This window comes from Embleya sp. NPDC055664, assembly GCF_053618075.1.
In genome coordinates this window covers 261136-318666 of the sequence record NZ_JBSHGZ010000001.1, presented here as the reverse complement: position 1 = coordinate 318666, position 57531 = coordinate 261136, and the positions used below count along the sequence as shown (strand labels likewise).

Here is a 57531-nt window from a genome sequence, read left to right as displayed (position 1 = left end):
AGGGTGGGCCTCCGCGGGGCTAGCCTGCCCGCGGAGGCCCGCTGTGCCGCCCTATCGGGCACGCCGGCACGTTTAAGGACCGGGGTCGTCTTGAAAGTCGTCGCGTTCTACCTTTGAACTACCAGGCCACGAGCGGCCCGGGCTGGAGTCGAACCAGCAACCGACGACCGGAGCCCCGTCCGGTCGATCCGGCGATGGGCGGCGATGCTGAGTCTGGAGCAAGAGTCTGAGATTGATCGCGGGCTGCCTCTGCCGACTTGGGCCACCCCGGCTCGTGGTGCCGGGGGAAGGATTCGAACCTCCACCGTTACCCGCGTTCGTCACGACAAGCTTCAGTTTCAGCTTGCGCTCCTCGCGCACCCCCGACCCTCCGGTCGGGGGATTCTCGAAGCCTACTCGCCCTGGCCGTTGCCGAGCAGGTAGGCGAAGACGGCGTCGCCGATCCGACGGTCCGTCACTTCCGCGCCGTTGGCTTCCTCGCGCGCGAACTTGACCGCCCGCTGCAGTTTTTCGACCCGCTCGACGAGTTCGTTCACGCGCCGGGCGGGCAGCGCGCCCGAGAACTTGACGGTGGTCCAGTAGCCGGCGGCGATGTCCTCGAAGTACATCTCGACCTGGGCCGGGTGGTGTTCCGTCGCCTCGGCCTTGACGTGGTTGCGCGGGACCTTCTTGGTCCGCACGGTACGCACCGGCTCGGTGCGCCAGGAGTCCGTGGAGGGGTCGAGCGTCCACGTCTCGGCGGCGTCCAGGATCGGCAGCTTGCGCACGAAGGTGTGCACGTCGACCAGTTGCTTCTCCAGGAAGAGCAGGTACGACACCGGGACGTCGCGCAGCAACGGCGTGCCATCCACGACCACGTCGGCGCGCGCCTCGCAGTTGGCCCAGTCCTTGGTCGCGGTCACGTCGAAGAGCCGGGTCAGCGTGCCGGTGACGGAACGCAGCACTTCCTCGCCCTTGACCTGCACCCGGGTCGACTCGGGCGGCAGTTGCTCGCCCTCCTCGTCCTTGGGTTGGTAGGTGCGCGAGATACCCGACAACAACGCGCCCTTCTGGACCCGCTGGTGGGCATCCGTCAATTCCTGGAAGGACTTGGTCTTGACGCCCTTCTCCACCGCGATGATCTGGTTCAATTTCGCCACGCCGCGACGCTAGCAGGGGAACACGGCTGCGGCACAAAGGTTTTCGGATGGATGCGCCGGGGCGGGCGAGCCGGATCGGGCCCGGACCGTCAACGTGCGATCACGGCGGCGAGGTTGTCGTCGCCGACGATCCGGTAGGTGGCGTTGAGTTGCCACGGACCGACGAGCCCCTTGATCCGCTCCGCCCGGCGCTGCTCGCTCGCCCCGATGCGGGCCACCCATCCGGGGATCTCCTCGGGCGTCGCGTCGATCATCGCAACGGTCAACAACTGCTGCGGGTCGGCCAGGTCGATCGCGCTGAGCACCCGTCGGGGGTCGCCCTCGAACCGCTCGTCCGGGAGCCACGCGTCGCGGAAGGTCGCGTAGTCCACACCGTCGTTGAGCCGCCGCACCATTGCACCGATGAGCATCGCCGCGTTCCCCCTCGTTTCCGTGCTTCCGTGCTTCCGTGCTTTCGTCGTCGCGCCCGAGCACCTCTTACAGTGTAAGAAACGGCGCGATCACAGCTTGTCTTACAGCGTAAAAATGGTCAAGGTCCGGCCCCCGGCCCATCCGCCGAACCGGTGGCATCACGTGTGGGACGGCCGCCGCGCGGCCACCTGTCACAAAGAGCGAACCCGTCCCGATTCCCCGACCCCCCGATTCCCCCACTCCCCGATCCCCCGACTCCGGAGGCCGACATGAGCGATCTCGACGCGTACGGCGGCGCGCCCAACGACCCGGGCGTGCTCGTGGTCACCACCAACGACGTACCGGGCTACCGCGTGCAACGGGTGATCGGCGAGGTCTTCGGCCTCACCGTGCGCTCACGCAACATCGGCAGCCAGCTCGGCGCGGGCCTCAAATCGATGGTGGGCGGCGAACTGCGCGGCCTCACCAAAACCCTGGTACAGAGCCGAACCGAAGCGGCCGAGCGCTTGGTCGAACAGGCCCGCGGTCGCGGCGCCAACGCGATCCTCGCCATGCGATACGACGTCACCGACGCGGGCAACGGCACGGAAATCTGCGCATACGGCACAGCCGTGGTCCTGGTCCAGGACTAGCCCGAACGCCCCACCCACCCCGCGCAAAACGCCCGTTCCCCGGAAACGCCTACTCGATCCCCGCCAACAGAGCCCTGATCGCCGATTCGAAACGCTCGTCGTGGTCGGCCCGCGTACCCAATCCCGCCGCCAACGCCTCGGCCAAACAGGGCAGTTCCGCCGCATCCACCGCCGGGTCGTCCCGGGGCTCCCCGCCCTCGGGATCCAACTCGGCCAACGTATGCCCGATCACGAACGTGGTGACCGCGTTGAGCAGTTGGAACGCCCGCAGCGGCGCCAACCCCTCCCCGACCAGCGCCGCCGCGGCCCGCTCCACGGCGGCCAACGCCTCCGGAGTCGCGACCGGACGCGTCGCGACGAGCGGAACGACCGCCGGGTGGCGCAGCAGTTCGGCGCGGAACGCGTGGGCGAACTCGCCCAGCCACACCGCCCGCGGGCCACGCGGTCGAGGCGCCACACTGGCCACGATCCGCTCGACCAGGCCGTCCAGCACGGCGTCCTTGTTCGGCACGTAGTAGTACAGCGTCATCGCCTCGACCCCCAGCTCCGCACCGAGTCGCCGCATCGACAACTTGGCGATGCCGTCACGATCGGCGAGTGCGAGCGCCGCGTCCAGGACCTGCGCGCGGGAGAGCCGGCCCATCGGTCAGGCCAGCCCGAGCAGGTCGGCATGCCGGTCGACGGCATACGCGAAGAACGGATCGGCGGGATCGGCACTCCCGGCGAGTTGTCCGAACAGCTCGAAGCTCACGATCCCGAACACGCCGGCCCAGGCGAACACCGCCCGCGCCAACGTCGCCGGCGAGACCTCCAGACCACCCGCCGCCACCACGGCCTCGAACTGCTTCGCCAACGGCCCGGGCAGATCCGCCTCCCCGGAGGGCCGGGCAGGATCCTGTCCGGAGTCGCGGAGGATCCCGAGAAGCGCGAACGGCACCCGCGAGAAGGGGGCCAGAGTGTCGTCAGGCGCCTGATAGCCGGGGACCGGCGAACCATAGATGAGCGCATACTCGTGCGGATGCTCCCGAGCCCACGCCCGCACCGCGCCGCATAGCCCACGCCAGGCGGCACGCGGATGCGCGGCCGGCCCCGCCGCCTCGACGGCACGCTCGACCCGCTCGCCCACCGCATCGTAGGCGTCCACGATCAGCGCGGTCAGCAACTCGTCCCGGCTCGGGAAGTATCGATACAGCGCCGACGAAGCCATCCCCAGCTCACGGGCCACCGCACGCAACGACAACCGCTGGGCGCCCTCGGCGGCGAGGTGTCGTCGCGCGACATCCTTGATCTCGTGAGTGAGTTCGGCCCGGGCACGATCACGCGCGGTGCGGGGAGCTGCGGTCATACGGCCAGTCTGCCAGACACCAGAGCACTGCACCCAAACAAGAGCACCGCTCTCGCCATACGGCCCACGCCCCGCAGCCACCCGCACTCGCACGAACCCCCGCCGCCGACGGTCGAGGGTGCGCCCCTTGTGCGCCCCGGTTTTGCTTCGTTGCGACTGCGTGCGGGGGCACGGCTGACCGGCCAACCGGTCCGATATGTCGACCATGGTCGGTCGATAGCCCTAATCTTCAGGTGCGTGGTGGACCACCCAAGAAGGCTCGGCCGGGGAGGCACACATGAGCGAACGTGGGGGGCGGGTCATCCGGGTTCCGTCCGAGCGTGGCCAGTTGCTGCTCGTGGAGGGTGGAAGAGCCGGGCGCGGGCGGCGGTCGGACAGCGGTGGGAACCTGGTCGCGATGTCGGCGCTGACACCGCATCAGCTCTTCCCGGACGCCGCCGCGGACGTGATCCAGCTGCCCGACGCCGTGCAACCGCACGCGGTACGCGCCTATCTCCAGGCCGCCGGCGCCGTGGACGGGCCGGTGATCGTGTACCTGACCGGTCGTCTCCTGATCGACCGGCGGCGGCGCGAACTGCACCTGGGGCTGCGTGATTCCACGCCCAACTCGGTTCGCTACGACGGGCTTCCGTGGTCCTGGGTGGTCGAGCTGCTCGGCCCGCGGCCGACCGAGAACACCCTCGTGATCTGTGATCTGACGGCCGGACGGGAAGCCTGGGAGGCGATCCGCGAACGGGCCCACGAACTGTGCACGGGCATTCCGCTGTGGGGCGTGGTGAATCCTCCCGACGTCAAGGGTCCGCCGAATCCGTTCACCCGCACCCTCGTTGCCGCGCTCGGGCAGGGCTTCGCCGAACTGCCCGACCCCGTACCGGCCGAGGAGATCCATCCGCTCCTGGCCGAGCGGGCCCGACTGGCTCCGGACACCGTCGAGTTCGCGCCCTCCGCCGGGTCGCTCGCACTGGCCAACTGCTCACCCGAGGCCCGTCCGCCCACCCTGCGTACAGCCGTTCGCCGACTGAAGGCGGTCTCCCCGCGCGGCGGCGGCGCCGGCGCGGCCGGAACGGGAGTCTCGGCGTTGTCCGCGGTGCCGCCCAACGGGATGACTCCGGCGCAACGTTCCGGCCTGCGCGGCTCGGGCGTGGTCGGCGGCGGCGCAGTCGGCGACGCTGTGGTCGAGCCCACCCATCGCGAGCCGGCGGGAACGGCGTCGGCCGCCCCCGCCCGGCAGCGCGAGGAACCGGGCGTCGGCCGCCGGGCGTTGGGTCTGGTCCGCTCGGCGCTGTCCTCCGGGCCGGACGACGAGCCCGAGGTCCCGGGTACCAGCCTGCGCGACGCACTCCGCGCCGGCGCCGCCCGACCCGGCAGCCCACCCCTGCGCGGTCCCGCCGGCAAGGACGGTACGCCGACGCCGAACGCCCGCACCGGCGGCGCCCCGTCCGGCCGACCCCGACCCGGCCCACCGGCCAACGCCGCCCTCCTGGACCGCGAACCGGAGTTCCCGGGCCCGGCGACCGGCGTCGGCCCGCCCGACATCGGCCCGCAGGGCGCCACCACCCCGCACGCCGCCGGCGGCACCGGCCCGTCGGGCGGCCTGATGCGCCGTGCGACCACGGCCGGCACGACGTCGTCCCGCTCGGCAACCGGTGCCAAGCCGCAGCAGCGCGGGGCCGGCCCCGCGCCGCACCCGCGGTCCGAGGCGCCGCCCCCGCCGCTCCCTCCTCGGATAACCGTGCGGATCCAGACCGACGCGGGCGCCCTGACGCCGACTCCCGCGCGCCGCCCGCCGACCACGAGTCCCACGCAGCTGCCCCCGGCGCTGGCCCCGCACCGCGGAATCGGGCCCCATCGACCGATGTCGATGCCGGTACGCGGGCGAGCCGTCGGCCCCATCCCCGCCCGCCGCGCACTGGCACAAGGGGCCACGGCGGCCGGGGCGTTGATCCGCCCGGCGGACATCCTGCCCACGTACTGGAACGAGTTGGCCGCCATCCGGCACGCGGCGGACACCGGGCGCGGCATGGAGGCGTGGCAGAAGGCCGCCGAACTCGGCATGCACATGGAGAAGTTGGTCGGCCCCACGCACCCGGGCACGCTGGACGCGCAGGCGATGTTGGCGTTCGTCAGCGCCGGTCTGGGCCGGGTCGCGGACGCGATCCTGATCTACTGCCAGGTCGCCGAGCGCGGCGCCGAGGCGGTCGGCCCGCAACACCCGAGTACGATCGCCGCCGCCGACAACGCGCTCAAGGTGTGGCTGCGGGTGACCGATGCCCGGGAGGCGGTCCGCCTGGGGCCCGCCGTGGTGGCGATGCGCGAACTCGTCCCCGGCCCGGCCGAACGCGGCCTGCACAGTGCGCGGGCGCACCTGGACCGGATGCGCTTCATCGTCGACCCGACCTCGGCGGAGCCCCGTCCCCACCCCGAACCGCGCCCCGAGGCCCCGGCCGACCCGCGCGTCGAGGCCCGCCCCGAGCCGAATCCGGATCGCCGGCCGAGCACGGTCCGGGGCGCACCGGTCCGCCGCAGGCACGCAAAGACCTGAACGCGGCCAGGGACGCCCCGCCGCAGACCGGCACCGCCCGCCGCCCACCACCCCTCAGCCCGGCGGCGCGCCCGCCTCCCCGCCCTCACCCGCGCCATCCGCCGGCCACACCGACCCCGGACCCTCGGGGTCACCCCCCATCGCCCATCCCCCCGCCGGCCCGAGCCGGAACGGCCCATCGAGCCCGTCCACCCCCTCCCCCAGCACGATCACGCCGTGCCCACCCCGTCCGCAGCACCCACCGCGCCCACCCGAACCCGAGCCCCCGCCCTCGTCCGACGCGTCCGGGCCGTCCAGGCCGATCCGTCGGGCCTCGGCGTACCAGTGCCCGATCGAGCGGGCGAAGTCCGGATCACGCTCGGCCCGTAACGCCAACGCGCCGGCGAGCGCGTGCGCGCGGGTGTACGCCCGCAGCCCTCCCGGTGTCTCGTGCCCGAGCAGCGTCAGCTCCAGCTCGCCCGTGGGCACCGGCGCCGACCGATGCGGCACGTCCTGAGCCTCCGACGCGCCCGACGCGCCCGACGCGCCCGGCCCGCCAGACCCCAAAGCCGCCCCATCCGACGCCCGCGACTGCGGTATCCCCTCGGATCCGGCCATCGGCGAGCCCCCTGTACCGCCGGGCCGGTCCGTGTCCGGCAGCGGCATGCGGACAAGTTCGACGAGGCGTGTCCAGGCCAGTCGACCGGCGTCGCCGCCGGCCCCTGCGGCAAGCCCGCTGAGCAGGTCCACCGAGATCGATTCCACGCGATACCCCTTGCATTGGGCGATAACGGTGGCTCCACCGTAGAGCGCGACCGCGAGCCGCGGGCCCGAACCGTGTGCGCAAGTATTTCCCAATAGATCACCCAAGTTCGGCAATATCATCCAGCTTTGTCCCTACGCCGCGCCGCATGCGCACCACACTCCGCAAGCGCCGCCACTCGCGTGCCACCGACACCCCCGCAAATCCGACCTTGGGGTCACCTCCATCCCACTCCGCCCCACCACCCCGGCGCGTCCGCCCAGGTACGGCCGCCCTCACCATCCCGAAATCGAAACCCGTTCCATTTCTTGCCGATCGCTCTGGTAGCGCGCTACCGGCCGGTACTAAGGTCACTCCACGCGTTGGCCCAGGGGGGCGTCCCTTCCCCCTGGCCCGACGTCCGCGCACGGCCGTGTTCCCGCACCCCAGTACCTCGATAGACCCACGCTCGTCGAGGAGGCCGCATGTCATCCAGCACGTCCCCGTCGGATGCGCCCGCCGACAGAGATCCCGAACCCCCGCCCCCGGCACCCCCCGCCCGGTTGCCCGCGATCGTGCACGGCCTGTGGTACCGGCAGTTGCACCGCTACCCGGCCAACGGGCCACGGATCCTCTACCTGTCCATCGTGGTCGTCGCGTCGGTGATCCTGTATTACGAGCTCTACATCCAGTACGCGGTCTCCACGCTGCTGATGCACGAGTACGGCATGACCTTCATGTACGCGACGATGATCTCGGTCGTCGGCAACGCGGTCGGCGCATTCGCCTCGCTGCTCGCGGGACTCGCCGACCGGTGGGGGCGGGCCAACCTGGTCGTGTACGGCCTGCTGCTCACCGGCGTGCTCGTCCTGTTCGCACTGCCCAACGCGCAGAGCAAGGGCTGGTTCATGTTCTTCATGGCCCTGGTGAACGTGGTCGAGGGCATGGCCCTGGTCGCCACGCCTGCGCTGATCCGCGACTTCTCGCCGCAGGTCGGCCGGGCCGGCGCGATGGGCTTCTGGACGCTGGGGCCGATCATCGGCAGCCTCGTGGTCACCACGGTCAGCAGCAACACGCTGGACTCCAGCAGTTGGCAGACCGAGTTCCGGTACGCCGGCATCACCGGCCTGGTCGTGTTCGTGGTCGCGCTGTTCGGCCTGCGCGAGTTGTCCCCGGCGCTGCGCGACCAACTCATGGTCTCGCTGCGGGACAAGGCGCTGATCGAGGCCAGGGCACGCGGCCTGGACGTCGAGGCCGCGCAGAAGAACCACTGGCGGCAGATGATGCGCCTGGACATCCTCGCGCCGGCGCTCGGGATCAGCCTGCACCTGATGTTCTACTACACGGTCGTCGGCAACCTGGTGGTCTACTACTCGACCGTCTACGGGTACTCCGAGCAGCGGACCAACGCCCTCGCCAACTGGTACTGGGGGGCGAACGCGATCGCGCTCGTCGTGGTGGGCGTCGCGTCCGACCTGACCCGGGTGCGCAAGCCGTTCATGATCGTGGGCGGCGTGGGCACGGTGGTGTTCACGTACCTGTTCGCCCTGACCACCGACCACCCGGACACCGGCTACTACACGTTCGCCTGGCTCCTGGTCGGCATCGGCGCGAGCAGCGGGATGGCCTGGGCGCCGTGGATGGCCGGGTACACGGAGACGGTCGAGAAGCACAACCCGGCGGCGACCGCGACGGGGCTGGCGGTGTGGGGCTGGATCATCCGCATCGTGGTGTCGGTGTCCGCGGTGTTCACGCCGGTCATCGTCACCTCCGCGACGCCGTTGGTGAACCACGGCGAGGAGGTGGTCGCGGCGCAGGCGGACGCGGGGGCGGCGCTGGAGTTGGTACAGAAGGACCCGGCGCTGTTCATCCAGATGTCCAAATACCCCAACCGCGCGGCGATCCCGATCGAGCTGCAGGTCAAGGCGTTGCAGCTGGCCGGGGGCGACCTCGCCAAGCTGAATCTGGTCGAGCAGAAGCAGCAGTCGCTCGCCGTACTGATCGACCACGGCGAGGAGGTGCGGAAGGCCAAGGACCGGACGAGCGACGAGTGGATGCGCTGGTGGTGGCTGACCCTGGCGTGCCAGGCGCTGTTCGTCCCGAGCGTGTTCGTGATGGCCGGGCGCTGGAGTCCGCGCAAGGCGCGGGAGGACGAGGCAGCGCACGCACGGCGGGTGGAGGAGGAATTGGCCGCGCTGGCCGCCGACGGCGCGCCGGGGGCCCCGGGGGTGGCGCAGCAGCGGGCCTGATCCGCCGAGAGCCGGAAATGCCGAGGGCCGGCACGCCGCACTCGAAGTGCGGCGGCCGGCCCTCGGTCGTGCCGATCAGTGAAGATCAGAGGCGGTTGATGTTCTCCGCCTGGAGGCCCTTCTGGCCCTGCACGACGTCGAATTCGACGGCTTCGCCCTCGATGAGCTCACGGTAGCCGTTGCCCTGGATCGCGGAGAAGTGAGCGAAGACGTCGTCGCCGCCACCGTCCTGCGCGATGAAGCCGAAGCCCTTTTCCGAGTTGAACCACTTCACGGTTCCGGTAGCCATATTTTTCTCCCTACATGTGGGCCGATGAACGAATCCACACTTCGTGAATCCGGGCGTCGCCGCGTTTTTCGCCCTCATTTCGGAAGCTACCGAAATGCAAAATGCGCCCGTAGTGAACAGCTCTACAGGCGCACTCAGAAGATGATGCGAACCACAACTGCAACAGGCTTCAGACTAACACAGAACGAGACCGAGATCGAGTCCCACCACAACCCGCCCACCCACGACCACTCCAAGCCACACCTTGCCCACCCCCACACCAGCTTGTGATCACCCCCAACAACCCAGCCCGCACAAAGCCCGAAACCGGACCGCGACGGGCACGGCACGCGGGACCGGGGCGGGACGGGCGCGAAGCGCGAGACCGGGGCGGGACGGGCACGGCACGCGGCGCGGGAGGCGGGTCGCAGCGGGCCGAAGCGCGGGACGGTGCCAATGCCGATCCGACGGGAGTCGGTGCGTGGCAGGGCCCGCAGGGGACGGGACCGGCGGAACGGGGCCGAAGGAACAGCAGCGCGCCATGGCAGCGGCCGGGCGGGGCGCGTGGCGGGGGTGACAGGGAGTCGAAGCCCGGGGAGCAGGCCGATCACGGCCGGCGCGATGCGGCAGGGACAAGCCGGCGTGGGCAAGCCGTGGGACGGCGGGCACGGCCAAGCCGGCGTGGGCACGGCTGGGCGGGGGCGCGGCGCGGGCGGGAGCGCGGCACGCGCAGGCGCGGCCGGGTGGACGGGGGCGCCACACCGCGCGGGCCGAGCCGGCAGCCCCCGCCATCCCGCTCGATCGTGCCGATCCGCCCCGCGCTCCCACCCTCGTCTCGCCCCGACGTCCCGCACTGGTTGGGGTGCGTGGGGGTGGGCGGGCTCGTACGGGAGGTCGATGGCGCGGGCAAGATGGGCGCATGGCGAAGATAAGTAAAGGTGGGAACACTCCGGTACCGACCGCCGAGTTGCGTGCGGTCCTGACCTGGCGCGCGGCGGGAGCCCCCGACGTGGACGCCTCGGCGCTGCTCCTGAACGCCGCCGGCAAGGTGCGCACGGAAGCCGATTTCGTCTTCTACAACCAGCCCTCCGACGCCATCGGCGCGGTCCGGCACGAGGGGAAGCAGCCGACCGCCGGCGGCGTCGTCACGGACACCATCCGGGTCGACCTCGCGGCGATCCCGGCGGACGTCGAGCGCGTGGTGATCGGCGCGTCGGCCGACGGCGGCAGCTTCGGCCAGGTGCCCGGGCTCGCGTTGCACGTGGTGACCGCGCAGGGCGGGCCGATCGCCGAGTTCGACATCGACGAGGCGTCCACCGAGACGGCGTTCCTGTTCGGCGAGTTCTACCTGCGCAACGGCGCCTGGAAGTTCCGCGCCGTGGGCCAGGGGTACGCGTCCGGGCTGTCCGGCCTTGCCACCGACTTCGGCATCGAGGTCGCCGCCGACGACGCGGCCGGCCCACAGAGCGCCCCACCCGCCCCCAGCGCCCCCGCCCCGACCGCGTTCGCCCCACCCGCCGCCGCGCCCGGCTCCCCCGTACCCCCGCCGCCCACCTCTCCCCCGCCCGCCGCCCCCGCGATCAGCCTCAAGAAGCGGACCCTGATCGACATGGAGAAGCGGCTGGCCGACGAGGGCCACCCGCAACTGCTCAACCTGACCAAGCAGGCCGCGGTGAGCCTGGAAAAGCGCGGACTCGGCGAACACACCGCGCGCGTCGCGCTCTGCCTGGACATCTCCTACTCGATGCAGTCGCTGTTCAAGAAGGGCAAGGTCCAGGCGCTCGCCGAGCGCGTGCTCTCGCTCGGTCTGCGCTTCGACGACAACGCGGCCGTGGACGTGTTCCTCTCCGGCTCCCGGGGACACGTGGCCGGGCAACTCGGGCTCGGCCAGTACAACGGCTGGGCCGAGCGGATCCGGCGCAGCCCCGGCCTGGAGGGCTCGACCGACTACGCCGGCGCGATGCGGCTGGTCCGCGAGCACTACTTCGGCAGCAGCGCGCCCCGGTACCAACCGCTGGCCAACGACCTGCCCGTATACGTCATGTTCATCACCGACGGCCAGACCACCTCGCGCGAGGCGACGCGCGAGCAGATCACCTACTCCAGCTTCGAGCCGATCTTCTGGCAGTTCATGGGACTGGGCCGGCCGGGCGGCTTCTCGTTCCTGGAGGAGCTGGACGACCTGACCGGCCGCTACGTCGACAACGCCGACTTCTTCTCGGTCCAGGACCCGGCCAACGTCCCCGACGGGCAGCTCTACGAGCTGATGACCAACGAGTATCCGACCTGGCTGAGCCGCGCCAGGGCGCAGGGCCTGCTCATCTGACCGGCTCCTCCGAGGCCGCGACCGGGCGAGGCGACCCACCCCCCGCGGCTCCCCGCACCCACCGTGCGGGGAGCGCGGAGAGCAGATGCAGCGCGGCCTCCATCGGCCCCTTGCGCAGCGTGTGCCGCCAGGCCCAGCACAGCAGCATCGTGACCACGAAGAAGCCGATCAGCCGCCGCCAGGTCTCCCCGGACGCGAGTGGGAGCCAGCGGTCGATCACGATCAGGTGGGCGGTGTACACGGTGAGCGCCATCGAGCCGACCGCGATCAGCGGGTCGAGCACGATCCGGCCGAGCCAGGGGCGGCAGGCGAGCAGGGCGAGGCCGAGCAGTGCGAGAGCGACGCCGATCGCACCGACGATCTCGAACGGCGTACCGGTGTGGCCCTCGGCGACGGTGAGCCACGCGGGATCGGACACCGGTACCGAGCCGACCCGGCCGTGGATCACGTCCGACACGCCCTCCGGCTCGGCGATCCGCGCCAGCCGATCGCCGGTGAACAGTCGGACCACGAGCCAGGATCCGCCGTAGCCGAGCACGGCCAGCGCGGCCCCGATCCCGACCAGCGCGCGCTGTACCCGCGCTTCGCCCAGCCGCAGCCGCCCGACCGCCATCCCGGCGAGCACGAACGGCATCCAGGTGATCGCCGGATAGCTGCCGGTCAGGAACAACGTCTCGAACATGTGGCCCGGCCCCTGCCGCCAATCGGCGAACCCGGGCGCGACATAACGAACATCGCCGGTGTCCCCGGCCAGGCGCAGCACGAACGAGGCGATCGGCCCGAGCAGCGCCCACCCCACGGCGACCCACACGAGGGTGCGCGTGCTCAGCCACAGCGCGGGCCAGGCGAGCATGAAGTAGAGGCCGTAGAAGGCCAGGATGACCAGGACACCGGTGTCCAGGTCGGCCAGCCACATCCCGAGCGGGAGCAGCAGCACGGCCCGGATCAGCACCCGGGTGACCACGGCGGCGTTGCCCCGATCCCAGCCGCGCAGCGGCGCCCGGCCGCTCATCAGCACCAGCGAGACGCCGGCCAGGAACGCGAACAGCGCGGAGGCACGGCCGGTGACGCCCTGGATCAGCGTGTCCACGCCCCCGTCGTAGGGGTCGGGCCCGACGTGCGAGGCGAACATGCCCAGGACCGCGAGCGCGCGGGCAACATCCACACCGACTATCCGGTCCGCTCTCCGCGCGGCCCGCCGCTCCCCCGTCTTCGCCCACATGCGCCCACCCTAGGCTTCCGGTCCGACCCACGCGTGGGTACGCGGCGCCGAGCCGACGCCATCGCCCGTCCCCGCGGACCGCCCCGCCTACTCGGCCCCGTCCGAGGCCGGCGGCGCCACCGTCGCCGACGGCTCCCCGCCCCGGCGCCGCACCGCGACCATGCCCAGCGCCAGCAGGACGCAGCCGACGAACACGCTGACCACCACCGGTGTGGACAGGCCGTGTCGGACCGAGGCCCCGGCGGCGCACTGGACCAGCGTCATCGGCAACATGCCGAGCGCCGTCCCGATCGTGAAGTGGCTCGTGCTGATCCGGGTGGCCGCCGCGCCGTAGCTGACCACGGAGGAGGGCAGGACCGGGATCATCCGCAGGACCGTGATCGGCACCAGCCCGTTGCGGGAGAGTCTGCGATCGAGGACGGCCAGCGCCTCGCGCTTGTGCAGCCAGCCGCCGATCCGTTCCCGGCCGAGCCGGCGGCCGAGGTACAGGCTGATCAGCGCGCCGAGCGTGGCCCCGACCAGGGTGACCACCGTGCCGCCGATCGCGCCGAACAGGGCACCCGCCACCGGGGCGAACAACGACTTGGGCACCAGCGCGGTGACGCCCACCGCGCAGACGAGGACGAACACCGCCACCGAGGCCGGCAGCGGCCACTGCGTCCACGCGCCGTGGTCGAGGAAGTCCCGGAGCGAGTCGAGCAAGCCCCGCACGGTGTCCAACCTGCGTCCGCCCCTCGTGCCCATGGTGTGAATTCGCCGACCGCGCCGGCCGCGCCGAATGCGCCGGAACCCGACGGATCGGGCGACCCACCGCGCATCCCCGGCGGCTGCGCCGAGGCGCGCCGATGCCCCCCGGCGCGCATTCGGCCCATTGTACGGAGCCTTCGTGACCCCCGGGTGAACCGCGGCGGGCGCTGGAGTCCGCGGCCTCCCCCGTGCTAAAAACCTACTGACCACTAGGTTTTTGGAGGACTCATGACCGAGACCACCGCGCGCACGCGCTTCCGGGCCGCGACCTGCCCCTACGAGGACGCGTCGTTGTCGATCGAGGAGCGGGTGGAGGACCTGCTCGGCCGGATGACGGTCGCCGAGAAGGCCGGTCTGATGTTCCAGACCATCGCGGTCATGGGCCCCGAGGGCACGCTGCTCGACGATCCGGACACGCTGCCGTTCGAGTTCACCGTCCGGCAGATGATCGCCGACAAGGGGATGAACCACTTCAACCTGATGGGCGGCGGTCGTCCCGAGCACATCGCGCAGTGGCACAACCGGATCCAGGAACTGGCGCTGGAGACCCGGCTGGGCATCCCGATCACGCTGTCCACGGACCCCCGGCACCACTTCACCGACAACCCCGGCACCGCCGCGTACGCCGAGGGTTTCTCCCAGTACCCCGAGACGCTGGGCCTGGCCGCGATCGGCGACGCGGACCTGGTCCGCGAGTTCGCCGACCTGATGCGGCGCGAATACCTCGCGGTCGGCATCCGGCTCGCGCTGCACCCGCAGATCGACCTGGCCACCGAGCCGCGCTGGTCGCGGATCAACGGCACCTTCGGCGAGGACGCCGAACTGACCGGCAAGCTCGTCGCCGCCTACATCCGGGGCGCACAGGGCGAAAGGCCGAACACCGCGTCGGTGGCCTGCATGACCAAACACTTCCCCGGCGGCGGCCCGCAACTCGACGGCGAGGACCCGCACTTCGCGTACGGGCGCGAGCAGGTCTACCCGGGTGACCACTTCGACTACCACTTGGCGCCGTTCAAGGAGGCGCTGGCGGCCGGCACGTCGCAGATGATGCCGTACTACGGGATGCCGATCGGGACCGAGCACGAGGAGGTCGCGTTCGGCTTCAACCGGGGCATCATCACCGGCCTGCTCCGGGAACGACTCGGCTTCGACGGCATCGTGTGCACCGACTGGGGTCTGATCTCCGACGCGAACATCATGGGCCAGGCCATGCCCGCCCGGGCCTGGGGCGTGGAGGAGTTGTCCGTCCCCGACCGGGTGCTGCGCGTCCTGGAGGCGGGCTGCGACCAGTTCGGCGGCGAGCACGTCCCCGAGCAGATCGTCGCGTTGGTCGAGGCGGGCCGGCTCACCGAGGAGCGGCTCGACGTGTCGGCGCGGCGCCTGCTGCGGGAGAAGTTCGTGCTCGGCCTGTTCGACCACCCCTTCGTCGACCCGGCCGGCGCCGCCGCGTCCGTCGGCGCGCCCGCCGGCATCGCCGCCGGGCTGCGCGCGCAGAGCAGGTCGGTCACCGTACTGAAGAACGACGCGCCCGAGGGCGACACCCGACGCGGCGAGTCGCTCCTGCCGTTGGCCGAGGGTTCGCGCGTGTACGTCCGGGGCCTGGACGCCGAAGTGGCGGCCGGCTACGGCACGGTCGTGGCCACGCCCGCAGAGGCCGACGTGGCGATCGTCCGGGTCAAGACCCCGTTCGAGCCGCGCGAGGGCGGTTTCGAACAGTTCTTCCACGCGGGTTCGCTGGAGTTCGACGCGGTCGAGCTGGCCGCGATCCTGGAGCTGTGCGCGACGGTACCGACGATCGTGGACGTGTATCTGGAGCGCCCGGCGGTGCTCCCGGAGATCGCCGAGGCCGCCACCGCGCTGGTGGCGAACTACGGCTGCGCCGACGGCCCGCTGCTCGACGCGCTGTTCGCTCGGGTACGACCCGAGGGCAACCTGCCGTTCGAACTGCCGCGCTCGATGGCCGACGTACGCGCGCAGCGCTCGGACGTACCCCGAGACGGTAAGGACCCGGTCTTCGCGTTCGGGCACGGCCTGCGCTACTGACCCGTCCGCGCCGAGCCGTGCCGGCGCCCGTGGGGGCCGGCCGACGCACCCCGTCGGCCGACCCCACCCGCCCCGATCGACCCGTACCGGAAACGCCCGACACGCACCGGTTCACCATTGCCGCCCGCGCCTGCTTAGGGTGCTGCCATGGGTAGCGAGCGGCGGGAGTGTGTGGCGCTCTCCCTGCACGCGACCGCCCGGGCACTGCGGCGGTACCGGCTTCGCGCCGTGGCGGTGACGGTCGTGGGTCTGGCGTGCACCGGGGCATGGTTCGCGATCCTGTCCGCCGGCGACGACGGTGGCGACGGCGCGGCCCTCGGCGGCTGGGGCATGGTCCCGCTCGTGGTCGGCGCGACGGCCCTGGTGATCGGAATCGGCGCGCTCGTCCTGGCCCGGCGCATGCGGCGCACACTGGCCCGGCATCCCTGGGTCACCTGCTCCTGCCGGTTCCGCGATCCCGCCGACGGGGACGGCGCGTGGGGACCGCCGCTGGTGATCGGCGACCGCACCGGCGACGGCACGCAATACGCGCTGACCGTGGTGTCCATGTCGCACCGCTGGTGGCACCTGCACAAGTGCGACGGCGGTGACGTGTGGTTCGCGGGCGACCCCGCGCACGGGGGTGTGGTCTCCCCGCCGGGTGGCGAACTCCTGCTCTGGACCCGGCCGAGCCGACTCGGCCGCAGCAGCCGACCCGCACGCCGGGCGAACCCGGCGGGAGCCTGAGCCGACCCCCCGCTGTCCGACCCCCTGCCCACCGCCGACCGGCCGCGTCACTTCACCACCCGCAGGCTGATCGGATAACGCATCACATCGCCACCCGCCGCCCGCGCCCCGCCGATGATCGCGCAGACCGCGATCGCCGAGTACATGGCGCCGATCAGCACGCCGCCCGCGTCGCCGAGCAGGGCCAGGAGCGGGGCGAGCACGAACGAGAGCAGACAGGTCAGTTGGAAGTTGAGCGCCGCGCTCGCGTTGTCCCGCACGAACGGCGACTCCTTGCCCACACTCCGGCGGATCAGGAACGGACCCAGTACCGGAGCGCAGAACCCGCTCCAGTGCGCCACCGCGCTCCACCCCCGTTCACGCCCCGGCTGCATGCGCGCGAACGGTCCCGCCGGCCGGTTGAGCCACCACGGCGGCGGCCCGGGCATCGGGTGCGGCACGAGGGGCGGTGGAGCCGGCATCGGCATCAGCAGGTCCTCCAGCAGGCTCTCCAGGTCCGCCCGGGTCTTCCCGGCCAGCGCGGAGGCCACCCGCTCCTCGAACTCGTCGGCGGTCAACCGGCCTTCGCCGAACGCGAACTTCAAGTGCTCGATCGTGCGCTCACGATCCGCGTCGCCCACCCGCATGTGCGGAGGCATGCCGTACCAATGGGGTGGGTGAGGACCGGAATTCGGGTGCATGCGCGGCTCCTCTCGCTGTGCACACGGCTCCGTACAGCATGCGCCGTGAACGGAGCGTGGTCCATCAGGGATAACCCTTGGCCCGACCCCGAGACAACAGCCGCAAGGATGACCCGGATCCGCCCCACGGCGGCCGTCCCGCAGCCGGCGGCGGGCCCGTTCGGGCCGGTTTCCGACCCTCTTCGGCGGCAAGGGAACCGTTCCGCGAGCCGCTCCGTCACAGGGCCATGCGAATCCACGACGGTTCCACGCGCGGGGCCGCGGCCCTGCCGATATTCGTGCTGGCGGCGGGACTCGTCGTCGGCGGCTGCACCTCTTCCGGCGGCTCCGAGCCGGACCCGCAGCGCACGACCACCTCGAACACCGAGTCGGTACGGCTGACCGCGTTCGACTCGTGTGACGCGCTGGTCGACGACTTCCGCGCGGCGGCGCTGCGGAGCATGGACGAGAACACCCGGTCGGTGCCCGTCGACGGGAAGCCGGACGCCGGCGCTCCGCTCGCCGCGCCCAAGGCGGCGGAGGGCATGTCGGCGGATCTGGCCGCGCCCGCCGCGCCCACGACGCCGGAGCACTCGACCACGAACACCCAGGAGGTCGGCGTCGACGAGCCCGACCTGGTCAAGAGCGACGGGCGCCGGGTGCTGACCGTGGCCGACGGGCGGTTGACCGTGGTCGACACCGCCACCCACAAGGTCACCGGGTCGCTGGCCGTGCCGGGGGCGCGCGCGACCGAGCTGTTGTTGTCCGGCGACCGGGCCCTGCTGATCCTGGACGCCGGCGCGAACCTGCCGAAGAGCAAAGGCGGTTCGGGCAAGATGGCGCCGATCCCCGGCGATCCGGGGCTGCCGGGGACGAACATGCGGGCGCGCTTCGTCCTGGTCGACCTCACCGGTGCGCCACGGAGCCTGGGCGACCTGACCGTGGACGGCGCCTACGCCGACGCGCGCCAGGTCGGCAGCACCGCGCGCATCGTGGTTCGCTCCCGTCCGCGCCTGAACATGTCGACGTACCGGACCTCGGACAAGGACAAGGCCGTCGACCGGATCCGCCGCTCGACCGTCGGGGACTGGCTGCCGCAGTTCACCCTCGCCGCGAACGGCCGCACCGAATCCGGCAACCTGGTCGGCTGCGACCGGGTCAGCCGCCCGGCGAGCCGAGCGGGCGAGCCGGGACACACCGGCGCCGCGACGCTGAGCGTGTTGTCCTTCGACCTGACCCGCGACCTGGGCAAGGGCGACCCGGTGACGGTGGCCGCCGACGTGAACAACGTGTACGCCTCGGAGTCCAACCTGTACCTGGCGACCACCGCCTCCCGGCGCGCCGTCTCGAACGACGCGAAGGTGATCGGTGGCGGCCCGCCGACCACGACCACCGCGATCAACCAGCTCGACATCTCCGGCAAGGGCACCCCGAAGCTGGTGGCCACCGGCGTGGTCTCCGGCACGATGGTCAACCAGTACGCGATGTCCGAACTCGGCGGCAACCTGCGGGTGGCGACGACCCTGAGCCCGGGCGACCCGACGATCGCGCAGAGCGGCCCCGGCAACATCCCGCCCGGCGGCACCACCCGAAGCACCACCGCACCGGGCGGTTCGGTGCCGGGCGCGCCGGGCACCGCCAAGCCCGGCACCGTCGCGCCGAGCGCCGCCCAGGGCAGCGCGGCCCCGGCCGGCTCGGTGCCCGGCAGCGCCCCCGACGGCTCGTCCGGGTCCGCCATCGCGCCGAGCGACGGCACCGACACCCGACCGACCCCGCCGAGCATGCCGAGCGCCCGGCCGCCGACCGCGCAGCCCCCGATCGCCCCGCGTTCGAGCAGCGAATCGGCGATCACCGTGCTGGCCCGCAACGGCGACAAGCTGACCCAGATCGGCCGAGTGGGCGGACTCGGCCGCACCGAGCGGATCATGGGCGTGCGTTTCGCCGGACCGATCGCCTACGTGGTGACCTTCCGGCAGACCGACCCGCTGTACACGATCGACCTGAGCGACCCGCGCAATCCCCGCACCGTCGGCGAACTGAAGATCAACGGCTACTCGGCCTACCTGCACCCGATCGCCGACGGCCGGCTGATCGGCGTCGGCCAGGACGCCACCGACGGCGGCATGCGCCTGGGCACCCAGGTGTCCCTGTTCGACGTACGCACCCTGGCCGATCCGACCCGGGTCGCGCAGTACACGATCCCCAGCGGCAGCTCGCAGGCGGAGCAGGACGCGCACGCGTTCCTGTACTGGCCCAAGGACGGCACCGTGGTGGTGCCGGTGACCGGTGCCTACTCGATGCCCGACCGGACGCAGATCGCCCCCGGCGAGAAGTATCCGGGCACGCGCAGCTCCTACGCGCTGGTGTTGCGCGTCGACGGCACCCGGATCGTCGAGGTGGGCCGGGTCACCCACCCCGACTCCAGGATCCTGCGCTCGCTGGTGGTGGGCGACGAGTTGTGGACCGTCTCGGCCGCGGGCATCTCCGTCGACCGGCTCGCCGACGTGCGCCAGGTGGCCTGGATCCCGATCGGCTGAGCGCCGCCGGGCGTCCCCGAAACGCCTCGTCGGAGGCGGTCTGGTATACCCGGAGCAGCTGATCTGACAGACCATCAGAAACGATCGGAGCACCCATGGCGGTCACCGTCTTCACCGACCTCCAACAGATCAAGGACGCGGTGGGCAAACACCTGGGCCACAGCGACTGGCTGGAGATCACCCAGGAGCGGATCAACCTGTTCGCCGACGCGACCGGGGACCACCAGTGGATCCACGTCGACGTGGAGAAGGCGAAGGAGGGTCCGTTCGGCGCGCCGATCGCACACGGCTACCTGACCCTGGCGCTGTCCAACCTGTTCCTGCCGCAGATCCTGGAGGTGCGCAACATCTCGATGGGGGTGAACTACGGCATGGAGAAGGTGCGCTTCCCGGCCCCGGTCCCGGTCGGCTCGCGAGTCCGCGGCGGCGCGGAGATCGTGGCGGTCGCGGACATCGCCGGGGGCGTCCAGGTGGTCAACCGCATCACCGTCGAGATCGAGGGATCGGCCAAGCCCGCCTGCGTGATCGACTCGGTCACCCGCTACCTGCTCTGACCGACCGCCGCGACACCGACCGCGGTCGGTGTCCCCGAACGCCCGGCCGGCGCGCGGGCGGGGCCCCGCCGCGCGGTTAGCGGCCGGTGGGGGGGGCGCCCCCCGCCCGCCTGTTTGGCGGCCGGCGGGGGCGCGGGGGCCCCCCCCGCCGAGCACGGAAGTGGAAGCACGGCCGCCGCGCGGCCACACCGGCGGTTACGCCTCCGGCTCGATCAGCACGCAGCGGGTGCGGCTGTAGATCGTCGGCATACATTTGTTGCAGTGCACGCACAACGACCGGGTCTTCGGCTCGGCCGCGATGCGGTTGACCAGGTCCGGCTCGCGCAGCACCGCGCGGCCCATCGCCACGAACTCGAAGCCCTCGGCCATCGCCAGGTCCATCGTGTCCCGGTTGGTGATGCCGCCGAGCAGGATCAGCGGCAGCTTCAACTCGGCCCGGAACTGCCGGGCGGAGGCCAGCAGATAGGCCTCCTCGTAGGGGTACGACCGCAGGATGCGCTTGCCGATCAGCTTGACCCCCGTGCGTTGCGGCTGCGGGAAGGTCGCGGCGAACTCCGGCACCGGGGCGTCGCCGCGGAAGAGGTACATCGGATTGAGCAGCGAACTGCCCGCCGTCAGCTCCAGCGCGTCCAGCGAGCCGTCCTCCTCCAACCAGCGCGCCGTCTGGATGCTCTCGTCCAGCCAGATCCCGCCCGGGACGCCGTCCTCCATGTTGAGCTTGGCGGTCACCGCGATCCGGTCGCCCACCGCGTCGCGCACCGCGCGACACACCCCGCGCGCGACCTTGGCCCGATTGGCGAGCGAGCCGCCGTACGCGTCCTTGCGATGGTTGAGCTTGGGGCTGAGGAAGGCGCTGGCGAAGTAGTTGTGGCCCAGGTGGATCTCCACCGCGTCGAACCCGGCCTCGATCGCGAACAGCGCGGCCTCGGCGTGCGCGCGGGTGATCCGGGCGATGTCCTGCTCACCGGCGGCCAGCGTGGTGCGCATGCCCAGCGGGTTGAACATCCGACCCGCGGACAGGGCCGGCCGGCCGTTGGAGGCGGCGTTGGCCACCGGGCCGGCGTGGCCGATCTGGGCGGAGACCGCCGCGCCCTCGGCGTGCACCGCGTCGGTGAGCCGGCGCAGCCCCGGCACCGCCTCGGGGCGCATCCAGATCTGGTGCCGGTCGGTGCGGCCCTCGGGGGCGACCGCGCAGTAGGCGACGGTGGTCATCCCGATGCCGCCGGCGGCGGGACGGCGGTGGTACTCGATCAGGTCGTCGGTGACCAGGGCGTCCGGGGTGGCGCCCTCGAATGTGGCGGCCTTGACGATCCGGTTGCGCAGCGTGAGCGGGCCGAACTTGGCGGGGGCGAAGACGTCGGGTATCACGGGGCACCTCGTTCGGGAGGGGACGGATCGGCCGGGCGCGGGGCGTCCAGACCGGCGGTGACGAAGGCGGCGACGGTCGCGGCGGCGGGCGGGGGGACGAACACGTCGGCCACGGGTTGGCCGTAGAGCTGGAGCAGCAGGTCGAAGGCGAGCCGCCAGCGGTCCGCGATCTCCCGCTCGCCCAGGTCCGGCCGGGCACCGGCCAGCAGTTCGCGCCAGGGCCGGTGCCGGAACCACGGGTCGTCCCAGGGCAGTTCCCGCCCGGACAGCACGGTCCGGGCGAGCAGTTGCAGCAACATCGGCCCGCTCGGCTCGCGGGCCAGCCGGTCGAACGGTTCGACGATCACCGTGACCACCTCGGCGACGGTGGGCGTCCACCCGGCCGCCCGGTCCCGGTCCAGCGCGGCCAGCGGTTCGGCCCACAGCGGGCCCAGGCGCTGTTGCAGCAGCGCGACCACCAGGTCCCGCTTGGAGCCGAAGTGGTAGTGCACGGCGGCCGGATTCATCCCCGCGGCGGCGTTGACCGCCCGCACGGAGACCCTGTCGTAGCCCTGGGCGAGGAAGAGCCGTTCGGCCTCGTCGAGCAGCCGGGCCCGGGATTGTGCGGTCACGGCAGGCACCAAACCACGAACCGCCGGCATTTTCAATCACTGATTGAATCAATGATGGAACGGCGGGATGGAACGGCGGCTCTACCGCCGAAGCAGGTTCGGGGGTCAGTGCTGCGGCACCACCAGGACCGGGCACCGCGCGTGTTCGATCGTGGTCGTCGCGACGTGGCCGACCCAGTGCCGCAGCGGGCCGCGCCGGCGCCGGACGCCGACCACCGCCAGCACGCTGCCGGCCGACGCCTCGACGAGCGTGGCCGCGGCGTCCGCCATGACCGATTCCGCGCGCACCTCGACGTCGGGGAACCGCTCGCGCGCCGCCGCCAACGCCTGCTCGAGGGCCGTCGCGTGCACCTCGGCGACCGCGCGCATGTCCGCCTCGCTCGGCCCGGCCAGGCCCGCGTATCCGGGCCAACTCCACGCATGCACCGCGTGCACCGGCAGCCCGCGATCCCGGGCCGCCTCGAACGCGGCCGACACCGCCCGGCCGTCGTCGTCGCCCTGGACGCCGAGCAGTACATCCGCCCCGCCCACCCCGGCCCCGTCGGCCGCCGCCCCGTGCTCGCCGCGCACGATCAGCAGCGGACATTCGGTACGCGCCGCCAGATGCCGCGACACCGAGCCGAGCAGGAGCCCGACGAACCCGCCGCGCCCACGCGATCCGGCGACCAGCAACATCGCCCCCTCGGCCGCCGCGAGCAGCGCGTCGCCCGGCAGGCCGTAGCCCACCCGGGCGTCGACGGCCAGGTTCGGACAACGGCGCAGCGCCGCCGCCGCGGCATCGCGGACCAGCTCCTCGGCGGCGCGCCGGGTGTCCTCGTTCGGCTCCACCGGCTCGAACCCGGACGTGGCCATCGGCACCCGGATCGCGTGCACCACCCGCAACAGCGCGCCCGCGCGGGCGGCCTCCTCCGCGGCCCGGGCCAGCGCCCGATCGCCGTGCTCCGAACCGTCGATGCCCACGACCACCAGGGGTGCCCCGACCGCGCCCGTGTCCGCCATGCCGCCCTCCTCCGTCCATCACCCGAGGTCCTGCCACCACCCGAGGTCGCCTCCACCCAAGCTCCCGCCGCCACCCCGGGGTCCCGCCGCCGAAACGGCGAAGACCGGCCCGGCGGAGCTGCCGCCGGGCCGGTTCGGGTGACCGCCGCGATCAGAAGTTCAGATTGCTCAGCAGGTTCGCGACGCTCTTGCCGCTGCTGTGAATGCTCGGCGCGATCGAGGTGCTCGCCAGATAGAACCCGAGCAGCGCGCACACGATCGCGTGCGGGATTCGCATGCCGCCCTTGCGGATGAAGATGAAGACGATGACGCCCAGCAGGAGGACGGTGGAGATGGACAAGGCCATGGGGGTGACTCCTCGGGAGGCGCGCTCGGGAGCGCAGGGGACGGAACGGCCGCGCCGATTTCGGGACAGCGCGAAGAGTGCCGGTGGGAACGGCGGAACGTGCGTGCATGTGTCACCGGGACAAAAACTAACAGAAAGTGTCGACAAAGGTGCAAAACGTCACACTTCTGCGCATCGAGTCGCGGCGAGACATGGCGAGTCGCGCACTGTGACGACGTGTCCCCGGTGTGTCCCCGGCCTGTCCCGGCGTGTCGCGGCCCCTGCGAACCGCCCCCGAATCGCCCCCGAACACGGCCGGGCCGGCCCGACACGAGGTCGGACCGGCCCGGAGTGTGACCGTGGGAGCTGCGCCGATCAGGTCGGCGGCACCTCGATGTCGGTCTCCAGTCGGCGGTGCTCGCGCAGCCCCTGGGTGATCGGGTGTTCGTCGCCGAGCTTGCGTCGACACGCGCGCTCCGTGCGGGTGAACCAGTCGAGGGACTCCTCCCTGCGACCGATCTCACGCAGGCTGTGCACCCGGTTGCAGGCCGCCACCAGGGTGTGCGGGTGCCCCGAGCCCAGCAGCTCCTCGTACCGCTCGTAGGTGACCCGGTCGAGTTCGGCGCACTCGTCGACCTCGCCCGCCCGATAGAGGTTGTTCGCGTGGTTCACCGCGGCCGCGAGGGTGAACGGGTGCTTCTCGCCCAGCGCTTCGCGCAGACCCTCGATACACCTGCGCCCCAGCGCCAGCGCCTCTTCGAGCCGGTCGACCGCCCGCAGGTAGCTCGACAGGTTGCTGCCGCATCCGAAGGTGAACGGGTGTTGCCCGCCGAACTGCTCCCGATAGCCCTGATAGGTGTCCTGGGCCAGTTCGAGGGCCTGCTCGTTGTTGCCCATCGCGCGGTGGTCGGCCGCGAGGTTGAGCGCGCAGGCCAGCATGTCGGGGTGCGTCGGGCTCAGGAAGGCGCGGTACTTCTCCAACGTGTCGCTGTCCAGCGACCTGGCGTAGCGGGCGTCCCCCGTCTGCCGGATCGTCACCGCGAGGTTCTTGGAGGTGCGCAGCGCGTCCCGGACCCGACCGTTGGCCTCCTCGAGGGCCAGCGTGCGCTGCAGCACCGCCCGCGAGCCCGCGTAGTCGCCCAGCTCACGGAGGTCCTGGCCGACCTGGTTGGCCAGGAAGCACGTCCGCGGGTGCTCCTCGCCCTGGATCCGCCGACGCCAGTCGTAGGCGGTCTGGTGCACCTCGCGCGCCTCCTCCAGGCGACCGGTCAGCCGCAGCGAGACGCCGAGGTTGTTCGCCGCGAGCAGGGCGTCGTTGGTGTCCTCGCCGAATACCTCGCTGAATCGCCGGTAGTTCTCCCGGTCCGATTCGAGCGCGGTCTCGAAACGTCCGAGTGAACGCAGGTCGCCGCCGTAGCCGCGCCCGGTGATCAGGGTGTGCGGGTGGTCCGGTCCCAGTGCCGCGCGCTGCGCCTCCAGGGTGGCCCGGTCCAGGTCGTACGCCTTGCGGTACTTGCCCTGGGACCGGTACACGTTCGCCAGTTGGGTGCACATCCGCAGCGTCAGCGGATCGTGCCGACTGAATCGTGCGCGCCAGCGGTCCAGCGCGACCTCGGCGATGTACTGGGCGAACTCCCAGTCGTCGGAGCGCCAGGCGAAGCGCACCTGCTCGACGATCCAGCGGCGCACGCCCTCGGAGTCGCTCTCCAGGGCGCGCGAGGGTACGAGGTGCTTGTACAGCTCCTCGTACGCCTCCTGGTTCGCCGGGTCGTCCACGTCGCCGGGGGCGTTCGCGGCCAGGATCTCCAGGGTTCGGGCGCGCCGCGCGGCGTTGTCCTCGGGCGGCATCTGGTCCCGCAGCACGGCCTGGACCAGGCGGTGCACCTGGATGGTGTCCGCGCCCCGGTCCACCCGGGCCAGCGCGTATCGACCGAGCTGCTGGAAGATCCGGGACAACAACAGCGTGTCGCCGAGCGAGCTGTCCACCCGGATCAGTTCCTGGAGCACCTCGCGCGAGCGCAGCAGGCGCATCGAGATGGAGTCGGGCGACAGGTAGGCGCACAGCTCCAACAGGCGCACCGCGGCCGGCTGCCGTTCCTTCAGCTCGTCCAGGGAGACGGTCCACGTCGCGGCGGCGGTGGTCGGGTAATCCGGCGGCTGACCCTCCTCCAGGATCGCGGTGACCCGCGTGTTCACCCGCTCCAGGTAGTCCTCGACCGGCATCGCCGACTCGGCCAGCCAGGCACCCGCCTGTTCGACCGCCAGCGGCAGGTCGCCCAGCGCGGTGGCGACCTTCTGCGCGTCGGCCTCGGTCAGCGCCGGCACCCGGCGCTGGAGCAGCGCGACGCTCTCGTCGCGGCGGAACACCGGTACTTCGAGCGGGCGGGCGCTGCGCGCCCACAGGTCGTTGCGCGAGGTGACCAGGACGTGGCCGTTGACGCTGCCCTGCGGCATCAGGTGGGCCAGCGAGGCGGGCTCGTCGGCGTTGTCGTAGATCACCAGCCAGCGGTCGTAGGGCTCGCCCTGTTGCAGGCTCTGGAGCACCGTTGCCGCCGCGTCGCCCACGTTCTCCCCGGTGGACAGGTCGAGCCGGACGCCCAGTCGGGCGAGTTGCGCGGCAACGCCCTGTGCCTGCTCGGCGGACACCCACCAGATGATGTCGTAGTCGGCGGCGAAGCGGTGCGCGTACTCCAGCGCGACCTGGGTCTTGCCGACGCCGCCCAGGCCGTGCAGGGCCTGGGGCAACACCGCGGTGGCACCCTTGGCCAACTGGTCGCGCAGGCGTTCGAGGATGTCGTCGCGTCCGGTGAAGGCCGAGTGCCGGGGCAGCAGTTGGGACACCCTGGGCTTGGTGCCGGGGAAGCGGGGGCCCTCCGCCGGCGGCGCCTCCGAGGGGGTGCGGCCGAACGCGGCCAGCAGCGCGGTGCGCGCGTGCTCCTCGGACAGCGCGGACAGCGAGACCGTGTCGCCCACGCCCGGGTCGAGGTCGAGCCCGTCGTCCACCCGCAGCGTCACCACACCCACGCGATCCGCCGAGGCGAGCCGGCGCAGCGCGGTGCGCATCGCGGTCCAGGCCCGGCTGGGCAGCGAGTCGGGCGAGGACAGCACCACGACGCTGTCCACGTCCTCCAACCGCTCCAGCGGCGTGTCGCAACCACCGGTGCCGACCACCTGGGTGCCGGCGGCGATCAGTTGGGCGCGCACCCAGTCGACCCACATGCGGTCGCGGGCGCTGTAGAGGATGCGCACGGTGACCGGGGCGGTGTACCGGATGCGCTCGAAGCGGCGCAGTTCGCGGCGGCGCTCGCCCTCCTCGACGGGGTCGAGTCGAGTGATCGCGCCTTCGGTGAGCACACCGGTCAGCCGCTCGTACGCGGCGAGCAGACTGCCCTCCTGGAGCGGCCGGTCGCCCAGGGTGGCCAGGGTCTCCTCGTAGGCGTAGAACGCCTTGTACGGGATCTCCACCTCGCCCCAGTACTTGGTGCGCTCCGCCTCGGAGTATTCCGCGAGGAATTCGGCGAAGCGCTCGCGCGCGTGGTCGCGGCCGGCTTCGAGCTTGTCCTTCTCGTCGTCCTCGACGCGCATCGGCACGGGCAGGATGCGCAGCGGGCGCTCGGCCTGCCGGGCGATCGAGCGGGCCACGTTGACGCCGCCGTCGATGGCCTGCTCGTTGAGGGTGAAGCCGTCCACCACGGTGTCGGGCAGCAGGGTGGTACAGATGCCGGCGATGTCGTTGAGGCCGGTGCGGCTGTCGATCAGGGCGTAGTCGTAGGACGCGCGCATGTCCTCGCGCAGCGCGTCCAGGAAGCCGATGCCGTGCGGACTCTCGCAGAAGTCGGCCCAGTTGAAGCCGGCGAGGGTCGCCGCGTATTCGTGGTTCTGCCGGCCCGGGCCGAGGAAGCGGATCAGCCCGCCGTCGGGGAAGTCGCGGTCGACCTTGACCGCGCAGCCGTCCACCCGGCTCTCCGCGATCCGGCTCGCCTCGATCATCGCGTCGGTGCTGGCCTCGGAGCCGACCACCTTGGCGAAGGCGCGGATCATGTCGAGCACGCCGCGCGTGTCCTCGAGCCGCTTGTCGATCAGGTAAGGGTGGAAGTAGCGGTGCAGGCCGGGGGATTCCAGGTCCCAGTCCACCACGAGCACACGCTTGCCTCGCGAGGCCAGGATCCAGGCCACGTTGGCCAGCGCCATCGTGCGGCCGGTGCCGCCCTTGTACGAGTAGAACGTGACGACGGTTCCCGGTGGGCCCGCTGGGTTGTCGCTCATCGCTTCAGTGCTCCTCAACGTCGCCACCGGGTCCCCACAACAGTGGGCGGCGAGGGTTGTGTCGGGCCGTGATCCAGCGGGGTCGGGCGGCCGCGTCCAAGCCGGCGCGAGCGCGGGCGGGCAGCCCCCGGAAGGTGGTGGCGAACGGCGCGGAGGCCCCGAACGCGGTGCGCGCGGGAGGCGGGCTCGGGCTGGGTTCGACGCGCACGGTCGGGAACAACTCTCGCGCCTCGGCGGCCGGCAGCGGGCGCAGCGGGGCACGTTCGGCCGCGACCAGCACGCGCGCCAGCTCGGCGACCAGATGTCGATAGTCGGCCGAGTGCCCCTCCAGGCGCATCAGGTCGAACAACCCCTGGCGGGCGTAGATGGGGCCGTAGTCGTTCTCGGCGCCGAAGTCGGGCCTCGGTTGCCCGTCGAGCGGGGCGTCGGTGGCCCGCCAGCGCACGGTGACCACCGCGTTCACCTGTCGGCCGGTGTGCGCCCGGTGTCCGCGCACGCGTTCGGCCAGTACGGCCCATTCACGCATGGCGCGCGGATCGGCGAGATAGTCGGGCGACGCCAGCACGACGGCGGCGGGAACCGAACAGGCCAACGCCTCGGGCGTGGCGCCCACACCGGAACCGGTACACGAGGGCAGCACACCGCGCGCACCGCCGCCCCGGGAGAGCCGGGCGGCGACCGCCTGTTCGAGATCGGCGTGGAAACGCTCGACATAGGCCCGCTCATCGCCGCACGACCGACTCGTGAAGAAGACTGGTGTCATCTCGACCCCTGATGTCGGCACTTCGTCGCGACGCGCGTGGGCTTGCCCTCCCCCGCGGTCACTCGTTGTTCCCAGGCTACCCGAGTCCATCACGCGACGTTACTCCTCGTTACATCAGGTAATCTCATGTTCATCTTTCGTTTCGTGTCGTTCCGCCCACGTCCACGACCCGCTCGCGGGTACCGCGCCGGCCCCGGTCGCCGTTGCGCGCGACCCAGGCCCGATACCCCGAACGCACCCGTTCGGCCGCACGGCGCGCCGCCTCGGCCGGTACGTCCTCGCGCCACCACGACTGCACCGTGCCCGCCATGGCATCCACCACACGTGCGCCGTCCGGCGTCAGTTCACCGCACTCGCGCAACGTCGCGATCGCCTCGGTGACGTGCTCGCGGTGTACGGCGAACTCGGCCTGTGCCCGATCCTGCTCCTCTCCCGTGACGGCGTGCCGGCGAACCCGCCAGAAATCCGCGATCCCCAGATGCGCGTAGGCGCCCTGCAAGAGCGCGCCCACCGGTCGGGGGTCCAACCGCCAGGGCGCCCGGTAGCGGGCGGTCGAACGTGTCGAGAGATTCGTGATGTCCTGTATCGCGCCGAGCTTGTTGTGCTGGAACTCGTGGACGAGCGTGACGGCCAGGGTGGTCGGGCCCACCTCGGGGGTGAGCGCGAGACCCCCGAACGCGTACCGCGACGACGAACTGAGGCTGACGCCGGGCTCGCCCACCACCGGAACCAGCGTGGACAACGCCGCCGGCAGGCCGGCCGCGTAGGCCCGGTGCGAGTGTGCCAGCTGATCCCAGGCGGAGGCGAAATTCCGTTGCAGCAAGGATACTTGGCGAGCCGTCAGACGTGCGCTCGGCTGCCAGCGATGCACGTCGCGATAGGGGTCGACGTCCTCGATCGCAAGCGTCGCGCTCAGCCCGGCGGCGGTGGCGGAGCACCTGCGGTTGGCCTGTCGGCGCGAGACCAGCCGGCTGCCGACCGACCACTGGCGCCCGGTCAGCGCGATCCGACCCGCGTCCGCCGCCACCCGTACCCGCCCCAGCGTGGGCAGATACACCCAGCCGCCGACCGCGCTCAGCTCGACCCGGCCGGGCGGACCGTGTTCGGGATCCCCGCGCAGTGCCGCCGCCGCCGCGATCGAGCCCAGGTGGCCCAGGAGTTCGTCGAGATCGGGGGCGGCCGGGTCGAAGTCGGTTCGACCCAGGCGCAGCAGGCCGCGCATCGCCCACGCGCCGGTGTACGGGTGCATCAGCACGGTGCGCGCCGCGTCCGGCGCGGTGCGCTGGACGTGTGCGAGCAGGTCGTGGGCGTCGATGAGGTGCGCGGTGCGCGCGCTCGGCAGCCGCTCGCGGGCGGTGGCGACCACCGCGTACACCTGGAGCAGGCGGCGGCTCTCCTGTGCCCGGGCGAGCGCGGACACGGCCGCGAAGTCGCCCTGTCCGGCGGCGAGTCGATCGAAGGCCGAACCCGTGAGCCGATGTGTCCCGATCATCCGCGACTCCTCGAATCGGCCACCAGGGCACGGACATCGGCGCGCACGCGGGCGCCGACATGGTCGATCAGCGCGCGCAGGTCGGCGCAGTACACGGACGGATTGTCGAAGCCGTTGTCGGGGCGATAGCGGTGCGCCCGCAGGCCGCCCCCGCAGGTGCGCACCACCGGACAGCGCCGGCACGTCGCGCTCAACCCGGCCACGCCGACCGCCGCGCGGGCGTACGCGGGGGCGGCCAGCACGGTCGCCGGGTCGTGCCGGAACACGTCGAGCCCGGTGGCCGCCGCGCCGTCGTAGGCGGACTTGAGCGAGTCCTCGCGTTCGAACGTGCCGTCGGTCTCCACCACCACCGAGCCCGGCGGGCCCAGGCCCAGGACCTCGCTCTGTACGTCCCGGCCCAGGGTCAGATCCACCAGGTCCTCCAGAATCCGCACCCGCGTCTCCCGCACCGACGCCCCGTACCAGCGGTCGAAGACCGCGATCAGCCAGTCCGCGTACGGGGTTTCGCCCTCGCGTGCGCCCGGCGGCGGGAACTCCCAGGTGGCGTGCGGCAGCAGCAGGTCGAGCATCGGCGGGGCGTGCGAGAGCAGTTCCTCGTAGGTGGCCACCGGGTCGTTGCGCAGGTCGATCGTGCACAACAGGCCGCCGTACAAGGGCCGGTAGCGCGGTCGGCGCAACAGCGCGATGCCCTGGACCGCCTCGGCGTGGCTGCCGCGTCCGTCCGCGTGGCGACGGTGCCGGTCGTGCGCGAGCGCGTCGCCGTCCAGCGAGACGCCGACCCGGATCCGGTGCGCGAGCAGCACCTCGGCGAAGCGTTCGTCGAGGCGAACTCCGTTGGTCTGCATGGTGATCCGCAACTCGGCCACACCCGCGAGCGCGGCGCGCAGCTCGCGTGCGATCCGGTCGATCCGGTCCGGTCCCGCGAGCAGCGGTTCGCCGCCGTGCAGCACGATGTCGAGCACCCGCAGGCCGGCCCGCTCGGCGTGTGCGCGCAACCAGGCACCGAGCGCGCCGACGGTCGCGTCGGTCGGCACGCGGGGGCGCTCGCGCCAACTCTGGTCCCGGAGTTCGTACACATAACAGTGATCGCACGCGAGATCACATCGTGCCGCGATCTTGACCACGAATTGCCGAAACGGAATCGCTTCGTGCATCGGACCTCCCACGGTCAGGCCCGAACGGTGCCGCTCCCGTCCGCCCGGGGACCCCCGGTACGGTCGTTTCCGCCCCGGGGATCGAACTCCGCCTCGACGAGAACCGGATCCACCACGCTCGTGAACCCCGCGACCACCGCCTCCGAGGGCTCCTCGGACTCGTGGACCAGTCGGCGCAGCGCCGAGGCCAGCACCGATGCCGGCAGGTGATCCAGGTCGTCGAGACAGAGCCCGTCGAGGTCGGGCAGCGCCGACTCCACGTCACCGCGCTCTCGTTGCATCCGCAGGACCCCCGTTTCCCCCGCGTCGCCGGATGCCGGGTTCGTCTCGCCCGTCCGGCCCGGTAGCGTTCGGGCGTGCCGTCCGAGTGAAACCGTACATTCGAGTGCGGAACGTATCGCCACGATTACACAAGCCTTCCTATACTAGCCGGGCCGGGTCGATCTGCGCGATGCTCTGTGTGGGCAGAGTCGTACACGCGAACGACCGGCATGGGGGCGGCACTTGCCAGACCCGCGGCGCGGTCGCGGGTGTCGCTGGGCCGTCCTTTTGTACGGTGCACGATCCGGGGGTCGCTTGGTGGACTACGACTTCTTCACGAGTCACGTCGCCGACCGTGATCCCAAATGGGCTGCCCGCTTCCACGACGACGTCGAGGCGGAACTGCGGCGCGGGATGGACCGGGTGCGGGCGGCGATCCGGCTGCAGCCGACCTTCGGTCCGATCCAGATGCCCGACGGCGATCCGCCGGCCCAGGCGCGCGCGATGGTCGCGCTGTGTTCCGACGACTACTTCGAGGACCTGGACTGCGGGCGCGACTGGGCGGTGTTCACCGACCGGTTGCGTCGACACGAGTCGATCGTGGGCGTGTCGGCGCCGAACCTGATCGCCGTACCGTGGACCACGATCGAACAACCCGTGCCGCCCGCCGTCGGCCCGATCGAGTGGCCGGTCGGGATCCCCGCGCCCGGTCGCGGGCCGAGCGTGTTCGACATGTTGCGGCTCGGCGGCATCCGCGATCTCGGCTACGTCCGCGCGGTTCGCACCGTGGCCGATCGGGTGGCCGCGGCGCTGCGCCATCGCCTGGCGCCGCTGAACGCGGCCGAGGCGGACGAGGTGGAGCCGATGTTCGGCAGCCACGACGGCGCCTCGCGCACGATGCCCGAGGTGCCACGCCGGTTGCCGATCCTGGAGCCGGTCCCCCCGGCCCGCACCGACCTGGTGATCAGCTACGTCGGCAACGACCTGGCCTGGGCCGACTGGGTCAGCGAGGTGCTCACGTTCGAGGACTACCGGGTCTCGCTGAGCCGCTGGGACTGGAGCGCCGGCGAGAGCTTCGGCAAGGCGATGGCCCGCGCGCGCGGGATGGGCGAGCACGTGCTCGCGCTGTTCTCCGAGCACTACTTCGAGGCGCGCCGGTTGGCGATGGACGAGTGGGAGGAGGCGCTGGGCGACGGGGACGCGGGCGGTCGGCTGCTGCCCATAGTCATCGGTCACACCCAGGTGCCGTCGATGTTCCGCGGCGTGCCGCCGGTCGACCTGACCGAGGCGGACGCGGTCGGCCAACGCGATCTGCTCGTGGCCGCGGTGCACCGGTTCGCGCCGCTGCCCGCGCGGAATACGGGGTTCTCCTGACCGTGTCGGACCCGATATCCCCGCCGCCGCGCCCGCCCAGGCCGGACCGGCCGCCCACGAACGCGCCTGTGCCTGGGCCGGCGCCTGTACCCGGGCCCGCGCCCGGGTCCGCGAAAGTGCCGCCGCCGGCGAACCCGCCGCCCGTGATCGCCCCGGCATCCGCGCCCGGCCCGCCGCCCGTGATCACCCCGCCGCCGCCCAGGGCCGCGCCTCCGCCCCCGCCGCGCTCGCCCACCGACAATCCGCCGGTGTGGCGCGTCCCGGGCACCAGAGGGCGGTTCTACGGTCGCGACAACACCCTCGCGGACCTGCGCGCGCTGATGCAGATCGAACATCGGGTGGTGCTGCGTCCCCAGGACGACCTGCCCGGCCTGGGCACCACGCACCTGGCCCGCGAGTACGCCTACCGGCACCGCCACCTGTACGACGTGGTGTGGTGGTTCGACTGCGCCGCCCGCCCCGCCGAGAGCGGCGTCGCCTTCCTGCACCGCGTGCTCGAACAGCTGGCCGACCTCGGCGGGCGAGTCGGCCAGACCGTCGGCCCGGGGCACGAACTGCGCTCGCGCGAGGGCTGGTTGCTGATCTTCGACGAGGTGGACCGGCCCGGTCTGATCGGCGAGATGATCCCGACCGGGCCCGGCCACGTGCTGATCACCAGTACCGATCCGCTGGCCCGGCACCTGGGCAGCACGGTCGATCTGCCGCCGCTGGACCGGCAGTCGTCCGTCCTGATGCTCCTCGACGCACACCGGGGCTTCGAGCTGGAACTGGTCACCGCCGAGGCGATCGCCGCGTTCGTCGGCGACCGACCCGCCGCGATCGCCCGGATCGCGGAGTTGTTCGCGACGGGGCTGGTGTCCCCGGAGGTGACCCTCGAACTGCTGCGCTTCGGCAACATGGCCAAGCTGTCCCGGACCATCCCGCAGAACCAGGTCGTCTACCTCGCCGACCTGTTCCTCGCGGTGCGCGGACTGCGCGCGCCGGACACCTGGTCGATCTGGCTGGATCTGTCCGAGGACTACCTCGAACACCAGTTGCTGCACCGGCACATGACCGACGCGCGCTCGATGCTGCTGCACATGTTGCGGACCCTGGTCAACGGCCCGGAACCGATCCACTCGCTGCAGTGCCTGTGCCGTGCGCTGCACGACGTGCTGCCCAACACCCAGGGCGTGGAGGAGGTCTGCCGGGCGATCGACAACCTGCCCGGGTGAGCGGCCGACACGACGGGTACATCCGGCGACGGGGCCGAATCCGGCCGGCGGGTGCGCCATGCTGATGCGTATGGCGAATGACGGGGAGTACGGGGGCGAGACGGTGCGTTACTTCATCAGTCACGCCGGTTCGGACACGGATTGGGCGAAGTGGGTCGCGGGGCAGCTGGTCCAAGCCGGTCTGGACGTCGAACTCGACGCCTGGGACTGGGCCACCGGCGAGAACCTGACCACGCTGGTCAGCCGCGCGCTGGACAACGCCGGGCACATGATCGCGCTGTTCTCCCCGGCCTACTTCGTCCCGGAGCGCTGGACCACGGTCGAGTGGACCGCGATGTCCGACGCACTGCGCGGCAGCGGTCGGCGGCTGATCCCGCTGGTGGTGCACGAGGTCCCGCGCGAGCAGATCCCGTCCGTGCTGCGGCCGTTGTTGCGCCGGACGTTGTACGGCAAGTCCGAGGCGGACGCGCAGACGGAGCTGATGGCGGCGATCACCGGGCCGACCCGGCCGACGGAGCCACCGCCGTTCCCGGGGCCCCGGGGGGACGGGGCGGGGGCGGATGGATCGGGGTCGGATGGGACGGCGCCGGCGGACCGGGCGGACGCGGCGGACTCGGCCGGCGCGGGGCCCGCGCCGGTCGTCCGCACGGTGCCCGCGCCGCGCCTGCCCGCCGCGCCGGTGATCCGCCGCACCGTCACCGCCGGGCACACCCGGGCGCTGACCGACGCGATCATGGCGGTGCCCCGGATCGCTCGGCCCGACCTGTGGAACCTGTGGCTGGATCTGGCCGAGGACTACTTCGAACGCCCGTTGCCCCGCGAGCAGATCGCCGCGCCGCGAATCATGCTGCTGCGGCTGATCCACGACCTGTCCACGCTCGCCGAGCCCGAACCGGCCCGCGCGCTGGACGCGTTGGTCCGCGCGCTCGGCGACGTACAGCCGACCGGCCCGGAAATCGAGCGGGTCCGCGAGCTCCTGGCCGAGCTGACCGCGCCGAGCGACACGACGGACCCGGCTCGGGACCGAATCTAGGGCGTGTCTTCAATCTCCCGTCGGCCCCGTCCCGGTCGTCAGGAGCCGCCGTACGCGGCGCGCCGACGCCGTTCGTAGGCGCGCCGCCAGCCGGCCCGCCACAGCAGCGCCGTCCCCGGCGGGATCCAGCGCAGCACCCGCCGCCGCTCGGCGCCGGTGGCGTGGTGCAGGTGGAAGGCCACGAAGGCCGGGAGGTCGCGGCCCCAGACCCGCACGGTCCGGGTCGGCATCCGCCCGTCGGGCGTGCCGCGTACGTGCCGCCGCATCAGCGGGAACAGCTCGTGCTCCTCGGCCAGGCTGTGCCGGGCGACCAGTTCGCACAGTCGCCCGATCGCGGGCGAACGATCCCGCAGCGGCACACTCCGGTCGGCGACCAGGCGCATCGCCTCCTCCAGGGTCGAGTGGTCGACCTGGAAGGCGGTCACGGTGCGGGCGGCCCGGGGCGAACCGGCGCGGACCGACGGGTACAGGACGATGTGTTCCTCGCGATGGTGCGCGCGCAGGAAGCGCAGCACCAGCGCGAGATGTTCCTCGACCGCGCGCACGCGCAGGATGTCGACCGGATCGAGGTGTCGGGTCACCTCGGTCAGCCGGGCCAACTCCTCGCGCAGGCCGCGATGCGCGACGTAGCCGGGAGTCAGGTCGAGAGTGGGGGTGGGCGTGGAGGTGGGAGTGACGGGCCGAACTGTGGACGTGGACACGGGGGCCGCCTCGGGAGGCACGGGATGGGGGAACCCCACACCGTAAGGGCACGCGGCACGTATTCCGCACCGATGCAAGGAGATTTCCGGCCATTCCCGAATGGCGCCCGTTTCCGGTCCGATAGCGGCCGAGCCGATACCGAACCGGAACGCCGGATGTCGTTTTTCTTGCGCCTCTCGTTTTGCTACTTCTTCACGTTGGGGATCGTCCAGTCGATCGGCTTGTGCCCCATGGCCTCGAGCGCGGCGTCGATCTGCGAGAACGGCTTGCTGCCGTGGAAGAGCTTCGCGGACAGCGGCGAGGGGTGCGCGCCCTGCACTATGGCGTGCTTGGCGGTGTCGATCAGCGAGATCTTCTTCTTCGCGTGCCCGCCCCACAGCACGAACACCACCGGCTCGTCCCGGTCGTTGACCGCCTTGATCACCGCGTCGGTGAACTTCTCCCAGCCCTTGCCCTTGTGCGAGGCGGCCTCGTGCGCCCGCACGGTGAGCACCGTGTTGAGCAGCAGCACACCCTGCCGTGCCCACGGCATCAGGTAGCCGTTGTCGGGGATCGGCAGGCCGATGTCGGCGTTCATCTCCTTGTAGATGTTGCGCAGCGACGGCGGGATGCGTACCTCGGGCCGGACCGAGAAGGACATGCCGTGCGCCTGGTTGTCGTCGTGGTACGGGTCCTGCCCGACCACCAGCACCCGCACGTCCTGGTACGGCGTCGCCTCCAGCGCCGCGAACACCTCGTCCTCCGGCGGGAAGATCTGGTGTTCCTTGCGTTCCGCGTCCACGTACGCGGTCAGCTCGGCGTAGTAGGGCTTCGCCAGCTCCTCCGCAAGCACGGGCTGCCAGGACTCGGGCAACGTCTGCACAGCAAGAACCTCCACACGACGGCGTTCGATACGCCCATGGATCAACGAGGACCCCAACGTAGCCGCTCGCGCGGACACCTCGGCCCGCCCCGAGGGGTTCGGGGCGGGCCGAGGTGATCGAGGCGGTCCGAAGTGTTACGCGTCGACCGTCTCGTCCGGCTTCGCCTCCGGCTCCGGTGCCTCGGGCGCCTTCGGCTCCGGCTTGTAGCAGAGCTTCAGCAACAGCGCGGCGTTCGCCACCCCGACGCCGGCGGCGAACAGCGCCGGACGCAGGCCGGATCGCCGGCGGCCGACCAGGGCGTCGATCGAGTACTTGCCGTTGCCGAGCGCGGCCAGCGCGACCGCGGCGCCGCCGACCACGGCGGTGTACTCCCAGCCGCCCTTGAACACGAAAAAGCCCTTGCCCTTGTGGTCGGTCGCGGCGGCGACGCTCATCAGCCCCACCGTGGCCGCCGACGGCAGCGGGTTGGCCACGCCGAGCACGATGCCGACGCCGGCCGCCATCTCGGTCCCGGCCGCGAGGCGCGCATGCACCTCGGCGGGCTGGAGACCGAGCGACTCGAACCAGCCGGTGGTGCCGGCGAGGCCGCCGGGGCCGGCGACCTTGTTGTAGCCGTGCGCGAACAACATCGGGCCGAGCGTGGCCCGAAGCACCAACGCCGCCACGTCCCGACCCTCGGCCGCCACCGGGGCCTTCTTCTTCCTGCCGAACATCGCCCACCTCATCAGCTGACACATCGTCACATCTCAGTAGGCAACCTACCTGTCGCGAAACGCGCACCGAAACGGGGTCGGCGCCCTCGGCCCCGTTCGCGAATGGGCCACGTTCCCACCAGCCATCCTCAAACGCCGGACGGGCTGATGGGGTCGGCCACGTCTACAGGCAAGCCCATCTCGGCTCACCGTCCTCAAACGCCGGACGGGCTGATCGAGTCGGCCACATCCACAGGTGAGCCAACCTCGCCTCGCCGTCCTCAAACGCCGGACGGGCTGATGCACTCGGCCGCATCCGTAAATAAACCAAGTCAACCCATCCCCGCAGCCGAACCCCCGAACGCCACCAAAACCAGCCCGTCCGGCGCTTGAGGACGGCAAGCGGGCCACTCGACCCACCCACGACCGGGGCCAACCCGACCAGCCCGTCCGGCGCTTGAGGACGCCAAGCGGGCACCTGGCCCATCCGCGACCGGGCCAAGCGCACCGGCCAGGGGCCGGGCTCGACCCGAGGCGACGGCTCAGCCGGAGGCGACCGTGGCGGCCTCGCCGTCCGTGGGCCTCGGCACCACCACCGGCGTGCCGTCGCCCGGCGCCCGCAGGATGTCCGCGTCCACGTCGTACAACGCCCGCACCAGCGCCGCGTCCACCACCTCCCGAGGCGGCCCCGACGCAATCACCCGCCCCGCCCGCATCGCGACCAGCACATCCGCGTAGCGCGCCGCCGACGCCAGATCGTGCAGCACCATCACCACCGTGCGCCCACCCGCGGCCACCCGCCGAACCAGCCCCAACACCTCGACCGCGTGCCCGAGATCGAGCGCCGAGGTCGGCTCGTCGAGCAACATCACCGGCGCCTCCTGCGCGATCACCATCGCGACCCAACAGCGCTGCCGCTGCCCGCCGGAGAGCCGATCGAGCCGCCGATCGGCCAACGAGAGCACGCCGGTCGCGGTCAACGCCTCCCGGCAGACCCGCTCGTCCTCGCGCGACCACTGGCGGAACAGACCCTGGTGCGGATGCCGCCCATACCGCACCAGGCCGGACACCGTGACCGCCTCCGGCGCCTGCGGATTCTGCGGCAACAGGCCCACGCGGTGCGCGGCCTGACGCGGCTTCAGCCCCCAGATGTCCGCGCCGCCGACCGCGACCCGACCCGACTCCGGCCGGTGCAGGCGCGCGATCGAGCGCAGCAGCGTCGATTTCCCGCAGCCGTTCGGCCCGACGATTGCGACCACCGTGCCCGAGGCGACGGAAAGGTCGACGCCCGACACCGCACGATGGCCCGGGTATCCGGCATGCAGATCTTCCACGAGCAGTTCCATGGGCGGACCTCCCGGCCGTACACAGCATATGTAAGGCGAGGCTAACCTAATCGAACCGGCTCGCGGCACCGGTGCCCCCGGTCAGCGGTTGGTCAACTCCGGGAACCACCGGGCGCCGACCCGTCCGGCGCGGTCCGCGAACAGCAGCGCGTCCGTCCCGTGCCAAGCGAGCGCGGCCACCGGCGCCGAGACGTGCCGGCGCGCGAGCGGGGTGGCCGCCTTGCGCGCCGACCCCGCCCGTACATCCCACACCACAAGCATCCCGTCACCCCCCGACGTGGCCAACAGACCGCCACCGGCCGGCCGCCACCGCGGCGCGCACGCCCGAGGTTGCGCGGGCAGCCGACGCGGGCGCGGGCGTACCCGGCCGCCTCGGGCGGCGAGATCCCATACGGTCAGCCCGGCCCGGTCCTCGACCGCGAGCCGGCCGCCGCCCGCGTCGAGGGCGAGCCCGACGGCGGGCAGGTCGCCGACCGAATCCAGGTCCTCGTGCGTGCCGCCGGCCCCGCGAACCTGCACCCCCGGCACGTCGCCCGCCGCACACAACCAGGCCCCGCCCGGCGTACCGGCCAACAGCCGCACCGGGATCGGCCACGTCCACACATTCGTGCGACCGCGCGGTCCGTACATGTGAACCTCGCCGCCGAGCGCGACCGCGAGCCCGCCCCCGTCGACCCAGACCACGTCGTCCACCCGCACCCGCCCGTCCACGGCGCGCCACGACTCGGTCCCGGTGCCGGGCGCGTACACCCGTACGACGCCGCCGAAGGACACCGCGCAACGACCGTCCGCGGACCACGCGCAGCGGGCGGGCAGGCCCGGCGTCCGCAACACCAGGGCGCCGTCGGTGACCCGCCACAGGGCGTAGCCGGTGGGCCCGGCGAGGGCGACCACGGAGCCGTCCGGCGAGAATTCGGCCCGGTACACCCCGCCCGGCACCACGATCCGGGCCAGGAATCGCCCGGTCGCCGCGTCGAGGAGACGCACCCCGCCGGCGACCCCCGCGACCACACACAACCCTCCCGCGATCGCGACGTCGGACGGTACGTCGTCGATCCCGTGCTCCCAGCCAAGCCCCGTACGTGTCGCCATGACGGTCATCGCGGCCCCCTTGTTCGCGGGCCGATCCTCGCGCGCTCGTGTTTCGTCCAGGAAAACTCTCACGCGGGAAACTCCCGTCCCGAAGCCGGTTTCCCCGCGTTCGCCGCGTCTGCTAGTAAGACGACCGGACCTGTTCACCGATGGATCGGATCACACCGTTGAGGACCCTCGCAGACATGGCGCCGATCACAACGGACATGGCGGGCGCCAGTGGGAACGAGCCCACCATCTTCGTCGCGGGCCTGGTCCTCGTCGCAGCCGGCGCCCTGTTGGCACTCGCGGGCCGCCGCCGATTCGCAGACGACGGAGAAGAGATGGAGGACGAGTACAACGAGGAGCCAATCAAGGACCTCCCAATATCAACCACACCCACGGAAACAACCACCAACGCGGCACAATCGAAGGAAAGTTCCCCCACCACAAAGAATCCCGAACCCAAAACGCCCCCGAACACCCCCGAACCAAAGCCGAGTTCCACACCCCCGAAGCCCACACCCAAGCCCGCCACCAAAACCACGCCGGCAATCACGCAAACCTCGGCAGTTTCGGACCCCGCACCCAAAACAACCCCGGCAAACAAAGCCACAACGGCCGACACCACCACGAAGCAAGGCCCGAAGCCCGGGCCCACACCCGACGAAAGCACCACACCCGAACCGGCAGCGCCACCGGCACCCACCGCCAACACCCCCTCAACCCCCGACCCCACTCCGCAGCCCCACCCCAAGTCCACCGCCGAACGCAAGCCCGATCCCGACACCGGCCCCGCAGCCTCCGCAGCCCCCAAGCCGCCCCCGGCGCCGACAACAAACACCGACCCCGACCCCGAACCGGCACCGGACTCCACCCCCGAGGCGGGCGGCGTTCGCAATGCCGACGAACTCTGACGGCGACACCCCGCCGGTTGGTGTTTCGGCGCGCCGTCGTCGGTCAGGTGTCGTTTTCTTCGGCAAGGTGCCGGTGGATCAGCCTCAGCAGTCAAACACCGACCAGCAGATGTCGTTGCGCAATCGCTGATCGTCGAGTACGAGCTCGCGAATCGCCTCCGGGAGCCGATCGCGCTGCCACTGGCACTCGAGTCGTCCCGCGGCCTCACTCTCGTCTTCTGGCGCGGCAGCGCGTGCGGCCTTGATCGCATATGCAGCCGCTCCGAGTTCGTGCGCGGCGACGTGCGCGACGACTGCGGCCTGACCGGCGGCGTAAGCGGCATGCCGTGCTGCGCCACGCAGGTCTCGAGCGGCGCCCATTGCATGGCCGCCCGCCGCGCGGGCCTGCATCATCTTGACCTCGCCACGCACCCAGGCGCGGGCATGCTCGATCGCCTGGCGCGGTCGTGGGTCCTGAGGCCGAGCCGACTCGAAGAGGTCAAGGACGTGCTCCGCGCAGGATGCCGCCCACAGGGCGAGGAGATGGTGATCCGAATCGGTGAGGGTCCCACCACGGCGGATCGTCACGAAGCGAGGGTCTCCGACCTTCGGGAGGATCATGGTGGGCCTTCCTTCCTGCCGGCATCCGCCCCACACCCGAGCATGCGCATCCGCGACCGTGCACCCGGAGCGAAGCCTGCAAACCCGCTGGTCGATCCGCAAGCTCGGCTACCGATTCCCGGCCGGACGAGACGAGTTCCCACTCGCCGACCACCTCGCCCACGGCCGCGCGGGCGGCGACGAGAGCCTACGGGGAGAGTTGTCGACCGCTCGTGGGTGGCCGCGCGAGGTCGTGTGGATCCGCGTGAGGGCATCCTCGGTGACCAACCGGCCCGGACGCCCCCGGCTCCGCCCGCAGCATCCGCCCACCGGGCTCCTCGCAGCGCTCGCCGCCACGGCGCCCTGGAACAAGCCATCACGTCGGTGCCCCCCACCGCGCCCCCACCCCGACCCGGCTCACCGCACCCACCGGCCCCGTCGACTCACCCGCGCGCAACGCCGCCCGTGTGTGCGGTCTCGCCCGTTGTGTCGTCCGGTTCGCGGCGGGGCCATTCGCGGCCCTCCGTGCTCTCGACCGCGCGGTTGAAGCGGGTCAGGACCTCGAACAGTTCGCGGCGTTCGCCCTCGTCCCAGGACGCCAATACACGTTCCAGGCCCCGGCAATGGCCGGTGCGTTCCGCCGCCAGGTGTTCGGTGCCCGCCTCGGTGATGCGCAGTTTGCGGGCCAGGCCGCCGTCCGGGTCCGCGATGCGCTCGGCGTCGCCTGCCCGCAGGAGTGCGGCCACCTGGCGGTTCACCGTCGAGGTGTCGAGCCGAAACGCTTCTGCCAGCGCGCCGATCGTCATCGGTCCCTCGACCTCCAGGCGAGTCAGCAGCAGGTAGGCCGACCGCTCCATGCCGTCGCCCCGCCGCTTGCCCATGACGTGGTGCCGAGCGATCAGCATCAGCTCCCGCTCGATGCCTTCCAACACATCCACTCCCGCCTTCACACCCGATGCGCCGTGTACGACCCTAGCGCCGGGCCCAGGCAATGTGCACGATACACATCATGTGTATCGTGCACATTCATTGACCGCGGCAATCATTCCGCCGCTGCCGGCACCCCAGCCCCACACACGCCCTACGCACGCACGCCCTACGCCACAAGTCCCAGGAGGCAGTCAGTGACCGGTTCGAGCGGCATACCGAAGCCGAGCCCGGCGGATGCGGGCGCAGGCGCAGGTGCAGGCGCCGATGCAGGCGTCCTCCCCCATCCGCCCGCCGCCGTGGATCGCGCCGGCCGGGTCGTGGCCGTACTCGCCTTCTGCGGCGTCGTCGTCGCGCTGATGCAGACCCTCGTCGTCCCGCTGCTGCCGAACCTGCCCCGGATGCTCGACACCTCGCCCGCCGACGCCTCCTGGGTGGTCACCGCCACTCTGCTGTCGGGGGCGGTCTGCACACCCGTGATGGGGCGCCTCGGCGACATGTTCGGCAAACGCCGGATCCTGGTCGTCAGCCTCGGCCTGATGGTCGCCGGCTCGGTGTTGTGCGCGTTGTCCGACTCGCTGCTCCCGATGGTGGGCGGTCGGCTCCTCCAGGGCGCGTCGTTCGGCGTGATCCCGCTCGGTATCAGCATCATGCGCGACGAACTCCCGCCCGCGAAGCTGGGTTCCTCGATCGCGCTGATGAGCGCGACGCTCGGCATCGGCGGCGCGATCGGACTGCCGGTGGCCGCGTTGATCGCGCAGAACGCCGACTGGCACATGATGTTCTGGGCGGCCGGCGCGATCGGCGCGCTGGACATCGTCCTCGTACTGCTCCTGGTGCCCGAGTCGCCGATCCGGCTGCCGGGACGATTCGACTTCGCCGGCGCGGGTGGCCTGTCCGTCGGACTCGTCGCCCTGCTGCTCGCCATCACCAAGGGCGCCGACTGGGGCTGGGGCAGCGCCGTCACGCTCGGTCTGCTCGGCCTCGCGGTCGTGGTTTTGCTCGGCTGGGGATGGCTCGAACTGCGCACCGCGCAGCCGCTCGTCGACCTGCGCGTCTCGGCCCGCCCTCAGGTGCTCTTCACCAACCTTGCCTCGATCGTGGTCGGTTTCGCGATGTTCGCCCAGTCGCTGGTGTTCCCGCAGGTGCTGATGAATCCGGAGAGCACCGGCTACGGGCTGGGCAAGAGCATGGTGGTCGCGGGTCTGTGCATGGCGCCGTCCGGGATCGTGATGATGCTCATCTCGCCGCTGTCCGCCCGGCTTTCGGCTGCCCATGGGCCGAAGGTCTCGCTCCTAGTGGGCACCCTGGTGATCGCGATCGGCTACGCGTGCTCGGTGTTCATGCTCGACGCGATCTGGAAGATCGTCGCGATGGCGGTGCTGTCGGCGGTCGGTGTGGCCCTGGCCTACGCGGCGATGCCCTCGCTGATCATGCAGGCCGTGCCGATCGGCGAGACCGGGTCGGCGACGGGTCTGAACACGTTGATGCGCTCGATCGGGACGTCGACGTCCAGCGCGGTGATCGGCGTCGTGGTCGCGAACCTGACGATGCGTTCGGGTGGGCGGGAGTTCCCCTCCCGCGCCGCGTTCACGACCTCGCTGTGGTTGGGCTGCGGAGCGGCGGTCCTGGGCCTGTGTGTCGCGTTGTTCATCCCCGGACGCAAACCGGTCGAAGCCGCGCAGATCCCGGCGCGAAAGCGCACGGAGGACACCGAGGCCGTGCCGACGGCCACCTGACGGCACATCAATTCCCGTGTCGCGCATGGTCAAACCCGCTCGGGTGACGGATGCTCGTAAGTCTTACCCAGGCGCCGACCACCCCTCCGGGAGATCGTCACCCCTACTCCGCCACTCGACAGGGAGCCCCAATGAGCCTTCCCACCTTCCGCGGATCGCGTACAGCCGTACCCGATTCGAGCTCCGGGAGCACGTGGACCACCACGTCCGAATGGCGACGGCAACCGCTGCCGGTGACCCTCCCCGAGGACTGGCCGGTCCTGGCAGGCGGCCTCGTGGTGGTCGCCGCGCACCCGGAGGACGCGGTGCTCGGGGTGGGCGGATTCATCTCGCGGGCGGTGGCGGGCGGCGCGCCGGTCCGGGTGGTCAGCGTGACCGACGGCGACGCGTCCCATCCGGGCAGCCGCTTACCCGGATCGGTACTGGCCGCCCGACGCATCCGGGAATCCGACCGGGCGTTCGCCACACTGGTCGGCAATCCCGGTGGGGTGGCCCCGGTGGAGGTGATCCGACTGCGCATCCCGGACCGCACGGTCGGCAGCCACGAACGCGACCTGGCGGAGCGGCTGATCCCGCTCGTCGCGGGCTTCGCGCTGTGCGCCACGAACTGGCGCGAGGACGGCTTCGCGGATCACGAGAGCACCGGCCGCGCGGCCGACGCGGCGTGCCGGGAAACCGGCGTCGGGCTGGTCGAGTTCCCGCTGCGGATGTGGCAGTGGGCCCGGCCGGACGACGCCCGGGTGCCGTGGAGCCGGGCACTGCGGGTCGACCTGACCGAGGTGCAACAGGCCCGCAAGGAACGGGCGTTGTCGTGCCTGGCCTCCCAGATAGCCCCGCTGGTCCCGGGCCGCGACGACCGAATCCCCCTGCCCCCGGAAAAACTGGCCTACTTCCGCCGCCCCTTCGAGGTCCTGTTCCGCTGACGCGGCTGGACAGGCCGTACGCACGCCGCCCTCCGGGATAGTCGACCACGCGACCGGCGGGCCCGGAGGACACGGCGGCCACGAGGACACGGCGGACCCGGGCGGCCATGGAGGGCCCGGGCGGACGTGGCAGCCCCATACGATCACGGCGGGCCGCGGCGGTCGCAGCCGCCAGGCGAACCCAGGCGGTCGGAGGATCCGGACGACCATGGGCGACAGGGCAAGCCAAGGCGGCCACGAGAACCAAACGGTCACGGTGATCGGGGTGGTCACGACGGCCATGCGGGCCCGAGCGATCGTCGCGGCCACGGGCACGGCGTGCCTGGTGATCACGACGGGCCCAGGCGGTCGCAGCGGGCCAAGCGGTCGGGCGGTCGCGTCGGTCACGGTTGCCTCAGGCGTCGCGACCGGGCCGCGCTCGTCGTGTCGCGTCGCGCCGCACCCCGCTGCCCATCCGCGTGCGGACGTCCCGCTCGGCGGCAGCACCCGCCCGGCCGCTCGGGCCCGGCTGCGGTACCCGTGCGGCGAGCCCGGCCCGCCCCGCCGGCCCGCACGGTCCCGGGCGGCGCGGGCAACCTCGGCACGCCAGTGCGGCCACGGGAGGCGCGACCGGCCGTGCCCGCACGGCGCACCGCACACGGCCCGCGCACCACGCACGCGCCCCGCCGACTCGCACCCGCCGTCCCCATCCGAGCCGGCAGGCGTCAGGCATCAGGCGTCGACGTCAGCCCGGGATCATCAACCGTTCACGCAACGAAGCCAGCGTGCGGGCCAAAAGGCGGGACACGTGCATCTGCGAGATGCCGATCCGCTCGCCGATCTGCGCCTGCGTCAGGTTGCCGTAGAACCGCATGACCAGGATCGCCCGCTCACGCTGCGGCAACTCGGCCAGCAGCGGGCGCAGCGCCTCGCGGTACTCGACCAGGTCGAGCGCATGGTCCTCGGAGCCGAGCCGGTCGCCGACCGTCTCCTGCCCGTCCGCGTCCCCGTAGGCGGTCTCGTCCAGCGAGGTCGCGGTGTACACGGTGCAGGCGTCCAACCCCTCCAGCACCTCCTCCTCGGTGATGCACAACCGCTCGGCCAGCTCGCGCGGCGTGGGCGTACGCCCGTGCATCGCGGTCAGCTCGTCGGTGGCCCGCAGCAGCTCGGTACGCAGCTCGCGCAGCCGCCGCGGTACCCGCACCGACCAGGAGGTGTCCCGGAAGAAACGCTTGATCTCGCCGATGATGGTCGGCATCGCGTAGGCCATGAAGCTGCTGCCACGATCCGCCTCGTAGCGGTCGATCGCCTTGATCAGGCCGATCGTGCCCACCTGGACGATGTCCTCGACCGGCTCACCGCGTCGCCGGTAGCGCCCGGCCGCGTGCCGCACCATCGGCAGGTTCAGCTCGACGAGCAGTCCGCGCAGGTACGAGTGGTCCACGGTGCCCGGCTCCAGCGTGGCGAGCCGAGCGAGCATCAGATCGCCGGCCGCCCGGGCCATCGGCGTGGGCAGCCGGGTGACCAGGTGCGGGTGGGCCAACAGGTCGTCGAGATCTACGGTCGGCGCCGGCGGGGGTGCCGCGACGCGAGGTTCCGCGGTCGTGTCGAGGGTGCTCAGGCGCACGGCCATGCAGGGTCTCCCAATCCGGATGGATGGACACCGATAACCCCGAGCGACATCGAGTCTGTGACCTGAAGCACAGGAAGATCAAGAGCCCTCCGGGGGTACGTCCTGAGGTCAGGATCGCGACATGCGGGCTCACCTCGGCAAACGACGGACCGGCGAAACGGAAAAAACGCACGAAAGCAGCCCATACGGCGCAGTGAAAGCGGACATTCGATAATCAAACGTCTGCCAAACGTGTCCGTAAAACGCCACGAACCACCACCCGAATGCTCGGGTGGTGGTTCGTGTGGTTCGGGCCGTTCGAGAAATCGATCGGGTCGGTCCGGGTTTCGATCGACTCCGACCTGCGCCGAAGCGCGAGTGGGACCGGGTCGGCCCCGCCGGGCTCAAGCCGAGGCCCGGCCCGGCCCGACCCGGCTCAGCCCAGTTCGAGCAGCAGGTCCCCCGCCTCGACCGAGGACACCTGCCCGATCGCGAGCCGGGCCACCGTGCCCGCGCTCTGCGCCGTGATCGACGCCTCCATCTTCATCGCCTCGATCGTCGCCACCGTGCCGCCGGCCTCGACCTCGTCGCCCACGGCCACCTGGAGGGTGACCACGCCACTGAACGGCGCGGCCACGTGCTTCGGGTTCTCCGGGTTGGCCCGCTCGCTCTCCGGACGCGCCGGCTTGACCGAGCGGTCGCGCACCGAGAGCACCCGGGGCTGGCCGTTCATCCGGCAGTACACGGTGCGGAAGCCGCGCTCGTCGGCCTCGCCGACCGCCTCGACCGCGAGGTAGAGCGACACCCCCGTGGCCAACTTGATGGCCAGTTCCTCGCCCTGGACCAGGCCGTACAGGAACGGCACGGTCGGCACCGCGGAGACGTCGCCGTACAACCGCTCGGCCTCGTCGTAGTCCCGAGCCGGCCCGGGGAACAGCAGCCGGTTGAGCGTCTCGCGCAGCCGGTCGCCGTCCAGCGCGGCGTCCTGCTCCGGGGTCAGCTCCACCGTGCGGGTCGAGCTTGCCGTGCGGCCCGCGAGGGCACGGGTGCGGAACGGCTCCGGCCAGCCGCCGGGCGGGGTGCCCAGCTCGCCCTGGAGGAAGCCGATCACCGAGTCGGGCACGTCGAACGCGCCCGGGTCGGCCTCGAACTTGGCCGGGTCCGCGCCCACCGCGCTCAGGTGCAGGGCCAGGTCGCCGACCACCTTGCTGGACGGGGTGACCTTGACGATGTTGCCGAGGATCCGGTTCGAGGCCGCGTAGGCGTCCTCGATGTCCTCGAACTTGTGGCCCAGGCCCAGCGCGATCGCCTGCTGACGCAGGTTGGACAGCTGGCCACCGGGGATCTCGTGCCGGTACACCCGCCCGGTCGGCGCGGGCAGCCCCGACTCGAACGGCGCGTACGCCTCGCGCACCGCGGCCCAGTAGGGCTCCAGGGCGCACAGCGCGTCCAGGGACAGGCCGGTGGCCCGCTCGGTGTAGTCGGTCGCGGCCACGATCGCGGACAGCGGCGGCTGGCTGGTGGTACCGGCCAGCGCGGCCGCGGCGCCGTCGATCGCGTCCACCCCGGCCTCGACCGCGGCCAGGTAGGTGGCGAGCTGCCCGCCCGCGGTGTCGTGCGTGTGCAGGTGTACCGGCAGGTCGAAGCGCTCGCGCAGCGCGCCGATCAGGGTCCGGGCGGCGGGCGCGCGGAGCAGGCCGGCCATGTCCTTGACGCACAGCACGTGTACGCCGGCCTCGACCAGCTGCTCGGCGAGCCGCAGGTAGTAGTCCAGCGTGTACAGCTTCTCGCCCGGGTTGGACAGGTCGCTCGTGTAGCAGAGCGTGCCCTCGGCGATCGCGTGCGTGCCCAGGGTGGCCTCGATCGCCGGTCGCATCGCCTCGACGTCGTTGAGCGCGTCGAAGATGCGGAAGATGTCGATGCCGGTGCGGGCCGCCTCCTCGACGAACTTCACGCACACCTTGTCCGGGTACGGCGTGTAGCCGACGGTGTTGCGTCCGCGCAGCAACATCTGGATGTTGAGGTTGGGCATGCCCTCGCGCAGCGCCGCGAGCCGCTGCCACGGGTCCTCCTTGAGGAAGCGCAGCGCGACGTCGTAGGTCGCCCCACCCCACGCCTCGACGCTCAGCAACTCCGGCGTCAGGCGCGCCACATAGGGCGCCGCGGCGGCGAGGTCGTAGGTGCGGACCCGGGTCGCGAGCAGCGACTGGTGCGCGTCGCGGAAGGTGGTGTCGGTGACCGCGAGCGCGCTCTGCTCGCGCAGCGCCCGGGCGAAACCGGCCGCGCCCAGCTCCAGGAGCCGGTCCCGGCTGCCCGAGGGCAGCTCGCCGGCGGGCAGTTCGGGGAACTTGGTGTGCGGCACCGCGATGCTCGGCGTCGGACCGTACGGGCGGTTGACCGTGACGTCGGCCAGGTAGGCGAGCAGGCGGGTGCCGCGGTCGGCGCCGGGGCGCGAGCGCACCAGCTCGGGGTGCTCGTCGATGAACGAGGTGGTGATCCGTCCGTCGCGGAAGGCCGGGTCGTCCAACACGGCCTGCAGGAACGGGATGTTCGTGGCCACGCCGCGGATGCGGAACTCGGCCACCGCGCGCCGGGCCCGGTTGACCGCGTCGCCGAAGGTCCGGCCCCGGCAGGTCAGCTTGACCAGCATCGAGTCGAAGTAGGGCAACACTTCGGCGCCGGTGTAGGTGCCGCCGTCGAGCCGCACGCCCGCGCCACCCGGCGAGCGGTAGGCGGACACCGTGCCGGTGTCGGGGCGGAAGTCGGCCGAGGGGTCCTCGGTGGTGATCCGGCACTGCAACGCGGCGCCCTGGATCCGGATCTCGCTCTGCACCAGGCCGAGGTCGGTCAGGCTCGCGCCGGCGGCGACGCGCAGCTGGGCCTGGACCAGGTCGATGCCGGTGATCTCCTCGGTGACCGTGTGCTCGACCTGGATGCGCGGGTTCATCTCGATGAACACGTAGCGACCGCGCTCGTCGAGCAGGAACTCCACGGTGCCCGCGTTGCGGTAGCCCACGGCCTCGGCGAAGCGCACCGCGTCGGCGCAGATCCGGTCGCGCAGTTCGGGGTCGAGGTTGGGCGCAGGGGCGATCTCGACAACCTTCTGGTGCCGTCGCTGCATCGAGCAGTCGCGCTCGTACAGGTGCACCACGCCGCCGTCGGCGCCGGCCAGGATCTGTACCTCGATGTGGCGTGGGCGGATGACGGCCTCTTCGAGGAAGACCGTCGGGTCGCCGAACGCGGTCTGCGCCTCGCGCATCGCGGTCTCGATCGAGGAGCGCAGGTCCTCGCGCCGGTCCACCTTGCGCAGCCCGCGCCCGCCACCGCCGGCGGCGGCCTTGACGAAGATCGGGAAGCCGATCTCGTCGGCCGCGGCCACCAACGCGTCCACGTCGTCCTGCGGCGGCGCGGTGTGCAGGGTGGGCAGCCCGGCGCCCTTGGCCGCCTCCAGCGCGCGCACCTTGTTGCCCGCGAGCGAGAGCACCGCGGCCGAGGGGCCGACGAAGGTGATCCCGTTGGCCTCGCACGCCTCGGCGAGCAGCGGGTTCTCGGACAGGAAGCCGTAGCCGGGGTAGATCGCGTCGGCGCCGCACGCGATCGCCGCGCCGACGATGGTGTCCACGTCGAGGTAGGCGCGCAGCGGGTGTCCGCGCTCGCCGATCTCGTAGCTCTCGTCCGCCTTCTGCCGATGCAGGGAGTGACGGTCCTCGTACGCGTAGACGGCGACCGTGGTGATGTCGAGCTCGGTGGCGGCGCGCAGGGCGCGTACGGCGATTTCGCCGCGGTTGGCCACCAACAGCTTACGGATCACGAGCTGCGTACCTCCTTGCCCGGGGTGTCCGGGTGCGGGGGAAATCGGACGGGTACCTCGAGACGACGAAGTGCCGGGCCCTGGGTGGAGTCTCGGCAACGGGTCGAACCCTGCGTGACTTTAGGACACGTGTGCAGGTGCCCCGCAGGCCCGGTCCACATGCCGGGCACGGCGGGCGGACCGGGATTCCGTGTCCCACCTGGGGATATCGGGTTCATCGGGGCGGGTGTGACCTTGCTCGCAGCCCGCATCGCGAGACATTTCGACCCGAACGGCGGGGGCGGGCGGGCGTGTCGGCGTGGGCCCGGTCGCGGCTCGGTCGCGGCCCGATCGCACCGTCGGCCGGGACATGGCGGATCAAATGTCGGATCATGCGGGAGGCCGGGGACGACCCGGGAGTCGAGCCGGGGACGACCCGGGAAACGGGAACGGGGAACGCCGTGAGGGTTCGGATGGGCGTGGCGGTCGTGGTCGCGGCCGTCGTGCTGCCGCTGGCCGGGTGCGACGACGGCGACGGGGGCGGTACGAAGGCGGCCGGGGACAAGGGCGCGAGTCCGGTCGCGAGCGGCGGCACCGGTGCGAGCGGCGACCTGCGGGCGGTGGACGCGTGCTCGATCCTGACCGCCGACCAGGTCTCGCAGGCGCTGGCACTGCCGGGCCTGAAGGCCGCGCAGAATCCGCTGGGCTGCGACTACGCGGCGGCCGACGGCACCCCGGTGGTCAGCACGATCGCCACGCGCTCCAAGGCGGGCGGGGTGGACAAGGCGCTGGAGGCATACCTGGGCACGCTGGGCGACGCGCGCACCGAGAAGGTGGCGGGGGTGGGCGACGCGGCGGTCTACGTGCAGCCCGACACCATCGGCGGCGTACTGGTCGTCGCGGCCCGGCGAGGCGACGAGACGGCGGTGTTCTCGCTGAACGCGGGCGGCGGCGACCCGCCGCCGAGCAAGGAGCAGTTGGTGTCGCTGGCGAGGCTGGCGGTGGCGAAGATGTGAGGGAAGGGGCTGAGGAGGCCGACCCGCCGACCGTTGCGCTGTGATCACGATCGTGCGCGTACAGTCACCCATCGTTCGATGGTACGGGTTGCGGGCGGTCCGGGGAACGACGGCGAATCGTCATATCGTGTACGGATATTGACCCTCCGTCATCTTCGCGCCGGCTTCGCGGGCCGGTGGGTTCGCCCGGGCCCTCATACCCCGTGCGGAGGGACCAATGTCACGACTGATTCCGGCGTCGACGAGCACATGATGGGCAGGGGAGTTGTATGACCCTGGCGCGATGAGGGATGGGCCGGGCAGACGGCGCCGACGGGTACTTACCCTTCACGCTCTTCATGCCCTTCGTGCCCTTCATGCCTTTCGTGTCCCTCGTACCCTCCGTACCCTTCGATCCGGGAGCGACGACGTGAGTGATCTGCTGACCACCCCCGGCCCGCGGCTGGACCGCTTCGAGCGCGACGCCGTGCCGTTCCTGGAGCCGCTCTACCCGGCCGCGTTGCGGATGACCCGCAATGCTTCCGATGCCGAGGACCTGGTCCAGGAGACGTTCACCAAGGCGTACGCGTCCTTCCATCAGTTCCGCGACGGCACCAATCTCAAGGCTTGGCTGTATCGGATCCTCACCAACACCTTCATCACCTCCTACCGCAGAAAGCAGCGGCAGCCGGTGGTGTCGACCACGCAGGAGATCGAGGACTGGCAGCTGTACCGGGCCGCCTCGCACGAGTCGACGGGGTTGCGTTCGGCGGAGCTGGAGGCGCTGGACCACCTGCCTGACTCGGACGTGGTGGCCGCGTTGCGGGCGCTGCCCGAGGAGTTCCGGGTGACGGTGTACCTCGCGGACGTCGAGGGCTTTCCGTACAAGGAGATCGCCGCGTTCACGAAGGTGCCGCTGGGCACGGTGATGTCGCGCCTGCACCGGGGGCGGCGGCGGTTGCGCGAGGCGTTGGCGGACTACGCGCGCGAGCGTGGGTTCGTCGTCGCGGCGTAGTCCGCCCCTGTGGGCCCGGTCCGTGCCGATGTGGCTACAGGTGGCCGGTGTGGCTACAGGTGCTTGAGGATCTCCGGCAGCAGGTCGTGGTACGTGTTGCCCTTGGCGGCCCGGCCGATCGCGGTGGCCTGCCAGCCGTCGGCCACGCGGGCCAGCTTGACCATGATCTGCGCGTCGTGGCCGCCGTGTTCGGACAGTTCGTAGCGCACGATCTCGCTGTCGTCGTGCTCGTCGACGAGCCGGCAGTAGGCGTTGGCGACTCGCGAGAAGGCGTGGCTGGAGTCGGCGCTGACCGTGAAGACCAGTGCCGTCACGCGCGGCGACAGCGCGGCGAGGTCGACGATGATCGACTCGTCGTCGCCGTCGCCCGCGCCGGTGGTGTTGTCGCCGGTGTGCGTGACGGCGCCGTCCTTGGAGACCAACTGCCGCGGCCACACCGTGTCGACGAGGTGGTGGTCGGCGTCGAACAGCAGGCAGGACGCGTCGAGGTCGACGCCGGTGAGCGCCTGCAGACCCGGGCGCAGCCCCTTGTGCTTGACCGCGTCCCAGCCCAGCCCCATCCGGACCCGCGCGGCCGAACCGGCCTCGCCCTTGCCGATGGTGACGCTCTCCCCCTGTGCGAGAACGACCGTCATCGCAAACTCCCCTCTACGGTGGTTCCCCGATTGCGCCGGCCCGTCCCGAGACGGGCCGCGTCTGGCTGGAGAGCATCCTAGGGCGAGTGGATCAGTCCGGCGGCGCGAGTGTGTCGTTAGCTCCGAGTCGAGGGATATCCGGTATGGGTCGGCCAAGGGTCGGTCAGGCCGTGCTGCCCGGTCGGGGCGTGCTGGACGTGGTGCCACGGTCGGGGATCTCGATCACCTCGGCAGCGGGCGGCGCGGTCACCTTCACCGGGACGTCGAAGTCGCCGTAGCTGATCGAGCCGCTGCTCTTGTTGCCCTTGCCGCCCTTGGACACGATCAGCACCGGGTAGGGCTTGCCGCCCTGGGCCTCGATGTAGACCTTGCCGTCGTCGCGTCCGGGCGGGCCGGTGAGCGGGATCATCCGCCGGTTGTTGATCGTCTCGATGGGCAGCTTGACGCCGTCCTCGGGGAAATCCTTGAGCGCCGCGCCCGGGTCGGCCACGGTGGTGATGTTGCGCACTCCGCGCAGCTTCTCGCTGTTGGCGTCGCCCTTGAGCCACTTCCCGGCGAGCAGCTTGGCGGCGAGTTCGCCGTCCACCGTGCCGACCAGCGAGCGGTACGCCTGTTCGTCGCCCCGGACGTACATGGCGTCGCCGATCCGACGCACCTCCAGGCGTACGTCGTTCTGCTCGATGGTGCCCTGGAAGTCCTCGCTGCCGCGGTCCACCTTGAGGTCCAGCTTGATCGCCTTGCCGTCGGAGACGATGTCCGCGACGACGTGCACGGTCTTGATGTTGGCGGCCGACTGCTTGGCGCGGCGCGCGAGTTCGCCGACGTCCAGGTCCTCGTTGCGCACGGTCTCGTCGAGCCCGGACGAGGCGCTGTCGGTGACCGGCGCGGTCGGCGTGCTCTTCTCGATGGTGGACAGGGGACTCGACTCGCTGCCACAAGCACTCAACGCCGCGAGCGATATGCACACCGCCACCACGGCCCCGACCCGGTGTCTCCCCACACGATTGCGACGCACACCCACTCCTAGCTCCACCGAACGAACCCCACCCGACAACCTTGCCCCTCTGACGCCCCACTCCGCGTTCAGGTTCCCCACCCGTCACGCCAGGGCCCGCGCCGGAACCTGTCGTGGGGGAACCCCTTGCGTCCACACGACACCGACACCGGCACCGTCTCCGACTCGGGAGGGGTGGTCACCGGGGGAACACGCGGCGTGGCACGGGCCGATCACGGTGAGCGGCCGGTGTCCCGAGAGTGTCCGGGTGTCCCGTCCCGGCAAAGGTCACCCAGCAGGCGTCGCGACGTGTGGGCCGGAGGGGCGGCGCGGTCGCCGCGACCGGGGGTCATGCGATACCTCGCGGGTCGCGCGTCGTCACCCGAAAGCGTGGATCGGCGCGGGTGACGTACGAACGTGGCGATGCGGGACTCCGAGGTGGGGCTTCCCGACGAGGCGGGTCTGTTGCCCGGCGGAGGAGCGGCCGGGGGTAAGGGGTCGGGTCGGGTCGGGTCCGCCGGATTGCCTGCCCAAGGGGTCGGGTGTTTCCGGCGGGCGTTGCGCCTTGGCGTGCGGGTGGCCGGTGCGGGGCGGGTCAGAGTCGGTGGTGGGCCGCCGCCGGCGTGCGGGGCTTCGAGACTCCGGGGCCCGACGAGACGGGGGCGTTGGTCGGCGGAAAAGCGGCCGGCAGCGGCGGGCAGGGTGAGGGGTCGAGTCGAGTCCGCCGGGGAGCGTTCACAAGGGGGTTGGGGTGGTGTTTTCGTGGTGCGCTGGGCGCGTGGGTGACGGACGGTTCACGAACCCGGACGGCGCGGGGTTCCGCAATCTCGGCGCGAGAGAAAACCCAGGTCAGCAGGAAAAGCAGCTGCTTGGAGGGCCTCGGGATCCGGTTACGGCCTCCACTGGGCACTTTCGGTTTCCTCAACGGCCTCTGTGAGGTCGCAGCATACGAAGCTGACTGCCACTGCACAGTTTCGGTCTCGACACCGGCATTGAGGGCGTCGGAGCACACGAAACCGGCACTCGACGCCCGACTTCGCCCGCCGAGCACGCAAAACCGCAGGTCACCGAAACCTCGAAGCCCACAACCACCCACCGAGATCCGGTTCCGAACCCCCAACCCTCCCGCAAACGCCCCTCGAAACCCCCCGACCCACTCGGGAAGGCTCCTCGACGGACCAACTCGACCCCTCACCCTGCCCGCCGCTGCCGGCCGCTTTTCCGCCGACCAACGCCCCCGTCTCGTCGGGCCCCGGAGTCTCGAAGCCCCGCACGCCGGCGGCGGCCCACCCGGCGACTCCGACCCGCCCCGCACCGCACCGCCCCGCACCGGCGCCACCCGCCAAAGCGCAACGCCCGCCGGAAACTCGGAAAGGCATCCGGCAACACCGCGCGCAGCAACGGCGTGCCCCGCTTCCCGGATACCGACCACCGCGCCGCCACGGTCGGGATTCGGGTGGCCGCCGGCGCCGGCGCTCTGGTGCCGGCAAGCGCGCAACGCGGGCCGAACGGGCGGGGATTGCTCGTTGTTGGGGTTCTGGCGCGTAGCATCGGTGGGTTGATCGGCCGGGGTTGTGGAGGGTGCTGCGTGTCTCTTGTCGTGTCTGCCGACGGGGTTGGGACGGATCGTGGGGATGCGGTTGTCGTCGGTGGGGACGCGATGTCGCGGGAGGGGTTGTTCGGGGCGGCTCGGGCGTTGGCGGGGCGGATTGCCGGGGCGCCGGCCGTGGCGGTGCGGGCCGATGCCTCGTTGGGGACGGTGATCGCCACGCTGGGTGGGTTGCTGGCCGGGGTGCCGGTGGTGCCGGTGCCGCCGGATTCGGGGCCGTTGGAGCGGGCGCACATCCTGTCGGACTCGGGGGCCGTGCTGCTGTTGGCGCCGGGGGCGTGGACGGATACCGGACTGCCCACGATGGAGGTCGACCCCGCCGCTCGGTCGGCCGGCACGCTGCCGGAGCCGGGTCCGGATGCGACCGCGCTGATCCTGTACACCAGTGGCACCACCGGCCCGCCGAAGGGTGTGTTGATCTCGCACGCGGCGATTGCGGCCGGGCTGGACGGGGCGATCGAGGCGTGGGACTGGACGGCGGACGACGTGCTCGTGCACGGGCTGCCGCTGTTTCATGTGCATGGGCTCGTGTTGGGCGTGCTCGGGGCGCTGCGGACCGGGTCGCGGCTTGTGCATACGGGGCGGCCCACCCCGGCGGGCTACGCGGCGGCCGGGGGCAGTCTGTACTTCGGCGTGCCGACCGTGTGGTCGCGGATCGCGCAGGACCCGGACGCGGCGCGGGCGCTGGCCGGCGCGCGACTGCTGGTGTCGGGGAGTGCGCCGCTGCCGGTGCCGGTGTTCGAGCGTGTCGCCGAACTCACCGGACACCGGCCGGTCGAGCGGTACGGCATGACCGAGACGCTGATCACGCTCAGCACCCGGGCCGACGGCGAACGCCGGCCCGGATCCGTCGGGTGGCCGATCGCGGGTGTGCGGACGCGGCTGGTCGGCGAGGACGGGTCGCCGTGTGCGCATGACGGCGAGACCGTGGGCGAGTTGCAGGTCGACTCGCCGACGTTGTTCCAGGGATACCTGAATCGCCCCGAGGCCACCGCCGCGACGCTCACCACCGACGGCTGGTTCCGCACCGGCGACGTGGCGGTGATCGACGCCGACGGCCGGCATCGGATCGTCGGCCGGGCGAGTACGGACCTGATCAAGACCGGCGGCTACCGAGTCGGCGCGGGCGAGGTCGAGGGCGCGCTCCTGGCCCACCCGGCGGTCCACGAGGCGGCCGTGATCGGCGCCCCGCATGCCGATCTCGGCCAGGAGATCGTCGCGTTCGTGGTCCTGGCACCGGGTGGCGAGGTGACGGAGCGCCAACTCATCGACCACGTAGCGGCCGGGCTGTCGGTGCACAAGCGCCCCCGCCGCGTCCGGTTCGTCACCGACCTCCCGCGCAACGCGATGGGCAAGGTCCAGAAGAAGCTGCTGGCCGACTGAGGATCCCGGCCGGGGTCCACGAGACCGGTCCCCTGTGCGAGATCCACCAGCCACACTCGTGGTGCGGCCAGTGGCCGCCGAGTTCGAGCGCGACGGCAAGGCCGGATCCGCGCTCGATGCGGCGAGGCAGCCGGATCGCGTCGACCTCGCACAGTAGCCGCAGCCCTTCCCTTCCCGGACTACTGGGCGGCCCACCCGCAGTACCGGCGGGAGAATTGGCTCCGGATGCCCGGCTGACCGGAGCACCCTCCACCTCCATGGAACCCGAGCACTACACCACCGACCGCGAACGGCTCGCCGCCTTGCTGCGACGACTTCGCTTGGCTGCCGGCCTCATCGGAGCCCAAGTCGCTGCGGACACCGGCATGTCCCAGCCGAAGATCAGCAAGTGGGAGACGGGCAAACTCCTGCCGTCGGGGGGGAGACATCGACGCCGTCCTCGATCTGTACGGAGCGAACCCCGAGGACCGGGCGGTCGTTGCCGATCCGGTCGGTCGGCTGCACACGCATGTCGAGACCAACCGAACGCACCTGCGTCGCGGGGCGGCGCACCGACAAACACAGATCCGTCGCATCGAAGCCGAGGCACGTGAGCTGAAGTACTTCTCACCGGTCGTCGTGCCCGGCCTGCTCCAGACCACCGAATACACGAGGAGACTCTTCGCGCTCACACTGTCGGGGGGGGGGGGGGGGCGCGGCGGCGGCCCCCCCCCCCCGCACCAACCCCCGCCGAACCCACCAAACCCCCCGGGACGAAGACCGAAACAAACAACCCCGGG

48 protein-coding genes are annotated in these 57531 nt (G+C 71.7%); 19 read left to right on the top strand and 29 right to left on the bottom strand.

The features are described 5' to 3' along the window. Nucleotides 1-392: 392 nt before the first annotated feature. Nucleotides 393-1139: a DUF7873 family protein gene (locus ACWGR4_RS01300; protein ID WP_078974739.1), complete on the bottom strand. Its 747-nt coding sequence runs from the start codon at nt 1137-1139 to the stop codon at nt 393-395. A gap of 89 nt (nt 1140-1228) precedes the next feature. Beyond that, complete coding sequence (locus ACWGR4_RS01295) at nt 1229-1549, bottom strand: hypothetical protein (protein WP_379996668.1); 321 nt, start codon at nt 1547-1549, stop codon at nt 1229-1231. A gap of 270 nt (nt 1550-1819) precedes the next feature. On the opposite strand from ACWGR4_RS01295, the gene ACWGR4_RS01290 reads away from it, so the two are divergent. Next, nucleotides 1820-2182 (top strand): YbjQ family protein, encoded by a 363-nt coding sequence (locus ACWGR4_RS01290; protein ID WP_379996666.1) that lies wholly within the window; start codon nt 1820-1822, stop codon nt 2180-2182. A 49-nt stretch (nt 2183-2231) separates the two neighbouring features. Here the strand turns inward: ACWGR4_RS01290 and ACWGR4_RS01285 are convergent, their stop codons facing one another. Both ACWGR4_RS01285 and ACWGR4_RS01280 read right to left on the bottom strand, forming a co-directional pair. Then, a complete protein-coding gene (locus ACWGR4_RS01285) occupies nt 2232-2825 on the bottom strand; it encodes a TetR/AcrR family transcriptional regulator C-terminal domain-containing protein (RefSeq protein ID WP_379996664.1) in 594 nt (197 codons plus the stop codon). Between the two features lie 3 nt (nt 2826-2828). Next, nucleotides 2829-3527 (bottom strand): TetR/AcrR family transcriptional regulator, encoded by a 699-nt coding sequence (locus tag ACWGR4_RS01280; RefSeq protein WP_452132504.1) that lies wholly within the window; start codon nt 3525-3527, stop codon nt 2829-2831. Between the two features lie 277 nt (nt 3528-3804). Between ACWGR4_RS01280 and ACWGR4_RS01275 the strand changes: the two genes are divergently transcribed. Continuing rightward, complete coding sequence (locus tag ACWGR4_RS01275) at nt 3805-6069, top strand: hypothetical protein (protein ID WP_452132505.1); 2265 nt, start codon at nt 3805-3807, stop codon at nt 6067-6069. Between the two features lie 54 nt (nt 6070-6123). Here the strand turns inward: ACWGR4_RS01275 and ACWGR4_RS01270 are convergent, their stop codons facing one another. Beyond that, nucleotides 6124-6813, bottom strand: coding sequence for a hypothetical protein (locus tag ACWGR4_RS01270; protein WP_452132506.1), 690 nt, complete (start codon nt 6811-6813; stop codon nt 6124-6126). A 462-nt stretch (nt 6814-7275) separates the two neighbouring features. On the opposite strand from ACWGR4_RS01270, the gene ACWGR4_RS01265 reads away from it, so the two are divergent. Continuing rightward, nucleotides 7276-9039 carry an MFS transporter gene (locus ACWGR4_RS01265; RefSeq protein ID WP_379996656.1) on the top strand — a complete coding sequence of 588 codons (1764 nt, stop codon included), beginning with the start codon at nt 7276-7278 and terminating at the stop codon, nt 9037-9039. Between the two features lie 85 nt (nt 9040-9124). On the opposite strand, the gene ACWGR4_RS01260 is transcribed toward ACWGR4_RS01265, so the two are convergent. Continuing rightward, nucleotides 9125-9328: a cold-shock protein gene (locus ACWGR4_RS01260; protein ID WP_078974744.1), complete on the bottom strand. Its 204-nt coding sequence runs from the start codon at nt 9326-9328 to the stop codon at nt 9125-9127. Nucleotides 9329-10226: 898 nt separating this feature from the next. On the opposite strand from ACWGR4_RS01260, the gene ACWGR4_RS01255 reads away from it, so the two are divergent. Next, complete coding sequence (locus tag ACWGR4_RS01255; protein ID WP_452133778.1) at nt 10227-11633, top strand: VWA domain-containing protein; 1407 nt, start codon at nt 10227-10229, stop codon at nt 11631-11633. Here the strand turns inward: ACWGR4_RS01255 and ACWGR4_RS01250 are convergent. Both ACWGR4_RS01250 and ACWGR4_RS01245 read right to left on the bottom strand, forming a co-directional pair. Then, a complete protein-coding gene (locus ACWGR4_RS01250; RefSeq protein ID WP_452133779.1) occupies nt 11626-12855 on the bottom strand; it encodes a DUF418 domain-containing protein in 1230 nt (409 codons plus the stop codon). The two genes, ACWGR4_RS01255 and ACWGR4_RS01250, sit on opposite strands and share 8 nt — an antisense overlap. Nucleotides 12856-12942: 87 nt before the next feature. Next, entirely contained in the window at nt 12943-13557 is a 615-nt protein-coding gene (locus ACWGR4_RS01245; protein WP_452133780.1) for a TVP38/TMEM64 family protein, read from the bottom strand. A 273-nt stretch (nt 13558-13830) separates the two neighbouring features. Here ACWGR4_RS01245 and ACWGR4_RS01240 point away from each other — a divergent pair, with 273 nt between their 5' ends. Beyond that, nucleotides 13831-15645, top strand: coding sequence for a glycoside hydrolase family 3 protein (locus ACWGR4_RS01240; protein WP_452133781.1), 1815 nt, complete (start codon nt 13831-13833; stop codon nt 15643-15645). Nucleotides 15646-15792: 147 nt separating this feature from the next. Then, nucleotides 15793-16371: a hypothetical protein gene (locus ACWGR4_RS01235; protein ID WP_379996646.1), complete on the top strand. Its 579-nt coding sequence runs from the start codon at nt 15793-15795 to the stop codon at nt 16369-16371. A gap of 47 nt (nt 16372-16418) precedes the next feature. On the opposite strand, the gene ACWGR4_RS01230 is transcribed toward ACWGR4_RS01235, so the two are convergent. Next, complete coding sequence (locus ACWGR4_RS01230) at nt 16419-17051, bottom strand: DUF1707 domain-containing protein (protein ID WP_452133782.1); 633 nt, start codon at nt 17049-17051, stop codon at nt 16419-16421. A 227-nt stretch (nt 17052-17278) separates the two neighbouring features. Here ACWGR4_RS01230 and ACWGR4_RS01225 point away from each other — a divergent pair, with 227 nt between their 5' ends. Together ACWGR4_RS01225 and ACWGR4_RS01220 are read left to right on the top strand one after the other, a co-directional pair. Beyond that, a complete protein-coding gene (locus ACWGR4_RS01225) occupies nt 17279-19567 on the top strand; it encodes a beta-propeller domain-containing protein (protein WP_452133783.1) in 2289 nt (762 codons plus the stop codon). Nucleotides 19568-19662: 95 nt separating this feature from the next. Then, nucleotides 19663-20121 carry a MaoC family dehydratase gene (locus ACWGR4_RS01220; protein ID WP_452133784.1) on the top strand — a complete coding sequence of 153 codons (459 nt, stop codon included), beginning with the start codon at nt 19663-19665 and terminating at the stop codon, nt 20119-20121. 195 nt (nt 20122-20316) lie between these two features. On the opposite strand, the gene ACWGR4_RS01215 is transcribed toward ACWGR4_RS01220, so the two are convergent. The 9 genes from ACWGR4_RS01215 to fxsA all read right to left on the bottom strand — a co-directional run bounded on the left by ACWGR4_RS01215 (nt 20317) and on the right by fxsA (nt 31380). Further along, entirely contained in the window at nt 20317-21489 is a 1173-nt protein-coding gene (locus tag ACWGR4_RS01215) for an NADH:flavin oxidoreductase (RefSeq protein ID WP_452129922.1), read from the bottom strand. Beyond that, nucleotides 21486-22100 (bottom strand): TetR/AcrR family transcriptional regulator, encoded by a 615-nt coding sequence (locus ACWGR4_RS01210; RefSeq protein WP_379996637.1) that lies wholly within the window; start codon nt 22098-22100, stop codon nt 21486-21488. The genes ACWGR4_RS01215 and ACWGR4_RS01210 overlap by 4 nt, the downstream gene beginning before the upstream one ends. A 105-nt stretch (nt 22101-22205) precedes the next feature. Then, nucleotides 22206-23099, bottom strand: coding sequence for a universal stress protein (locus ACWGR4_RS01205; RefSeq protein WP_452129921.1), 894 nt, complete (start codon nt 23097-23099; stop codon nt 22206-22208). Between the two features lie 151 nt (nt 23100-23250). Then, entirely contained in the window at nt 23251-23445 is a 195-nt protein-coding gene (locus tag ACWGR4_RS01200) for a DUF2304 domain-containing protein (RefSeq protein WP_379996634.1), read from the bottom strand. 354 nt (nt 23446-23799) lie between these two features. Further along, complete coding sequence (fxsT, locus tag ACWGR4_RS01195) at nt 23800-27690, bottom strand: FxSxx-COOH system tetratricopeptide repeat protein (RefSeq protein WP_452129920.1); 3891 nt, start codon at nt 27688-27690, stop codon at nt 23800-23802. A 4-nt stretch (nt 27691-27694) separates the two neighbouring features. Further along, entirely contained in the window at nt 27695-28453 is a 759-nt protein-coding gene (locus ACWGR4_RS01190) for a hypothetical protein (protein WP_452129919.1), read from the bottom strand. A 130-nt stretch (nt 28454-28583) separates the two neighbouring features. Then, complete coding sequence (locus ACWGR4_RS01185; protein WP_452129918.1) at nt 28584-29945, bottom strand: HEXXH motif domain-containing protein; 1362 nt, start codon at nt 29943-29945, stop codon at nt 28584-28586. Beyond that, on the bottom strand, nt 29942-31099 hold the full coding sequence (locus tag ACWGR4_RS01180; protein WP_452129917.1) for an FxsB family cyclophane-forming radical SAM/SPASM peptide maturase: 1158 nt from the start codon (nt 31097-31099) through the stop codon (nt 29942-29944). The genes ACWGR4_RS01185 and ACWGR4_RS01180 overlap by 4 nt, the downstream gene beginning before the upstream one ends. A 14-nt stretch (nt 31100-31113) precedes the next feature. Further along, nucleotides 31114-31380, bottom strand: a complete 267-nt coding sequence (gene fxsA / locus ACWGR4_RS01175; RefSeq protein ID WP_379996624.1) for an FxSxx-COOH cyclophane-containing RiPP peptide — start codon at nt 31378-31380, stop codon at nt 31114-31116. Between the two features lie 298 nt (nt 31381-31678). On the opposite strand from fxsA, the gene ACWGR4_RS01170 reads away from it, so the two are divergent. The 3 genes from ACWGR4_RS01170 to ACWGR4_RS01160 all read left to right on the top strand — a co-directional run bounded on the left by ACWGR4_RS01170 (nt 31679) and on the right by ACWGR4_RS01160 (nt 34981). Next, a complete protein-coding gene (locus ACWGR4_RS01170) occupies nt 31679-32734 on the top strand; it encodes a TIR domain-containing protein (RefSeq protein ID WP_452129916.1) in 1056 nt (351 codons plus the stop codon). A gap of 248 nt (nt 32735-32982) precedes the next feature. Continuing rightward, a complete protein-coding gene (locus tag ACWGR4_RS01165) occupies nt 32983-33948 on the top strand; it encodes an effector-associated domain 2-containing protein (RefSeq protein ID WP_452129915.1) in 966 nt (321 codons plus the stop codon). A 70-nt stretch (nt 33949-34018) separates the two neighbouring features. Further along, the gene (locus ACWGR4_RS01160; protein ID WP_452129914.1) at nt 34019-34981 is read left to right on the top strand and encodes a TIR domain-containing protein; all 963 of its coding nucleotides are present in this window, start codon (nt 34019-34021) and stop codon (nt 34979-34981) included. 38 nt (nt 34982-35019) lie between these two features. On the opposite strand, the gene ACWGR4_RS01155 is transcribed toward ACWGR4_RS01160, so the two are convergent. The 5 genes from ACWGR4_RS01155 to ACWGR4_RS01135 form a co-directional block, all read right to left on the bottom strand. Next, nucleotides 35020-35682, bottom strand: a complete 663-nt coding sequence (locus ACWGR4_RS01155; RefSeq protein WP_379996616.1) for a hemerythrin domain-containing protein — start codon at nt 35680-35682, stop codon at nt 35020-35022. Between the two features lie 185 nt (nt 35683-35867). Further along, a complete protein-coding gene (locus ACWGR4_RS01150) occupies nt 35868-36545 on the bottom strand; it encodes a uracil-DNA glycosylase (RefSeq protein ID WP_379996614.1) in 678 nt (225 codons plus the stop codon). Nucleotides 36546-36680: 135 nt separating this feature from the next. After that, nucleotides 36681-37259 (bottom strand): DoxX family protein, encoded by a 579-nt coding sequence (locus tag ACWGR4_RS01145; protein ID WP_379996612.1) that lies wholly within the window; start codon nt 37257-37259, stop codon nt 36681-36683. A gap of 521 nt (nt 37260-37780) precedes the next feature. Continuing rightward, complete coding sequence (locus ACWGR4_RS01140) at nt 37781-38584, bottom strand: ABC transporter ATP-binding protein (protein ID WP_452129913.1); 804 nt, start codon at nt 38582-38584, stop codon at nt 37781-37783. A gap of 81 nt (nt 38585-38665) precedes the next feature. After that, entirely contained in the window at nt 38666-39676 is a 1011-nt protein-coding gene (locus ACWGR4_RS01135; RefSeq protein ID WP_379996608.1) for a WD40 repeat domain-containing protein, read from the bottom strand. Between the two features lie 185 nt (nt 39677-39861). On the opposite strand from ACWGR4_RS01135, the gene ACWGR4_RS01130 reads away from it, so the two are divergent. Further along, entirely contained in the window at nt 39862-40572 is a 711-nt protein-coding gene (locus ACWGR4_RS01130; protein WP_452129912.1) for a hypothetical protein, read from the top strand. A gap of 84 nt (nt 40573-40656) precedes the next feature. On the opposite strand, the gene ACWGR4_RS01125 is transcribed toward ACWGR4_RS01130, so the two are convergent. Further along, the gene (locus ACWGR4_RS01125) at nt 40657-41172 is read right to left on the bottom strand and encodes a putative immunity protein (RefSeq protein ID WP_452129911.1); all 516 of its coding nucleotides are present in this window, start codon (nt 41170-41172) and stop codon (nt 40657-40659) included. Nucleotides 41173-41594: 422 nt separating this feature from the next. Further along, entirely contained in the window at nt 41595-42056 is a 462-nt protein-coding gene (locus tag ACWGR4_RS01120) for a MarR family winged helix-turn-helix transcriptional regulator (protein WP_452129924.1), read from the bottom strand. A 321-nt stretch (nt 42057-42377) separates the two neighbouring features. Between ACWGR4_RS01120 and ACWGR4_RS01115 the strand changes: the two genes are divergently transcribed. Continuing rightward, nucleotides 42378-43817 carry an MFS transporter gene (locus ACWGR4_RS01115; protein ID WP_452129910.1) on the top strand — a complete coding sequence of 480 codons (1440 nt, stop codon included), beginning with the start codon at nt 42378-42380 and terminating at the stop codon, nt 43815-43817. 131 nt (nt 43818-43948) lie between these two features. Further along, complete coding sequence (locus ACWGR4_RS01110) at nt 43949-44740, top strand: PIG-L deacetylase family protein (RefSeq protein WP_379996600.1); 792 nt, start codon at nt 43949-43951, stop codon at nt 44738-44740. 724 nt (nt 44741-45464) lie between these two features. On the opposite strand, the gene ACWGR4_RS01105 is transcribed toward ACWGR4_RS01110, so the two are convergent. Both ACWGR4_RS01105 and ACWGR4_RS01100 read right to left on the bottom strand, forming a co-directional pair. Then, nucleotides 45465-46352, bottom strand: coding sequence for an RNA polymerase sigma factor SigF (locus ACWGR4_RS01105; RefSeq protein ID WP_379996598.1), 888 nt, complete (start codon nt 46350-46352; stop codon nt 45465-45467). Between the two features lie 415 nt (nt 46353-46767). Further along, on the bottom strand, nt 46768-50142 hold the full coding sequence (locus tag ACWGR4_RS01100; protein WP_452129909.1) for a pyruvate carboxylase: 3375 nt from the start codon (nt 50140-50142) through the stop codon (nt 46768-46770). A 440-nt stretch (nt 50143-50582) separates the two neighbouring features. On the opposite strand from ACWGR4_RS01100, the gene ACWGR4_RS01095 reads away from it, so the two are divergent. Both ACWGR4_RS01095 and ACWGR4_RS01090 read left to right on the top strand, forming a co-directional pair. Next, nucleotides 50583-51137: a hypothetical protein gene (locus ACWGR4_RS01095; protein WP_452129908.1), complete on the top strand. Its 555-nt coding sequence runs from the start codon at nt 50583-50585 to the stop codon at nt 51135-51137. A 409-nt stretch (nt 51138-51546) separates the two neighbouring features. After that, nucleotides 51547-52131: a sigma-70 family RNA polymerase sigma factor gene (locus ACWGR4_RS01090; RefSeq protein WP_379996593.1), complete on the top strand. Its 585-nt coding sequence runs from the start codon at nt 51547-51549 to the stop codon at nt 52129-52131. Nucleotides 52132-52184: 53 nt separating this feature from the next. On the opposite strand, the gene ACWGR4_RS01085 is transcribed toward ACWGR4_RS01090, so the two are convergent. Continuing rightward, a complete protein-coding gene (locus ACWGR4_RS01085; RefSeq protein WP_379996591.1) occupies nt 52185-52766 on the bottom strand; it encodes a TerD family protein in 582 nt (193 codons plus the stop codon). Nucleotides 52767-52929: 163 nt separating this feature from the next. Continuing rightward, complete coding sequence (locus ACWGR4_RS01080; protein WP_452129907.1) at nt 52930-53781, bottom strand: hypothetical protein; 852 nt, start codon at nt 53779-53781, stop codon at nt 52930-52932. 1639 nt (nt 53782-55420) lie between these two features. On the opposite strand from ACWGR4_RS01080, the gene ACWGR4_RS01075 reads away from it, so the two are divergent. The 3 genes from ACWGR4_RS01075 to ACWGR4_RS01065 all read left to right on the top strand — a co-directional run. Then, on the top strand, nt 55421-56752 hold the full coding sequence (locus ACWGR4_RS01075; protein WP_452129906.1) for an acyl-CoA synthetase: 1332 nt from the start codon (nt 55421-55423) through the stop codon (nt 56750-56752). A gap of 116 nt (nt 56753-56868) precedes the next feature. After that, entirely contained in the window at nt 56869-57345 is a 477-nt protein-coding gene (locus ACWGR4_RS01070; protein ID WP_452129905.1) for a helix-turn-helix domain-containing protein, read from the top strand. After that, the coding region (locus tag ACWGR4_RS01065; RefSeq protein ID WP_452134168.1) for a Scr1 family TA system antitoxin-like transcriptional regulator at nt 57251-57531 on the top strand (281 nt) is incomplete at its 3' end. The genes ACWGR4_RS01070 and ACWGR4_RS01065, both read left to right, overlap by 95 nt.

What these genes read in the sequence shown, in the direction of transcription:
- ACWGR4_RS01260 (WP_078974744.1), bottom strand. Translation starts at nt 9,328, where the DNA reads ATGGCTACCGGAACCGTGAAGTGGTTCAACTCGGAAAAGGGCTTCGGC.
- fxsT (WP_452129920.1), bottom strand. Translation starts at nt 27,690, where the DNA reads ATGAGCGACAACCCAGCGGGCCCACCGGGAACCGTCGTCACGTTCTAC.
- ACWGR4_RS01280 (WP_452132504.1), bottom strand. Translation starts at nt 3,527, where the DNA reads ATGACCGCAGCTCCCCGCACCGCGCGTGATCGTGCCCGGGCCGAACTC.
- ACWGR4_RS01225 (WP_452133783.1), top strand. Translation starts at nt 17,279, where the DNA reads ATGCGAATCCACGACGGTTCCACGCGCGGGGCCGCGGCCCTGCCGATA.
- ACWGR4_RS01180 (WP_452129917.1), bottom strand. Translation starts at nt 31,099, where the DNA reads ATGCACGAAGCGATTCCGTTTCGGCAATTCGTGGTCAAGATCGCGGCA.
- ACWGR4_RS01255 (WP_452133778.1), top strand. Translation starts at nt 10,227, where the DNA reads ATGGCGAAGATAAGTAAAGGTGGGAACACTCCGGTACCGACCGCCGAG.
- ACWGR4_RS01140 (WP_452129913.1), bottom strand. Translation starts at nt 38,584, where the DNA reads ATGGAACTGCTCGTGGAAGATCTGCATGCCGGATACCCGGGCCATCGT.
- ACWGR4_RS01285 (WP_379996664.1), bottom strand. Translation starts at nt 2,825, where the DNA reads ATGGGCCGGCTCTCCCGCGCGCAGGTCCTGGACGCGGCGCTCGCACTC.
- ACWGR4_RS01275 (WP_452132505.1), top strand. Translation starts at nt 3,805, where the DNA reads ATGAGCGAACGTGGGGGGCGGGTCATCCGGGTTCCGTCCGAGCGTGGC.
- ACWGR4_RS01105 (WP_379996598.1), bottom strand. Translation starts at nt 46,352, where the DNA reads ATGGCCGTGCGCCTGAGCACCCTCGACACGACCGCGGAACCTCGCGTC.
- ACWGR4_RS01295 (WP_379996668.1), bottom strand. Translation starts at nt 1,549, where the DNA reads ATGCTCATCGGTGCAATGGTGCGGCGGCTCAACGACGGTGTGGACTAC.
- ACWGR4_RS01135 (WP_379996608.1), bottom strand. Translation starts at nt 39,676, where the DNA reads ATGGCGACACGTACGGGGCTTGGCTGGGAGCACGGGATCGACGACGTA.
- ACWGR4_RS01160 (WP_452129914.1), top strand. Translation starts at nt 34,019, where the DNA reads ATGGCGAATGACGGGGAGTACGGGGGCGAGACGGTGCGTTACTTCATC.
- ACWGR4_RS01070 (WP_452129905.1), top strand. Translation starts at nt 56,869, where the DNA reads ATGCGGCGAGGCAGCCGGATCGCGTCGACCTCGCACAGTAGCCGCAGC.
- ACWGR4_RS01200 (WP_379996634.1), bottom strand. Translation starts at nt 23,445, where the DNA reads ATGGCCTTGTCCATCTCCACCGTCCTCCTGCTGGGCGTCATCGTCTTC.
- ACWGR4_RS01230 (WP_452133782.1), bottom strand. Translation starts at nt 17,051, where the DNA reads ATGCACCCGAATTCCGGTCCTCACCCACCCCATTGGTACGGCATGCCT.
- ACWGR4_RS01120 (WP_452129924.1), bottom strand. Translation starts at nt 42,056, where the DNA reads ATGCTGATCGCTCGGCACCACGTCATGGGCAAGCGGCGGGGCGACGGC.
- ACWGR4_RS01290 (WP_379996666.1), top strand. Translation starts at nt 1,820, where the DNA reads ATGAGCGATCTCGACGCGTACGGCGGCGCGCCCAACGACCCGGGCGTG.
- ACWGR4_RS01075 (WP_452129906.1), top strand. Translation starts at nt 55,421, where the DNA reads ATGTCGCGGGAGGGGTTGTTCGGGGCGGCTCGGGCGTTGGCGGGGCGG.
- ACWGR4_RS01250 (WP_452133779.1), bottom strand. Translation starts at nt 12,855, where the DNA reads ATGTGGGCGAAGACGGGGGAGCGGCGGGCCGCGCGGAGAGCGGACCGG.
- ACWGR4_RS01125 (WP_452129911.1), bottom strand. Translation starts at nt 41,172, where the DNA reads ATGATCCTCCCGAAGGTCGGAGACCCTCGCTTCGTGACGATCCGCCGT.
- ACWGR4_RS01145 (WP_379996612.1), bottom strand. Translation starts at nt 37,259, where the DNA reads ATGTTCGGCAGGAAGAAGAAGGCCCCGGTGGCGGCCGAGGGTCGGGAC.
- ACWGR4_RS01220 (WP_452133784.1), top strand. Translation starts at nt 19,663, where the DNA reads ATGGCGGTCACCGTCTTCACCGACCTCCAACAGATCAAGGACGCGGTG.
- ACWGR4_RS01185 (WP_452129918.1), bottom strand. Translation starts at nt 29,945, where the DNA reads ATGATCGGGACACATCGGCTCACGGGTTCGGCCTTCGATCGACTCGCC.
- ACWGR4_RS01240 (WP_452133781.1), top strand. Translation starts at nt 13,831, where the DNA reads ATGACCGAGACCACCGCGCGCACGCGCTTCCGGGCCGCGACCTGCCCC.
- fxsA (WP_379996624.1), bottom strand. Translation starts at nt 31,380, where the DNA reads ATGCAACGAGAGCGCGGTGACGTGGAGTCGGCGCTGCCCGACCTCGAC.
- ACWGR4_RS01130 (WP_452129912.1), top strand. Translation starts at nt 39,862, where the DNA reads ATGGCGCCGATCACAACGGACATGGCGGGCGCCAGTGGGAACGAGCCC.
- ACWGR4_RS01205 (WP_452129921.1), bottom strand. Translation starts at nt 23,099, where the DNA reads ATGGCGGACACGGGCGCGGTCGGGGCACCCCTGGTGGTCGTGGGCATC.
- ACWGR4_RS01085 (WP_379996591.1), bottom strand. Translation starts at nt 52,766, where the DNA reads ATGACGGTCGTTCTCGCACAGGGGGAGAGCGTCACCATCGGCAAGGGC.
- ACWGR4_RS01190 (WP_452129919.1), bottom strand. Translation starts at nt 28,453, where the DNA reads ATGACACCAGTCTTCTTCACGAGTCGGTCGTGCGGCGATGAGCGGGCC.
- ACWGR4_RS01235 (WP_379996646.1), top strand. Translation starts at nt 15,793, where the DNA reads ATGGGTAGCGAGCGGCGGGAGTGTGTGGCGCTCTCCCTGCACGCGACC.
- ACWGR4_RS01110 (WP_379996600.1), top strand. Translation starts at nt 43,949, where the DNA reads ATGAGCCTTCCCACCTTCCGCGGATCGCGTACAGCCGTACCCGATTCG.
- ACWGR4_RS01265 (WP_379996656.1), top strand. Translation starts at nt 7,276, where the DNA reads ATGTCATCCAGCACGTCCCCGTCGGATGCGCCCGCCGACAGAGATCCC.